Origin of the sequence: Bradyrhizobium sp. AZCC 1678 (assembly GCF_036924765.1) — a bacterium.
Classification (GTDB): Bacteria; Pseudomonadota; Alphaproteobacteria; order Rhizobiales; family Xanthobacteraceae; genus Bradyrhizobium; species Bradyrhizobium algeriense.
Window position 1 is genome coordinate 1079096 of the sequence record NZ_JAZHSE010000001.1, and the last position, 57671, is coordinate 1136766.

Consider the following 57671-nt stretch of genomic DNA (forward strand, 5'->3'; position numbering starts at 1 on the left):
TCGCGGCCGCATGGATGTGTGGACCGGCTTCTATGAGACGCTGTTCAACTTCCGCCAGATCCGGTTCTTCGACATCGAGGGCCGTGCGTCGGGCCTATTCTCGCGTGCCCTGACCAGCCCGGACGGCAAGATCCGAATCCCGATCAACGAGGACGCAGGTGACTCTGGCCAGATAGAGGAATATCTCAACATCTATCGCGGCGAGGGCATTCAGCACATCGCCTGCGGCGCGCGGGATATCTACGCTACCGTCGAGACGCTGCGCGAGGCAGGATTGCCATTCATGCCATCGCCGCCCGATACCTACTTTGAGAAGATCGACGCGCGGCTGCCGCGGCATGGCGAGGACGTCGCCCGTCTGCAGCGCGACGGCATTCTCATTGACGGCGAGGGCGTCGTCGATGGCGGCCAGACAAAAGTGCTGCTGCAGATCTTTTCGGCGAACGCGATCGGGCCGATCTTCTTCGAGTTCATCCAGCGCAAGGGCGATGACGGGTTCGGCGAGGGTAATTTCAAGGCGCTGTTCGAATCGATCGAGGAAGATCAGATTCGAAGAGGGGTGTTGAAGGTGGGGAACGCGGCGTAGCTCTCAAACGTCGTCGTCATTCCGGGGCGATGCGAAGCATCGAACCCGGAATCTCGAGATTCCGGGACTGGTCCTTCGGACCATCCCGGAATGACGGTGAGTATTACCTTCCCGCCTTCCACGCGCTCGTCAGTTCGCCGATATCCGCCGTCACCGGCTCGCGGATCGCCGACGGCGTCCGTGAGAAACGCGGCGCGGGCGCGGGTTGGGTCACGCCATGGCGCTCGACGAACACCTTGCGCGCCGCCATGTGCGGGTGCTTCGGCGCTTCCGCCATGGTCAGGATCGGTGCGAAGCAGATGTCGGTGCCTTCCATGATCTTGCACCAGTCCTCGCGGGTCTTGCTCTTGAACACCTTTGTCAGCTTGTCCTTCAGCGCCGGCCAGGCCTTGCGGTCCATCTGCGCGTCGAAATCGGCGTCGGTCAGGCCGGCATGTTTGCGCAGCAGCGCGTAGAATTGTGGTTCGATCGAGCCGATCGAGATGAAGTTGCCGCAGGAGCATTCATAGACGCCATAGAAATGCGCACCGCCATCGAGAAAGTTCTGGTCGCGGCCCTCGGTCCAGCGCCCCATCGCGCTCATGTCGAAGAACATCGACATCAGCGATGCCGCGCCGTCGCACATCGCGGTGTCCACTACCTGGCCCTTGCCCGACTTCGAGGCTTCAAGCATGGCGGCAAGCACGCCGACCACGAGGTAGAGCGCTCCACCGCCGAAATCGCCGACGAGGTTGAGCGGCGGCACCGGCTTTTCCTTCGTCCCGATCGCCGCAAGCGCGCCGGTGATCGAGATGTAGTTGATGTCGTGACCGGCGGCGTTAGCAAGCGGGCCTTCCTGGCCCCAACCGGTCATGCGGCCATAGACCAGCTTTGGATTGCGCGCGAGCACGACGTCCGGGCCGAGGCCGAGACGTTCCATCACGCCGGGGCGGAAACCTTCGATCAGTGCGTCCGCACCGGCAAGCAGGTCGAGGACCTGCGCGATGGCAGCTTTATCCTTCAGATCAAGCTCGATGACCTTGCGGCCGCGTACCGCGACGGCCTTCAGGTTCTTGCCGGCGCCGACGCGGTCAAGCGTAACGACCTCTGCGCCCATATCCGCCAGGAGCATGCAGGCGAACGGGCCCGGGCCGATGCCGGCGAATTCGACGATGCGGAAACCGGCGAGCGGGCCGGAGGTGCGGGTAGCGGATTGGGCGGCTGGTTTGTCGAGCACTTGTTTTCTCTCCCAACAGAAGCGTCTTAATTAGTTGATTAGCTAAATTGTCCTGCCGAAGCGAGAGCGTGGCAAGCATCTTTTGCCGAGAATCGTATCAAAATGCGAAAGCGGCGCGCATTGCTGCGCGCCGCTCGCATGAAAGTTGTGTTCAGGCGCTGCTAGCCCGCGGCGGTCACCGCGCGCTGCGCCATGACCTTGATCAGGTTGGCGCGATAGTCCGATGTTCCGTGAATATCGCTCATCAAGCCATCGGCGGAAATCTTGACGCCGTCGATCGCGCCTGCCGACCAGTTCGCCTTCAGCGCCGCCTCGATCGCGGACACCCGCATTACGCCGTTTTGCGATGCGCCCGTGGCTGCGACGCGGACGTCACCTCCCGGGGTTTTGGCGACGAACACGCCGGTCAGGGCGAAGCGCGACGCCGGGTGGTTGAACTTGGCGTAGCCCGCTTTGGCCTGAACCGGGAACGACACGGCGGTGATGATTTCGCCGTCGTCGAGCGCCGTGGTGAACAGGCCCTTGAAGAAATCATCCGCCGATATCGAACGCTTGTTGGTCTTCACGGTGGCGCCGAGCGCCAGCACCGCCGCCGGATAGTCGGCCGCGGGATCGTTGTTGGCGAGCGAGCCGCCGATGGTGCCGCGATGCCGCACGGCCGGATCGCCGATCAGCGTGGCAAGGTAGGCCAGCGCCGGGATCGCCTTTTGCACCGTCTCGCTCGAGGCCACGTCGTGATGGGTCGTCGCCGCCTTGATCATGATTCCGTCACCGGTTGGCTCGATGCCAACCAGTTCCTTGATCTTGCAGAGATCGATGACATCGGATGGCGAGGCCAGCCGCTGTTTCATGACCGGGATCAGCGTATGGCCGCCGGCCAGGTACTTCGAGTCCGAACCCTTGGCGAACAGGCTTGCCGCTTCGTCGACGGAGGAGGGGCGGTGATAGGTTGTCTGGTACATGACTTTGCTCCCTCTTATGCGTTGCCGTGAATGGCGTGCCACACCCGATCAGGCGTCGCCGGCATTTCCAGTTCGTTGTTGCCGATCGCATCCGTGATGGCGTTGATCACGGCAGCCGAAGCGCCGATCGCGCCGGCTTCGCCGCAGCCCTTGACGCCGAGCGGATTGCCCGGACACAGCGTGGTCGTGTGCGACAGCTTGAACGACGGCAGATCGTCCGCGCGCGGCATGGTGTAATCCATGAACGACGCGGTCACGAGCTGGCCGGAAGCGTCATACACCACGCCCTCCAGCAACGCCTGGCCGATGCCCTGGGCAAGGCCGCCATGGACCTGGCCTTCGACGATCATCGGGTTGATCAGGCGACCGAAATCGTCCGCCGCCACGAAGTTGACGAAGGAAGTCTTGCCGGTGGCGGCATCGACTTCCATTTCGCAGATATAGGCGCCGGCCGGGAAGGTGAAGTTGGTCGGGTCGTAGAACGCGCCTTCCTTCAGGCCCGGCTCCATGCCGTCAGGCAAATTGTGCGCGGTGTAGGCGGCGAGCGCGACCATCGGCAGCGCGATCGACTTGTCGGTGCCGGTGACCTTGAACTCGCCGTTCTCGATGACGATGTCGTTTTCGGATGCCTCGAGCTGATGGGCTGCGATCTTCTTGGCCTTGGCTTCGACCTTTTCCATCGCCTTCAGGATCGCGGTGAGACCGACAGCCGCCGAGCGCGAACCGTAGGTGCCCATGCCGAACTGCACTTTATCAGTGTCGCCATGGACGATCTGCACTTGGCTGATCGGAATGCCGAGGCGCTCTGCCACCAGCTGGCAGAAGCTCGTCTCATGACCCTGGCCGTGGCTGTGCGATCCCGTCAGGACTTCGATGGTGCCGACCGGATTGACGCGCACTTCCGCCGATTCCCACAGGCCCACGCCGGCGCCGAGACTACCGACGGCTTTGGACGGCGCGATGCCGCAGGCCTCGATGTAGCAGGAAACGCCGATGCCGCGGAGTTTGCCCTCGGACTTGGCTTTCGCCTTGCGCGCCGGGAAGCCCGCGTAATCGATCGCCTTCATCGCCGCATCGAGCGAGGCATTAAAGTCGCCGATGTCGTAGGCCATGATAACAGGCGTCTGGTGCGGGAATTGCGTGATGAAGTTCTTGCGGCGCAACTCGGCCGGATCGACTTTCAACTGTCGCGCCGCCGTCTCCATCAGCCGTTCCACCACAAAACTTGCTTCGGGACGGCCTGCGCCGCGATAGGCGTCGACCGGCACCGTGTTGGTATAGACGCTGATCACTTCGGCGAAGATGTTGGGGATGTTGTACTGGCCCGACAGCAGCGTCGCATAGAGATAGGTCGGCACCGAGGAGGAGAACAGCGACATGTAGCCGCCGAGATTGGCGTAGGTTTTTACGCGCAGGCCGGTGACCTTGTTGTCCTTGTCTAACGCCATCTCCGCCTTGGTGAGGTGGTCGCGGCCATGGGCGTCGGTCAAAAAGGCTTCGGTGCGGTCGCCGGTCCACTTCACGGGACGGCCGACCTTCTTGGAGGCCCACAGTGCCACCATTTCCTCAGGGTAAATGAAGATTTTCGAGCCGAAGCCGCCGCCGACGTCGGGCGCCACCACCCGCAGCTTGTGCTCCTGCGCGATGTTGTAGAACGCCGACAGCACGAGGCGGGCGACATGCGGATTCTGCGAGGTCGTGTAGAGCGTGAAATGCTCTTCCGGCTCGTTATATTCGGCGATCGCCGCGCGCGGCTCCATGGCGTTCGGCACCAGCCGGTTGTTGGTGATGTCGAGTGACACGACATTGGCCGCCGACTTGAACGCGGCATCGGTCGCGCCTTCATCGCCGATGACCCAGTCATAGATCACGTTGCCCGGCGCTTCCGGGTGCAACTGCGGTGCGCCCGGCGCGATCGCGGCGCGAATGTCCGGAACGGCGGGCAGCTCTTCGTAATTGACGACCACGGCCTCGGCCGCGTCCTTGGCCTGGTTCTTGGTCTCGGCGACCACGACCGCGACCGCCTGGCCGACAAAGCGCACAGTCTCCGGCGCCATCGCCGGCCATGCGCCCATCTTCATGCCGGTGCCGTCCTTGGAGGTAATGGCCCAGCCGCAGATCAGATTGCCGATCTTGTCGTCCACGAGTTGCTGGCCGGTCAGGACACCGACCACACCCGGCATATTCATCGCCGCCGACGTGTCGATGCTCTTGATCCTGGCATGCGCATGTGGGCTGCGGACGAAGTGTGCGTGGGTCATCCCCACCAGCTTGATATCGTCGACGTAGCGGCCCTTGCCGGTAATGAAACGGCGGTCTTCCTTGCGCACCACGCTTGCGCCAATGCCTTCAACGCCCATGTCCTGTCCTCCCAACCGGAGTTATTGTTCCCGCCATTTCCTTCGAAACGCGGTGTTGAATTCGAAAAATTGCTGGCCGGCGGCTTCTATTCCGCCGCCTGCGCGACCTTCATGCGCCCGGCCGCATCGAGCACCGCCTTGACGATGTTGTGGTAGCCGGTGCAGCGGCAGATGTTGCCTTCCAGCTCGTGCCGGACGGTCGCCTCGTCGAGCTTGCCGCTGTGGCGGTGCACAATATCGATCGCCGACATGATCATGCCCGGGGTGCAGTAACCACACTGCAGGCCGTGATTGTCGCGGAACGCCGCCTGCATCGGGTGCAGTTCGTCGCCTTTGGCGATGCCCTCGATGGTGGTGACGTTCGAACCCGCCGCCTGGCCGGCCAGCACGGTGCAGGATTTTACCGCCCGGCCGTCGATGTGGACGACGCAGGCGCCGCACTGGCTGGTGTCGCAGCCGACATGGGTGCCGGTCAGGTTCAAATTGTCGCGCAGGAGATGGACGAGAAGGGTCCGGTCCTCGACCTCGGCCGAGACGGCTTTGCCGTTTACCGTCAGTTTGACTGTCGACACGCGTGGTACCTCCCGATGTTTTATAATTATTCCAATTAGAAACACGGGAGAGGGAACTTGCAACTAGGATTTTGATGGGGCCCGTCATTGTGATGACATTCGCGTAGCGTGCGCGGAGGACTCTCAAGCAGAGTCTTTTTTACCGTCCCCTGGAGGGGTCCGAGACGAGCAAAGCTCGCTCGTGGGTCGGCACGCATCGTCAGATGCGTGACGGGGTGGGGTGATCTCTCAACTCGGGCACTGTTCGCAAGGAGAGACCGTCACCCCAGCCCGCCGCTCATTTCATGAGCGTCGACCCAAGAGCGAGCTTCGCTCGTCTCGACCCCTCCAGGGGAGGGTAAGAGACGGTCACCACCCTTGCCAACTTGCCCGGATTTACGCAGCCTTATCCATTCTGCCTTATCTTTGCGCACTGGATTGGGGGGCGGGAGCCTCCCGATGCCTGTTTTTCAGAACGAAAACGGGGTGTGACGTGCGATTTTTGAAACGTGGCGGCTCGTCCTTCAAGCTCCGAACCCTGCGGTTCCGCGCCAAGATCATGCTCGGCTTTGCCGTCGTGCTGGTAATTTCGGCCGCCAGCATGGGTTTTGCCTATCTCGGATTCGAACATGTTTCGGCCGGCGTGGATTCCTACCGGCGCAGCGTGCAGGAGGCGGATCTGTCGCGCGACATCGATCGCGAACTGATCTCCTATCGCTCGCTCGCCCGCTATTTCGTGGTCACCGGAAAGGAAGAGGACGGCAAGGCGGCGCTAGCGGCCGAAGCCAACCTGAAGGAAGCGATCATCGCCTCGATGAAGGGCACCATCAGCCCGGGCCGGCTCGAACAGGTCGCAAAACTGGAGCGCGAATTCCGCGCCTTCACCAAGATTTTCGCCGATATCCTCAAGGTCAAGGACGAGAGCGCCCGGATCGCGCAAAACCAGCTGACGCGCAGCGGCCAGTCGCTTTATTACAAGCTCGACGATCTCCCCAGCAATGCCGATGAATCCGAGCTTCAGGCGGTCACCTTCAGCGCGAAAAAAGTGGCCGATGAATTTCAGGCCGTGGTCGGATTAGCCAACACGTTCGTCATCAACTCGGACAAAACGGTCGCATCCAGCGCGCTCGCGCGCCTGAAATTTCTCGGCAACTCGCTAAAGGCGATCCCGGCGAACAATGACAAGATTCGCGAGGGGGTTCAGGAGATCTCGGTTCTCCTGGAGGAATACCAGAAGTCGCTCGCCAAGCTGGTCGATAATGCCAAGGAGATCGACGAACTGACCCTGGAAATGACGGAGTCGGCCGCAGCCATCAACAAGGGCTCGGCGGCGATGAAGTCCGATCTGCTGGCCGACCAGAAGCGGCTCGAAGCCGAGTCGGACGCGACCATCGGCGAGACCGAGCGGCTGATCCTGATGCTGGCCGCCGGCGGTTTCGTGCTCGGCGGTTTGCTGGCGCTGCTGCTCGGCAAGGGCATATCCCGGCCGATGACGGCGATGTGCAGTGCGATGCGCGAACTCGCTGCCGGCAATTTCGAAGTTGTTCTGCCCGGCCTCGGCCGCAAGGACGAGCTCGGCGAGATGGCGAGTGCGGTCGAGGAGTTCAAGGTGCAGGCCATCGCCCGCGCCGAGCGCGACGCCGCCACCCAGGAAGCCCAGAACAAGGCGGCGAGCGAGGCGCGCCGCGCCGAACTGATTCGCTTCGCCGACGAATTTGAGAGGGCGGTCGGCGCCATCGTCGCCAACGTATCGTCGTCGGCCGTGCAGCTTGAAGCCGCCGCAGGCACGTTGACGCGGACGGCTGAAACCACCCAGAGCCTGTCGAGCCAGGTTGCCGGCGCCTCGGAAGAAGCCTCCAGCAACATGCAGTCGGTGGCATCAGCAACCGAGGAATTGTCGGCGTCCGTCGACGAGATCGGGCGCCGCGTCAAGGAAAGCAGCCAGATCGCGGAAGCAGCCGTCCGTCAGGCCGAACAGACCGACGGCCGGATCGGCAAGCTGTCGCGCGCCGCGCAGGAGATCGGCGACGTCGTCAAGCTGATCACGGCGATCGCCGAGCAGACCAACCTGCTGGCGCTGAACGCCACCATCGAGGCCGCCCGCGCGGGCGATGCCGGCCGCGGCTTTGCCGTGGTGGCGTCCGAAGTCAAATCGCTCGCCAGCCAGACCGCGAAAGCGACCGACGAGATTTCCAATCACATCTCGGGTATGCAGGGCGCGACGCAGGAATCGGTCGCCGCCATCAAGGAGATCGGCGGCACCATCGGAAAAATCTCGGACATCGCCGCGACGATCGCGAGCGCCGTCGAGCAGCAAAGCTCGGCAACGCAGGAGATCGCGCGCAGCGTCCAGAACGTCGCGCAAGGCACGACGGAGGCCGCCGCCAACGTCATGCACGTCAATCGCGGCGCGACCGAAACCGGCTCGGCTTCCGAGGAAGTGCTCAATTCGGCGCGCACGCTGTCGAGCGAAAGCACGCGTTTGCGCGAAGAGCTCGACCGCTTCATGGCGAATATCAGGGCGGCGTGAGGGTATCCATCGCTGTCGCCCCCTGCCTTCGCAGGGGCGACAGCGAGTAAGGGCGAGAACCTATCAACCCGTCCCCCTGCTTTCGCAGGGACGACATCGCGACTAGTCTCTCCCGAACTGATGCTTCAGCTCGACCTTCGCGCGTTCCAGTCGCGCGCGCTGCGTTTTGGGCAAGGTCTTGCCGGCGCGGTTGATATAGAAGGTCAGCATCGACAGCGCTGAGCGATAGGCGCCAGCCTTGCGGCGCGAACTGTGCTCTGCGGATCGCTTGAGCGACGCCGCGATCTTCTTCGCACTGGTCAGCTTGAAGACACCGCGTTTCAGATCGAGCGCGTCGCTTTCCCTTGTCACGCGTTGCGACCAGCGCTTCGGTGATGATTTCTTCGCAGGTGTCCTGCGGCTGCTTTCTCGGACTGCGGTCTTCCGTGGGTGTGTGGTCTTCCGTCGTTCGGCCATGGTCAACTCCATTTCCGGTTTTTGCCGAAAACGGTCGCCCGATCGTTCGGTTCCCTTGTCGTTTTCGCAATGCGAGGATAGGCCATAGCGCACGGAATACCGCGCGTGCGCGCGTCATCGCGATAGCTATGCAATTTCGCCACCCCAATGCCCGCGGAACCCCCATCCTCCGAGGGCGTTATCTTCGTGTCGGGCATCATGTTTGCCGCAATTTGACGTGAAAACCCTGGGGCTGGGGCGTTCCGGGGTGTTTTTCATTGGTCCAATCGGATGGTTGCGAAAGCGATACGGGACGGTGCGGCAGTGGGTGAGAGTGCTTCCATTTCCGCAACGGCCAAGCAGGATAACGACGGCATTGTCGAGACCAGTATCCCTGCACGGCTCGATTGCCTGCGCTGGGGCGGCTTTCATACCCGCGTGGTGGCCGCGCTCGGCATCACCTGGATCCTCGACGGACTGGAAGTCACGCTTGCGGGCGCATTGTCGGGCGCGCTGAAGGAGAGCCCGACGCTGCAGTTTTCGAATTTCGATGTCGGCCTCGCCAACAGCGCCTATCTCGCGGGTGCGGTGCTGGGCGCGCTCGGCTTCGGTTGGCTGACCGACCGGATCGGGCGCAAGAAACTGTTCTTCATCACGCTCGCGCTCTATCTCGCCGCGACCGCAGCCACCGCGCTGTCGTGGAACGTGGCGAGTTATGCGCTGTTTCGCTTCCTGACCGGGGCGGGTATCGGCGGCGAATATACCGCGATCAATTCGACGATCCAGGAGCTGGTGCCGGCGCGCTATCGCGGCTGGACTGATCTCGTGATCAACGGCAGCTTCTGGATCGGGGCAGCAATCGGCGCGGTCGCCGCCATCGTGCTGCTCGATCCCAACGTGCTGGCGCCGGATCTCGGCTGGCGGATGGCCTATTTCATCGGCGCCGCGCTGGGCCTGATCGTCTTCGTGATGCGGATGTGGATTCCGGAAAGCCCGCGCTGGCTGATGATCCATGGCCGCCCCGAGGAGGCGCACGCGATCGTCGACGGTATCGAGAGGGCATCTACGAGACATTCGGATCATCCGGCCGATGAGGTCTTCCCGAAGATCAGGCTGAGGATGCGCAGCCACACGCCGCTGGGAGAAGTGGCGCATACATTGTTCACGAGGTACCGGCAGCGTTCGCTGGTGGGCTTGGTGCTGATGGCGTCGCAGGCGTTCTTCTACAACGCCATCTTCTTTACCTTCGCGCTGGTGCTGACCGATTTCTTCGGCATTCCGGCCAACCATGTCGGGTGGTACATCCTGCCCTTCGCGGCAGGTAATTTCCTGGGACCGCTGCTGCTCGGCCGGCTGTTCGACACGCTGGGCCGTCGCATGATGATCACGGTAACCTATGGCGTCTCGGGCGTTTTGCTCGCGCTGTCGGGCTATCTGTTCTCGATCGGCGTTCTGACCGCGCAAACCCAGACCATCGCCTGGATGGTGATCTTCTTCTTTGCCTCGCCGGCGGCGAGTGCGGCCTATCTCACCGTCAGCGAGACGTTTCCGCTGGAGGTGCGCGCGCTGGCAATTGCGCTGTTCTACGCGATCGGAACGGGCATTGGCGGCGTGGCAGGACCGGCGCTGTTCGGCGCCCTGATCGATACCGGATCGCGCAACAGTGTCTTCGCCGGCTACCTGTTCGGGTCGGCATTGATGATCGTGGCCGCCATCGTGGCCTGGAAATACGCCATCGCGGCCGAGCGCAAGTCGCTCGAATCTGTCGCACGCGCCGCTCGCATTTGTGGAGTAGGATGAGATGAATGAGGATCTGTTGGAAATGCCATTGGAAGAAGATATCGTTCGCGAAGACGACGCCGCGCCGGAAACCGTTCCGGTCCCGCGCTCGCTGGTGCCGCACTTAAGCGAAACCGCGATCCTGCTCGACATCGACGGCACGCTGCTTGATCTGATGCCGACGCCGCGCGAAGTCTGGGTGCCGCCGGGCCTGGTGAAAACCTTGAATCGTCTGCTGGTGAGAACCAACGGCGCGCTGGCGCTGGTCAGCGGACGCTCGCTCAACGATATCGATTTGATTTTCGCACCCGATCTGTTCCCGGCTGTCGGCGGCCATGGCGCCGAGATGCGGATCGAGCCGGATAGCGAGGCGGTGGCCGCCCACGCGCCGCCGATGGACAAGGAATTGAAGCGCCGGCTGGCCGCGATCGCAAAGCTCAGCCCGGGAATATTGCTGGAAGACAAGGGCTATTCGCTGGCGCTGCATTATCGCCTCGCGCCGCACGCCGAGAAGGCGATCTATGCGGCGGTGTCACTGATCAGGGCCGATCTTCCCAACGCGCCGATCGAGGTGCTACCCGGCAAATGCGTCTGCGAGATCAAGCATTCCGGATTCACCAAGGCGAGCGGCGTGCACGAGTTGATGAAACGCGAACCTTTCAAGGGCCGCCGTCCGTTCTTCATCGGCGACGATGTCACCGACGAGACCGTGTTTGCGATCATGCCTGATCTCGATGGCCTTGCTTTTTCCGTCGGCCGGCGCGCCAAAGGCGTGGCCGGACACTTCGATGCACCAAGCGACGTGAGAGAATTTCTTGCGCACCTGCTTGATGACGAAAGGGACGCACCGCTGCCATAATGTTTTTCGTCTCGACGGCTTTCCACCACAGATTCTCGCGCTTGATGCCGAGGTTCACGGCAAAATTTATTTTTCGAGAGTTCCGGTGAGTTCCTCCGCGCCGCAGCCCGAATTTGGTTTCAATTCGTTGAAAGGGTGATCCGGAACCATATTGATGAACGGTTGTTAACCGCGGGCGTACCAACGGGAGGGGACCATTGAACCTCGTCGTCGTTTCTAACCGCGTTTCGCGCGGAAAACCCAACGAACCCATGACGGGGGGACTCGCCGCGGCGTTGTTGCCGATCGTCGAGAAGTCGGGCGCTATCTGGGTCGGTTCCTCGGGGCGCGTCCGCGACGGGAACTTGAAGGAACCTTTTGCCGAAATCGAAGCACTGGGTACCGGTGCGCTGGCGATGCTGGATCTGCCGGCCGCGCATTACGGCGGCTATTACGAAGGCTTTGCGAATTCCGCATTGTGGCCGGCGCTGCATTCGCGCGCCGATCTGATTCGCGCCACGCAGGAGGACTACCTCAGCTATCGCGAAGTGAACGCCTTCATGGCGCGCGCGCTGCTGCGATTCCGAAAAACGGATTCGGCGTTCTGGATTCAGGACTACCATTTCCTCGCGCTCGGCGCCGAGTTGCGCGATCTCGGCGTCACACAGCCGATCGGCTTCTTCCTGCACACGCCGTGGCCGGCGCGTTCGGTGATCGGTGGCGTGCCGCATCATCGCGAACTGATCGAGGCGATGCTGGCCTATGATCTGATCGGTTTCCAGACCGAGGAAGATTGCGAGAACTTCCTGGCTTACGCGCAGTCCGATCTCGGGCTCGTCGTGCATGACGGCGTCGTCATTTCACGCTACGGCCGAACGCGCGCCGCGGTATTTCCGATCGGCATCGATCCGCAGCAATTCGCCCAGTTGGCGGCGAAGGCGTCCACCCATCCTGACGTTTCGCGGCTGCGGCGCAGCCTGAACGGCGAGAAGCTCGCGATCGGCGTCGATCGGCTGGATTATTCAAAGGGCCTGATCAACCGCATCAAGGCTTTCGACCGGATGTGGACGCTGCATCCGCAGCTTTCGCGCACGGCGTCGCTGCTGCAGATCGCGACGCCCTCGCGCGGCGCGATTGAGGCCTATGGCAACCTGCAGAGCGAGGTCGCAAAGCTCGTCAGCGACGTCAACGGTGTACATGGCGAAGTCGACTGGACGCCGATCCGCTATCTCAACAAGGGCTACGGCCAGGCCGTGCTTGCGGGCCTCTATCGCGCCGCGCAGGTCGGCGTGGTGACGCCGCTGCAGGACGGGATGAATCTCGTCGCCAAGGAATATGTCGCCGCGCAAAACCCGGTCGACCCCGGCGTGCTCGTGCTGTCGAAATTCGCCGGTGCCGCCAACGAACTCGATACCGCGTTGCTGGTCAATCCGCACGATATTGACGGCATGGCGCGCACCATCGCGGTTGCGCTGTCGATGCCGCTGACCGAACGTCGGATGCGCTGGGAAGCGATGATGGCGAAGCTGCGCGGCCATACGATCCAGCAATGGTTCGCCGACTTCACCGACGCGCTGCACGAATGCCAGCTCGACAGGGAAGCATTGGCGCCTGTGGTGAGCGAGCCCGCGCTATGGCCGCTTCGCTCCGCCACCAATGGCGGCGCGCGGTATCACTAGAGTCTGCAAGCTATTTCCCCTCATACTGAGGAGTTCGCAGCCCGGATCGAGCCACCGGGTCGCGCGAATGCGCGCCCGATGACAGGCTCCGCGTAATCCGGGATTCTTGCGACATTCGGCGGCGGTCCCGGGTTTCGCTTCGCTTCACCCGGGCTACGGGCTTTCGCGCCTTCTCACCATGAGGGTTTGGCGGTGCCGCCTGGCTTAAGCGATCGCGCTCAATAGCAATACGACACGCCATCCAGCACCGGGCAGCGCGCCTTGTTCGGCGCGCTCGGATTTTCCATCGGCACCATGCCGCCCTTGCCGTTGCCGGCGAATACGCCGGGGCCGATCACGACCGACGACTTGTTGCCGATAATGACGCTCGGATGCGGAGAGACCAGGTTCGATCGCGTGCCGTCCGCCCAGATGAGCGATTCTCCCGCGAAAATCCCGCGCCTGCCGTCGTCGCAGGTCACGTCCACCCCCTGGCGGGTGCAGGACTGCGCCATCGCCGGGCCGGCGGCGGCTAACGCAAGCGCCGATACCAGGATGGAGAATTGAAGCGCCCGCGTGATCATCATGCCGTCCTCTACCGATAGGGTTGCCACTTATCGTCGTCGATCGTGGCCGGATTCCGGTTCAAGGCCCGGCAAGGTGCCAATTATCGGACATCAGATGACAAAAATTACCGAATAAATTCAATGAATTGGGGAAATTTTAGCAGGCGCCGCCGGCGTCCCTTGCAAAATCAGTCCTGCCCCTTCAAGAGAGGGCCTCCGGAGAGATGGCCGAGTGGCTTAAGGCGCACGCTTGGAAAGCGTGTGTGCGGGAAACCGTACCGTGGGTTCGAATCCCACTCTCTCCGCCAGTTGAAAATATCAACTAAATCAATAACTTGTAAAGCCTAGCGAAACTCAACAGTGGCGCTACCAAGGGGCGAGCGATGGGGTGAAAAGCGAGGATGCGTTTGCCGCTGAACTGGCCACGGCCTTTCGAAAAATAGTCGCTCTAATCGTCGCCGTCTCGCAGCTCGACGTTCCCATCAGTATTCGTCAATGACAACGCTCGTCCTGAATGACGCTAAGAGATACGCGCTAGCAGAGTGGGCTGAAGCCCGGCCGGAGATCATCCGCCTGTGGGTGATTGGCAGTCGTGCGACAGGCCGCGCTCGGGAGGACTCAGACCTCGATTTGACTGTTGAACTTCAGCTCGGCCCCGGCGACAGCAATGAACTGGTCGCGCTGATTGCCAGCCGCAACGAGTGGGCGGCACAGCTAACGAGCCTGATGGGGCTAATCGTCAAAGATATTCAGCTTGAGAATGATCCCGATGACCCATGCTTCGGTCTTGGTCGCAAGAGTGGTGTGCTTGTTTTTGATCGCGGATAGCGGCGCCGAATTAAAGGTTTGACCTAAAAGCGTTGCGATGATGATTCATCCCACGGCGTTTCTGTTTTTGAAGAAATGCCCTTACAGCGCTAGAATCGATTAGATCGAACGCTTCGATCTTGGCTTCTAGTACCGAGTCAAATCTAAGTTTGCCCTTAATACTGTTCATCTGCAGCCGGTACTTTGCACCGTCTCGTACGACGCAAAGCGCCACTTGGTTTTGGATAATGCGAGGTGATCCGGATTTGTCTGTATGCCACCGTGACGAACAAACGAAGCGCTTAAGCTTTTCAAAATGCTTGCGCTCTACGGACATGCGTTCGGTAGCGAATGTTGTTGATGTTAGATGGTCGCAACAGATTTCGCCGACCTCTAGCGTGCCCCACTTTGCATGATGGATCGGGAAGACGTAGCGAATTGCCGTGCCGCAAAGCTCGCAATTCCCGTCGAGTCCGCCAAGATCATCAAAATCTCCGAAGTGTTCCCACCCTGATTTCGGCATGATCTTGCCGTGCTCTTCAGCGTGACATCCTCTACACAAGACCTCGCATTCATCGGGCCGGTATTGCCAAGGGAGGCGGCCAGCAATGTAGACTTTATGGTGGACTTGCAGAACCACTCCGTGGCGTTCGCCGCGCTCGCAACGGTGGCAGGTGTCCCCCTGGAGTCTAAGCATATCTTTGCGAAAGGTACGCCATTCACGTCGACTGTATTGATTCTTCATGGTGTCCCACCGAATCGAGAATCCCACGTTGATTGCAGTCAAGAGCTTGCTTTTTTGGATGTCCGCCAGAAATAGCATATTGCGCTAGTTCGTAGCGTTTCACGAATCGGCTATATTCACCGCTTCTCTACAGCTCTATCCACAGTCTGTTGCGTCGCGTCCCCCATGAAAATGAGGCGGCGATGGCACGTGTTTCAAAGGAACTGCGCGAAGCTCAACTATTTCGCCAGCGCATCGATTCGTTGGTGGCTGAGTCGCATGGGTGGCGGGATTACGAGCATATCCGTTACTGGCTGCAAAAGCTTTTGCGCCGCGATCAAGACTACATTTACACGGAAGCCGAGCGGGCGGCCGTGGACCGGATTATATCGGCCCGCCGTCCTTACGAGGGATGGGCGGGCTATAGCGTCCCAGAACTTCGAAGGGTGGCGCGCACGTACGTGGCTGACTTCGACTACGACGATGAATTGTTCTTAGACGATATCGACGCGGAGGGAGCCACCCAGCTAGTGGAGGGCGACATGCGGCATCTGGTTAATTTGTGCGTCATGTCTGGGATGGACATTCCGAGATTTCCCCGACGGAAGACATTCGGAGACGATTAGCTCATCAGCCCAATCAGGCCCGTGCTCATTTATTCATATCGCGCTCCACTTTGCGCTTACTACTGGGGCCAACTGAATCCGTCTTCCTCAAGGCTCGCATGAAATTCAGCAAGCAGCGCAGACGCAGAGCTATGAATTTCCCGAGAATCTTGGTGCTGAGGGAAGACTTGCGAGAAAATCAATACGCACGCTAGCCCCGTCTCGAGACATGCTATGAGAGCTCGCTCAACCGAGAAAGAGTCTACAGCGTGGAGAGATGTGAGCGACACGCTGTACGCTTGTCCAACGTCGTTGATTTCAAGATTTTTTATGACGGCAATTGGCTTCGGGTGCGCTCCAAAATCTATGCTCGCGTCGTACACCAGCTGTGCTAGGTCACGCAGGTTTGGATCCCGCTTCAGAAGTCTGATTCCGTTGGCGGCGGTAAAGGTTTTTCGACATGCCTCCCGATCGATGTTTCGGTTCAGCCAAACGGCATCGGCGCCCTCTTCTTCTTGCATTATCAGACCATACAAGGCGCATTCCATAGTTGCGCGAAGGTTTGTGAATGCGGCGGCTGATTGACCACTCAGAACTATGCGGATGGCCGATAGGTAGTAGGCGTGCGCCGCCAGCACCATGATACGGGCCACGACATTATCGTCTGTTCCGGCGACCATCAATTTTCGAAACTCTTGGTCGACCCGCTCCAAGAATTTAAGGTAGTTGCTATGTTGAGTTAGCGCCTCGACTTCGTTTTCCCGCGCCGTCTGAAGAAAACCTGCGACAGTGGAATCAGCTACCATTACTTTGTCTCCTTAATTTCCTGCTATTGCTTGCAAGGTGCGAGCCGCTCTAAGAATACGGTGAGCGGATGGTGGCCGGTGCGACGGGCTTCGCGGTAGCCTTTACCCTACCAGCATGGCTTTATGGCTGAATTCGCAGGTTTCATATTGACCGGCTTGAGAGCGACAATCTAAGCCGGGATAGGCCCTTACGATGTCAGATTTCGATCGTCACTTCCAGGCGGTCTGGCACCGCGCATGCAACGCGCCGTCGCTCGGCACGCTGACGCCCGAGCTCATTCAGCTATGGGCCACAGAACGTGGCCTCGGCGTTACAAGCGCGGAGGAGCGCGACGTCGGGATTTTCGCAAGGACTCCCGCCGTCGTGATTGCCGTCGGCGACGTCAAAGCGTGTTTCCCGAAGATCCAGCCAACGGGAGATCCGAACTGGGAGGCCCGGCGGCAAGCAGCCGACGTGAAGGCCACGCTGTGGGAGAAAGTGGAGTGGTTCTCTCCCTTCTGGATTCCAAGAGACAAAACGGAGAAGATTCTCGGCGACGCAAGACTTCGCGCGAGAGAGCAGGCTATCCAATACTTCAATTATCATACGTCGACTTTGTACACCTTGTCCTTTCAAGCCGTCTGCATTGCGCAGATATTACCTCGTGCACGGGCTTTGCGAGAAGTGTGTGCCTTGGCACGCGAGGCGTACCTCGCGTTCTACAGCGGCTATCGCGCCGCAAGCATTTCCGCGCTCATTCCAGCCATCGAAGGATGTTTGACGCGGATCGTTTCCGGCTCGGAAAGTGAGCTGCCCATAGGTGTCAAGATTGATCGCGTCATTGATCGTTGCATAGAAAACGCAGCACGACTTCACTATGAAGGAATGTGGTTACCTCAGAACTATTTGACAAAAGATTACCTGCTTGGTCAGGACGAACGTATCTTCGCGTTTGAGACGTTCCGACGCTGGCTGCAAAAATCATTCTTTCAAAAGACGGGCGAATATGACGGCCTGACGTGGCTCAATCGGCACATGTTCGCGCACGGAACTCATTCAGACTGGCAGGAATCGGGAAACTTCAGCCGTTTGCTCGTCGCGTTGGCAACGTTGGCTTTGATTGAATCGTGGTACGATGAGACCCACGTCGTGTCATTGTTCTTCCCCGAGATGGATGAGGACAGCAAGCTGCTCTGGCAGCAAGCGTTGCTCCGAGCCAATGCGCAAATGAGTCTTAAGACGATTGAGGAGCGGCGCTACCAAAAACATGGACGTCTCGTGCCGGAAATGCCAACGGATAACGGCGTCCTCTTGCGAAAGGCTCTCCTGTCAGAGGATTGCATCAAGGACTTGGTTCGGCCGTTGCGTGAAGCTGGCTGGAGCGTCGAGGTCGGTGAACCGGATGAATGTGCCCTGTTCGTAACGGTGGTGGCAAAGGCTGATGACCAGCAGTTCGGCGTGGCTCTGTTGTACAGCTGCGCGACAGACAATGGCATCTATCGCAGGCTTGCGGATAACTCCGTCGCAATCCTGTATCGTGGACCACCATATAACCAGCAGCAATACGCCTACGGAATTGATGTGCATGTCGGGCCCGTCACCGGTTGGCTGCCCCCGATGGCCCCCAATATGAAATCTACTTGGCGGTCGCAACCAATCTGGAGGCGCGTCCGACGGCGAGTCACACGGGGCATGAGTTTCATGAAATCCATCTGTGGAGTCTGGCGGAATCGACGTCAATGGTTACGGTGACAGTGCGCCAAAACTGTCGTGAATGACGCCCCCGACGACGAGCTACCGTCTAGGTGGAACATCATTGCGTCACTGCATCGAAGCTGTCACGATACAGCTCCGGACTTAGATAAGAAGTCCAGCCGAGCGCGATGCTTTTGATGATGACATCATAGTCGGCTATTCCCGCGTGCTCGCGCACCACGGGTGATTGCACGATGCTCTGGGGTGTTGATCACGGCTCCGGGCCGCGAGGCGTCGCACAAGTGTTCAGCACCGGCCCGTCGGGAAGCTGGCACGAGCCGCATCACACACAACCGGTCCGGAGAACGAGGTACCAAACCATTTGCTCGTCAACGAGCCGTCGTTGTCGATCCAGGGGATCGGTGGCAGTTGCGGCAGGTAGGATGCATACGGCATCACTTTCGCAAGCGTCACCCGGCCCGGAAATTTTGCGAGGAAAGCCTTGTTCATTCCGCCGTCAAGCCCGCTGTAGATCGGGGCAGCCGGCACATTGTCTTCAAGCAATTGCGCGTACACGCGCTCGTCGGCGCGCTGTTTTTCCTGCGCCCGCCGCGTGATTTCCGGATTGACGACGAAGGGGGGACATTTTTCGTTCGGGTTGAACACGAGAGGGGACGGCGAATTCGCAGGCGGTTGCGCATCGAATACATAGCGGCGGTTACACACATCCACCTTGGGTTCGCGTCCCGTCGTCTCGAAATGATCGTTGCCGACCTTGAGCATTTTCCAGAAGGCCAGGTTGGGATTATTTCGATGCCGCGCCAGATTCGCCGGCGTCAGGCGGAACGGATAGGCCTGGACCTGGAACGACGGTCGGCCGCTGAGCGAGTCGCGCGCCAGCGAATAGATTTCGCTGATCTGTTCGTCGGTCATGGCATAGCAACCGCTCGACCAGCAGTCGCCGTGGATCATGAGGAAGCTGCCGTTGCGCTTGTTTGCCTTATCGAAGCTGTTGGGGTAGCCGAGGTTGATCGAAAGATAGAAGTTGGAGTTGGGATTCATCAACTCAGGTGTAATCGTATAAAACCCTTCCGGAGCCTGTCGGTCGCCCTCGTACAACTTCGGCCCGAGATCGCCCGACCACCGGCAGATCGGATAGGTCTTGAGGAATTGGAAACGGCCGGCCGTGTCCTGCTTCCAGACTTCGAGCTCCGCCTCTTCCTTGAAGAGACGCACAACGATAGGTGAATATTTTGGCATCTTCTTCTGTTCGAGCAGCGCTAGCAGCTCGGCCGGTAATTCCTGTGTCGCCTTGGCCGGCAACGGCTTGCTGCTTTCGCCAAGGCACGGGACCGGCGTCAAGGCAGCGGCAAAAGCCGCCGCCAGCACGAGAGCCTTAGCCGCTCCGACTAAATCGGAACGGGGCTCTCGCTTCTTGTTTTGACGCGTTTTATTGACGCGAACCGGTACCCACTTCGCTGGAAAACGCTCTAGTGCACGTCGCACCATGGCGCGGATCACTGCTGTACCCCCAGCCCTTCCGCCCGCGCGCCGCTACTTCTCGAACCCGACGAACACCGTAGCCTCCTCAACAGACTTCCGCTCCGACACGACCGCATTCGCCGGAAAAGTTTCATCCGGCCAGCCCAGCGCGATGCTTTTCATGATGACCTGATCATCGGCTATTCCCGCGTGCTCGCGCACCACGGGTGATTGCATGATGCCCTGGCTGTTGATCACGGCGCCCAGCCCGCGAGACCAGGCGGCATTGACCAGGGCGGTCGCCACGGCGCCGCAATCGAAGGGCGTATCGTCGCTGCCATCAAGCGCGCGGTCATAGGTAATGATCACGCAGACGGGCGCGTCGAATTGGCGGAAGCCGCGCAGCACCCAGTCCTGGCGCTTGTCCTTGTTGTCGCGCTCGATCCCCATCGCGGAGAACAATTGCTTGGCGACACCGACCTGCCGGTCGCGGTGCTTGCCTGCAAAGGCTTGGCCCGTTCGGAACTCGCGCGACTGCGGGATGCCTGCCACCATCCGCTCGGTGTTGCCGGCGCGGATTCGATCCAGCGGTTCGCCTGATATGACGTAGAAATTCCAGGGCTGGGTGTTCATCGACGACGGCGCGCGCATCGCCAGACCAATGATTTCCGCAATCAGCGCCTTGGGTACCGGATCGGGTTTGTAACCGCGGATACTCCGGCGACCGAGAATAACGTCATCAAACTGCATCTGTGTGGGAGTCCCCTGATAAGTTCTGAAACAGCCGGGATTTTCGCGGTTTCTGCACTCTCGCGCAAGCGACGGCGGCGTGTCCTCAACGGTCCAGCCACGCGAAACATGATCGCATCGATATTGCGCGCACGCAGTCGTTTGGCGAATTCTGGGAGGATGAAATTGTGCCGCTGATTTGCCCGACGTGTCAAGTTTTGGTCCAAACTGTCGGTTGCGGCGGCCGCCGGCTACTTTGCATGGGGTTGTTTTCGATATTTTTGGTGGGAGCCGACTCGGCGCGACGGCACCGTCCGGAAGGCGCGTAGGCTTTTCAGGCTGTTTGCTTAAATCGTAGGTTTTGGTTTGAAAAGGTCGAAAATACCTGATCTTTCAATCTGGATTGACTGACACTCTCTCCGCCATCGATTTCGGACAGCGCAGAAGTCCTTCAGAATGAAGCGTTTGTTGAGCCACCGGTTTTCATGGTGGAGCACTCCAGGCCCGTCTCATGGCTTCGCTGCGCGCTCTGCTCGGACACTGGCGCACGCAGCAGACGGTGGCGGCGGAGTAGAGTTCTGTCTCCACGCGCGAGCGCAAGGCGATCAATAGTCCGTCGATACGCTGAGCGCGCGCCACCTCTCGAGTTCTTCGAGGCGCTGACGATCGGCTGCCGCGATCGCGTCGACCGCATCGCTGCCGAGCGCAACCCGCAGAGGTGGACGATCCAGCTCCGCGAGCTTGAGGATGAGGGCAGCCGCCTTGGCGGGATCGCCGGGCTGGCGGCCATCGTAAGCGCGCTGCATCCTCACGGCAGCGCCGACGACGGGGGCGTACTCGCTACGCCCTTCATCGGCCGCATGCGCGGCCTGGGCAAAGCCGGTGCGGAGGCCGCCGGGCTCCACGATCGTCACGTGCACGCCGACCAAGGCCATCTCGCGGGCGAGCGACTCCGAGAAACCTTCGATCCCCCATTTCGCGGCGGAGTAGGCCGCACGCGCTGGTGCGCCGATCCTGCCGCCGACGGACGAGAGCTGCACGATGTGCCCACGGCGCTGCCGGCGCAGAACGGGGATCGCAGCCTTGGTGACGATGATGGTCCCGAGCAGGTTGACTTCGATCTGTTGGCGGAATGAGTCGAGGCTGGTGTCCTCGACCGATCCGAGATCGCCGTAGCCGGCATTGTTCACGAGCACATCGAGGCCGCCGAACGCCTGCTCGGCAAGGCGGACGGCCGCTTGCGCAGCGGTGTCATCCGTCACGTCGAGCCTTGCGATCCGCAGTCTTTCGCCAAAGCGTTCGAGCAGCGGCTGCAGCGGTTCCGGATCCCGCGCCGATGCGACCACTCGATCACCCACAGCGAGCACGGCTTCCAGTATGGCACGCCCCAGACCTCTGGAGCTGCCACTGATGAACCAGGTCTTCATGAGATATCTCCGGATAAGTTGCTGCGGATGGGTTTTCGCAACTGTTCTCGCAGCTCATGGGGCGAGGCGCGTAAAGACGTAGTCGTGGTCCTTCGCACCAGCTTCATGGCAGGCAAAACAGGTGCGGTGCTGCCCCTCGTCGACCGGCCTGCCGTTTACGAACCGGCCGAAGCCCCAACCGCCCGTCGCTCCGTATTTGCGCGAGTCCTTGACCATCACCTGGACTGTGGTCGCGGCGCCGGGAATCGTGGCGGATGCGAACTCGGGAGACTTCGTCCGCTTCCAGGCGCGCTTGACGAGAATGGTGCCATCGGGGAACGGTAGCTTTCCGTCGTTGTAGGCGTCGATCGCGGTCTGGTTGCCGACGACGGCGCGCAGCTCATTCAGGGGAGCGGCCTCCTCGGCGGGCGCGATCAGTTCCCACTGCTTGTAGCCATCCGGGATGGTGACGCCGAAGATTGGCGATGCCTCGGCGCGTGCCGCGGGCGCCTGCGCAAGGGTCATCGAGAGCAGGTATGGCATGCAAGTGAGGAGAACGACGAGGAGGATCACGGCCACCACGATGACCGTGGCGTAGGGCGATCTCTTCTTTTCAGGTTCCGTCGAGGTCATGACTCTGTACCAAGCTGAGTTCGAGAATTGATCCTCGATCCAGCCGGACTGGACCGAGGTGCTGACATATCCTCAGGCGCGGTCGGCATCGACGACAGCCTTCGCAAAGGCCTTCGGCGCTTCCTGGGGTAGGTTATGGCCGATGCCGCCCGTGATTAGGCGATGCTCGTAGTGGCCCGAAAACTTCTTGGCATAGGCACTGACGTCCGGATGCGGCGCGCCGTTGGCGTCCCCCTCGAGCGTGATCGTTGGCACGTCGATGACCGGAGCGGCCGCGAGCCGCTTCTCGACGTGCTCGTATTTCGGCTCGCCCTGGGCGAGTCCGAGCCGCCAGCGGTAGTTGTGGATCACGATCGCGACATGATCCTTGTTGTCGAACGCCGCCGCGCTACGGTCGAATGTGGCGTCGTCGAACTTCCACTGTGGCGAAGCGAGCTTCCAGATCAGCTTGGCGAAATCGTGCGTGTACTTCTCGTATCCGATACGGCCGCGCTCGGTCGCGAAATAGAACTGGTACCACCATTGCAGCTCGGCCTGCGGCGGCAACGGTGCGCTTCCCGCGGCCTGACTCGAGATCAGATATCCGCTGACCGACACCAGGGCCCGGCAGCGCTCGGGCCACAACGCGGCGATGATGTCGGCCGTCCGCGCGCCCCAGTCGAACCCGGCTACGACGGCCTTCCTGATATTCAGCGCGTCCATCAATGCGATGATGTCGACGGCCATCGCGGCAGGCTCGCCATTGCGCGGCGTCTCGCCGGAGAGGAAGCGCGTCGTTCCGTAACCGCGCAGATACGGGACGATGACGCGATAGCCGGCCTGCGCCAGGATCGGCGCGACATCGACGAAGGCGTAGATGTCGTAGGGCCAGCCGTGGAGCAGGATGGCGACGGGGCCACCAGCCGGTCCCATCTCCGCATAGCCGACGTTCAGAACGCCGGCATCGATCTGATTGAGGGCGCCGAAGGATGCGTTCGTGACGGACGGTTGCGGCGATTCCGATTCGGCGCGTGCGAGCTCGATCACACCGAGACCGACAGCGACGGTCCCTGCCGCCACACCGAAAAACCGGCGCCGATGCTGGTCAAAAATCTGCTTCATCTTGCTTCTGCCTTGTTGAGGGTTGGATGATGTACCGGCCGGTACGTCCGGCCGAACCGGTGATGAGGCCTGTCAGATCAGGTTGACGGAGACGTCGAGATTGTTGCGGACGGCCTTGGAGTAGGGACAGATCCGGTGCGCCTCATCGACCAGATCGCGCGCGATGTCGCGGTCGAGATCGGGCAGGCTGACGTTGAGGCGCGCCCTGAGGGAGTAAGCGTCCTCCTCCAGGACGAGGTCGATCTCGGTATCGATCGCGCATTTCCGCGGCAGGACAATCTTCCGCCTGCGCGCCGCGATCTCCAGGGCGCCCTCGAAGCAGGCGGACCAGCCGGCCGCGAACAGTTGCTCCGGATTGGTGCCGATCCCCGCAGCACCGGGCGGCGAGAGCCTTACATCCAGGCGGCCGTCGGAACTGCGCGACATGCCATCAAGGCGTCCCCCAGTGGTGTGGGTCCGGGCCGTGTAAAGCAGCTTTGCGGTTTTCGTCATGAAGGTGTCCTTGTTGTCACGCAAAACGACTACCAGCCGCGCCCGAAGGACACCCGTTTGGATTTGTGAGAAATTGTAAGGCCGCGGCTAACGAGGACTGCATGCGCGGCATGATATCGATGCAACGTCCCAGCTTGCCGGATCGCGGCGCACTGGTTATGCGGTTCCGGCGAAAGGACACGTTTTCGTTATGACCGAGCCGGCGAATCGTGCGGCGGAGACACTATCATTCGGGCCGTTCACGGTGACGCCGCATGAAAGGCTGGTGATGCGGGACGGCGTCGCGCTGCCCCTGGGCGGCAGGACGTTTGACACTCTGATCGCGCTGATGTCGCGCCCGAACGAGGTCGTCAGCAAATGGGAGCTGATAGCCTCGGTGTGGCCCGGCATGACCGTCGAGGAAGCAAATCTGCGTTTCCATGTCGCGGCGCTCCGCAAGGCGCTCGGCGACGGCAAGGGCGAGGCCCGCTACATCACCACGCTGTCGGGACGAGGCTATTGCTTCGTGGCGCCGATCACGCGCGCGAGTCTTGCGGCGAAGCGGCGCCCGGAGCCGCAGATGGAGCTGCCACCCGTCAAACTGCCGAACCGGCTGCAGCGGATGGTCGGTCGGGCTGATACAATCAGTGCGGTGGCGGAGAAGCTGATGGCTTCACGCTTCGTCACGATCGTCGGCCCCGGCGGCGTCGGCAAGACCGCCGTTGCGGTGACGATTGCTCACGATTTGCTCGAGACGTTCGCCGACGCCGCGCACTTCGTGGATCTGGCCGCGCTCAGCGATCCCGATCTCGTCATCACCTCGATCATGCTGATGCTCGGTCTGCCAGCCCAGGCCGACGATCCAATGCCCGCACTCCTCGCGCATCTGCGGGACGAGCGGATGCTGTTGATCCTGGACAATTGCGAGCACGTCATCTCGGCAGCCGCTCCGTTGGCTGCCGAGATTTTCCAGGCCGCGCCGCATGTGCACATCCTGGCCACGAGTCGGGAGGCGCTGCGAGTCGAAGGCGAGCAGGTGCATCGTTTGGCGCCCTTGGCCGTTCCGCCCGACGGCCCCGGACTGACAGCCGCCGTCGCCTGGACCTATCCTGCGCTTCAGCTCTTTCTCGAACGAGCGACGGCCGGCGGCGCGCAGCTCGCGCTCGACGATTCCAATGCGGCAATCGTTGCTGGCATCTGCCGCAAGCTCGACGGCATGGCGCTGGCGATTGAACTCGCTGCAGGCCGGGTCGAGGCCTATGGCCTCGTGCAAACCGCGGCGCTGCTCGACGAGCGGCTCAGCCTACTGTGGCAGGGCCAGCGCACCGCGCCGCCGCGGCAGCAGACATTGCAGGCGACGCTTGACTGGAGCTACGGGCTGTTGTCCGATCTCGAACGCCTGGTGCTGCGCAGGTTGGCTGTTTTCGCCGGACATTTCACCATCGACGCCGCCCTCGAGGTCGTGCCGGATGACCGCGTCGACCGCTCCGTTCTGTTCGACGCCATAGACAGCCTCGTCGCCAAGTCGATGGTCGCGCCGCGCCCGATCGGCGCCATGATGCGCTACCGTCTTCTCGATACGACGCGAGCCTATCTTCTCAAGATCGAGGCCGACGGGGCAGCGCTCGCCGCCCGCCACGCCTCGTATTATCGACGCTGGCTGGATCAGGCCGGCACGACCTGGGCTGCGGTGCCGAGCGCCGACGAACGGGCGGTCCATTTCTCCGCCCTCCACAATGTGCGCGCCGCGCTGGACTGGTGCTTCAACGGCGGCGACGTCGGCATCGGGATCGCGCTCGCCGCCGCGGCGGCTCCGATTTTCCTGGCCATGTCGCTGCTCGTCGAATGCCGCCGCTGGTCGGAACGAGCGCTGCGCGCGATCGAGCCTCAGGCGCGTGGCAGCGCCGAGGAAATGCACCTCCAGGCCGCCCTCGGATTGACGCTGATGTTCACGCGCGGCGGCAGTGACGCAGCCCGCGGCGCTTTGAGCAGAAGCCTCGAGATCGCAACGGCGCGCGGCGATACGATGAACCAGCTTCAGCTGCTCGGCCGGATGCACATCTTCCACGAGCGGATGGGACAGTTCGAGGCCGCGCTCGGCTATGCGCAGCAGAGCCTTGCAGTTTCTGGTGCGCTCGGTGACGCGGCGTCCATCGCGCTCGCTCATTCTCTGGCGGGGGTGTCGCTGCACCTTGCCGGCAAGCACCGCGACGCACTGAAGATGTTGGAAATCGCCTGGCAGGGACCGGGCACGGATCGGATCAGTACGGTCTACGGCTTCGATCATCGCAACCGGGCGGGCATCACTCTGGCACGAGAGCTGTGGCTGCAGGGTCGGCCGGCGGATGCGCTGCAGCTGGCGCAGCAAACTGTCTCCGAGGCGGCCCAGATGGATCATCCGATCACGCTGTGCATTGCGTTGATCTGGGCCGTCTCCATCGCGCTTTGGAGCGGTGATCTCGACGGCGCCGAAGCCGACATCGATCGATTCATCGCCCATGCCGAGTCGCGCTCGATGGGCCCCTATCTTGCGGTGGGGCGAGGCGTCAAAGGCGAACTCGCGATCTTGCGGGGGGACGCGCGCAGCGGCGTAGAAACAATCAAGGGCTGCCTCGAGGAGCTGCACGATGCCGGCTACGAGTTGCTCACAACCACGTTCAATCTCGCGCTGGTTCAAGGCCTGCTCGCACTCGGACGGTTCGAGCAGGCAATGCGCCTGATCGACGAGGCGATCGCGCTGGTCGAGCGATGTGGAGACCACCTTTACATGCCGGAACTATTGCGCGTGAAGGGCAAGGTTCTCCTGTCCCAGCCGCAGCCAAATCGCGACCAAGCACAGGTCGAGTTCATGCAATCGCTCGAGCTGAGCCGTCGCGAGAGCGCAAGGGCATGGGAGTTGCGAACCGCGATCGATCTCGCAGAACTCTTGGCCGGGCAGCAACGGCGCAACGACGCAAAGCAGTTGCTGCAATCGGCCGTTGAAGGCTTTGCCGAAGGTTCCGATACCGCGGATATCCGGACGGCCAGCAGACTCCTTGGCACGCTGTAGGGAGAACGCTTACGTCGAGGAACTGGATCATCGATACTGCAAGGGCGGCAAGGAGCGCTGGTGGCGGCGATGCCCAAGGAGGTCGCCGGTGCGGTATTGCTCGGCTTCGCGTCGCCCGTCATCGGCATACACCATCAAGGTTACTCCATTGGTGAAAGGAGCCAAGACACTCGTGCCGATCGTGAGCAGAGCGGGAATTAGCTCTTTTGACGCTCCAATCGAGGCGCCATGGGGCCCCAACCGAGCGGGGCTACATTCGAATAAAAGATCGAGCCTTCAGGTGATCGATGAGAGCGAGACGCAGGTGCTTAGCTATTGCTTACCCGGCGCGACGCTCAAAACGTGCGTATTGCAAGACATGCCTTAAACACTGGCGCGCCCGACACGATCCGGAACATGTGAGTCGCTTGGTGGCATTTTCGTGGATGACGGGCCATCGGCGGAACAGGTTGTGGTCAGGGGCGAAGTCCCATTTTACGGCCGTTGCTCAAACGGTGGGTTTCGGTCTACGAAGGCCGGAAATTCCCGATCATTCAATGGGGATTGACTGACACTCTCTCCGCCACCCGCCTTCGCTTCGGCGCGGCATGCCCGTCTACCTCGCCTGTTGAATCGCTCTGTCGTACGCGTCGATCGTCGCCTTGGCGCGAACAGCGACTTCCGCGGCCGTCATGCCGGGTTTGTAGAGGCTGCTGCCGAGGCCGAACGCTGTAATGCCGGCTTTCGTATACTCCGCAAAATTCGTGTCCGAGACGCCACCCACAGCGGCGATCATCAGGTCTGCGGGAAGAACGGCGCGAATGGCGGTGATGCCCGCAGCGCCAAGCACGCTCGCCGGAAAGAACTTGAGGCTGGAGGCTCCCGCCTTGGCGGCAAGCAGCGCCTCCGTCGGCGTAAAGACGCCGGGCATCGTGACCATGCCGTGCGCCCGGGCGCGGGCAATGATTTCGGGATCGATGTTGGGGGTTACCAGGAGCCGGCCGCCAACGTCATGGAGCCGCTCGACGGCTTCCAGCGTCAGGACGGTGCCGGCACCCACCAGGATTCCGGCAGGGGCCTTCTTGACCGCGATCTCGATGGAGCGGAATGGATCCGGCGAGTTGAGCGGGATCTCTATCGCGGTCATGCCGTTGTCGACCAGCACGCCGACAATATCCTGCGTTTCCTCGGGCCTCACGCCGCGCAGGATCGCGACCAGCGGCCGCTTCATCGGGGGGAATGGGACAACGCTCATCGTCTGATCCTTTATACGTTCCAAATCGATTCCGCGGCCATCGAAAGGCCGCGACGGACCGCGTCCTCGGCTCCGATTGATCTGACAGGAACGGAAACCGTGTCAAATGCCAACTGATAAAGCATCTGGAGCCTCCCTGACGCCACCAACGTGATGCCGGTGCTGGGTACGTCTCCGGCGAGTCCTGCCGCCAATTCGAGACCAATCAACGTTCCCGATATTTTCTCGCGTGCCGAGGATGGCGTGCCGCCATAAAGGAGCTGACCCGATCGCACCTGGAACAGCAGATTGGCGGCGAAGGCAGGCGTCTCAAAGGCGGCAATAGCCGCCGACTTGAAGGCGTCGATATCTTCCGCTTGATCGGCGCCGGTCACCGCGTGGGACAGGATCGTCTCTCGCGAGATGACGTCGAACAGCTCTCCCGTCATGAACGTAGCGAAGCGTTCGACGATACCGCCATTCGCCCTGACCCACTTCGAATGAGTGCCCGGCATGCAGACGACCGCATCGTCAGCCGCGTCCGTGCCCAAGGCGCCGAGCAACTGCGTCTCCTCGCCCCGCATGACATCCGGCGCCTTGGGGTCTCGCTGCGCGATGCCCGGGAGGATGCGGATGTCACGGTTCTGTCCCGGCACCGGGACGGCATGCTTGAGGATCGATGCGAGCCGCGCCGGCGTGTCGACATAGCCGGCTTCAACCCATCCCTGTCGGGCGCCGGCCATGCCGCAGACGACCACGGGCAGCCCAGGCGCGGCGCCGACGGCTTCCAGATGCGATTGCAGCACGGTCGCGAAGCCGAGCTTGCCCGCCGCCATCATGCCCTCGTGGCTGCGGCGTTCCCCCAATACGTTGCCGGTACGGCCGACGAGCCAAAGCCGAAAACTGCTCGTGCCCCAATCGACCGCGACATATGCAGCCTGTCCCATTCAATCCGTTCCCAGTGCTATCAGCCCCAGTTCTATCCGTCCCTTGTGGAGATCGTATCACGGCGGTCTGCCGGCGAGCTACGCTCGCTTTGTAATTGATTTGCAGAGCCGCAATCAGCATGATCCGCAGTCATGCGGTGCCCCGCTGTTTTCCGCGGCGTGGCATCGCCAACGCGCACGTCCGCAACAAATGCGGCACAACAACAAAAAACAAAGACTTTGGAGGACGCCATCGTGATCAATCTCCCTTTTAGAAGCGCCGTCATGGGCGTTGGTCTGCTGATTGCGGCGCTTTCGCCGCAGGCCCATGCGCAATCGACCCCGAAGACCGTGACGCTGGTGGTCCCGTTCGCGGCCGGCGGCGGCACGGACACCGTCGCACGTCTGATTGGCGAGCGGATGTCGCGCACGCTCGGCCAGACCGTCATTATTGAGAACGTGGTCGGCGGCGGCAGCACGCTGGCCAATGATCGCGTCGCCCGATCGGCGCCTGACGGTTCAACAGTGCTGATCAATCACGTCGCGCTGCTCGCGGCGCCCAGCCTGTTCATCAACCTGCGGTACGATACCAAAACGGCGTTCGAGGCGGTTGGCCTCGTCAACAACGCGCCGATGGTTTTGATCGGCCGCAAGTCGATCCCAGGCTCAGGGCCAAAGGACTATGTGGACTGGATCAAGGCGCAGGGCGACAAGGCGAACTTCGCGCACGGTGGTCTCGGGACCAACAGTCATTTGTGCGCCGTGATGATGGGCAATGTGCTCGGCTTCAAGCCGACGGTCGCGGCTTATCGCGGGTCGGCTCCGGCCATCTCCGATCTGCTGGCGGGGCAGATCGATCTGCTGTGGGATCAGGTAACCAACGCGCTGCCGCAAATTCAGGCCGGAACACTTCACGGCATCGCCATTACGTCGCCGCAACGTCTTGAGCAGTTGAAGGACGTGCCGACCACCGCCGAGCTCGGCATGCCCGAGGTCAGCTATTCGATGTGGCATGGGCTCTACGTGGCGAAGGGCACGCCCAAGGAGACCATAGCTGCGCTGAACTCGGCGCTCCGCGCGGCTCTGTCCGATCCCGTCCTGCTGGAGAAACTGAAGCAGCTCGGAACGTTGCCGTTTCCCGACAACGAGTTGTCGCCCGAGGCGCATGCGCGCCTGTTCGCCGCCGACCTGCCACGGGTGGCCAAGCTCGTTGAAAGCTCAGGGATCAAGGCGAGCGAAGCGAAGTAGGGCGGCACGCGTCGCGGGAATGGCGGGGCTGAAATCGGCGCGGCTCCGTCACACGATCAGATCTTGCGGCGCGAGGGCAGTGACAACGTTAACCGGCTGGTTCCAAACGGAGGTGCCGGACCATTGTGCAGACAGCTCGATCGGTTGGTCTGCCTCTGAAATCGCCGGCGGCGCACTGGTTGCTGCAGCGTTTTCGGCGGAGCTACTCGACGCCGGGATGTCCTCTGCAAGGTCGATGACGTCAGGAGTTCTGACGTCGGACATCTTGTCCTTGAAGTGGAACGCGTCGTCGGCGCCGTTGATGGTGATTGTCACCACCTGTGCGGTGCCGTCGATGGTGGTCACTGTGAAGCAGTCGGTCAGCGTGTCGCAGTCGTCGAGCGCCTGCACTTCGCAGTTGGCGTTGTCGAGCTTATAGGTCCAGACGCCATCTGCCGTCATCGTGAAGGTGCCATAGCCGGCATCGCTCGCCGTCGGCGAGCACACTGCCTTGAAGGTATCGGGTGTGTTGTCGACGTCGGTATCGGTAAGCGCGCCGGTCGCGATCGGCGTGCCGTATGTGCAAGCGCCAGCTTCGGTTACTGAGCCGGTCGTGGCGCCACAAATGACGGCAGCGTCGTTGGCGCCGTTGATGCTGATCGTCACCACCTGCGGGGTGCCGTCGATGGTTGTCACCGTGAAGCAGTCGGTCAGCTTGTCGCAGACATTGAGTGCCTGCACTGCGCAGTTGGTATTATCGAGCGTGTAGGTCCAGACGCCATCCGTCGTCATGGTGAAGGTGCCATAGCCGCCCGTGCTCGCCTTTGGCGAATCGACCGCGGTAAATGTGTCGGGAGTGTTGTCGACGTCAGTGTCGGTGAGCGTGCCGGTCGCGGTTGGTTTACAAGATACGGAATTGGCCGCGCCGCCAGCCTCGATGACCGAGCCTTGCTTGGTTCCGCAAATAATGGCGGCGTCGTTGGTGCCATTGATGGTAACAGTTACCAGCTGCGCGGTGCCGTCCAGGGAGGTCACCTTGAAAGTGTCGGTCAGCTTGTCTCCGACATTAAGTGCCTGCACCGCGCAATTGGCGTCGTCGAGCGTGTAGGTCCACACGCCGTCCGCCGTCATCGTGAAGGTGCCATAGCCGCCATCGCTGACCGTCGGACAATCTACCGCCGTAAAACCCGGTGCGTTGTCCACGTCGGCGGCGGTGAGCGTGCCGGTCGCGGTAGGCAGGTCGCACTTGGTGCCACCGTCCTCGGTCACGGAACCGGCTGTGGTGCCGGAAATGACCGCTGCGTCGTTGGTGCCGTTGATGGTGACTGTCACCACCTGGGGGGTGCCGTCGATCGTGGTCACCGTGAAGGAGTCGGTCTGCTTGTCGCCGACGTTGAGTGCCTGCACCGCGCTGTTGGAGTCGTTGACCGTGTAGGTCCATACGCCGGCCGCCGTCATCGTGAAGGTGCCAAAGCCGCTCGCGCTCGCGGTCGGAGTGCCAACCGCCGTAAAAGTATTGGGCGCATCATCGACGTCGGTGCTGGTGAGCGTCCCGGTGGCACTCAGCGTACCGAGCGCGGCGTTGGCGACGGCGCTGGCCTCGATCGCCGTGCCGTTGGTGGCGCCGGAGATGATGGCCGCGTCGTTGGTGCCGTTGATGGCAATCGTAAAGGGTTGAGCGGCCGAGAGCGTGCCGTCGGATACGGTGATCGTGAAGTCCGTGGTCGTGGGCTCGGTCAGCGCGTTGATCGCGTCACTATCCGGAACGTAGGTATAGGCGCCGGTCGTGCTATCGACATAAAGCGTGCCGTAAGGACCAACCTTCGATACATCGTAGGTTACCCCGTCGATCACGGTGCTGCCGCCGGTTCCCCCGCTGATGCTGAAGGTCAGCGTGGCGCCACTGTTGGGGCTGCTGGCAAGGAAAGTGCCGCTTGTCGCGGTGAAGAGGTCAAAGACCGTCGTGTCGATCTCGGTCGGCCCAATCGCCGCATTCAGCGTCGGCGGCGTTGGCGGTGGGGCCGGGGTTTGCCCGATAATCATCTCCGGGACTGATGCGAGGATCACAGCAGGCAAAGCAGGCAAATCCTGCACCGGGGTCGAATCATCGATCGGGATGAAATTGATCGGTTGCACGGGCAGCTGCTCGAGGGGAGGAGGCGTGCTCGATCCCGTCGACCCCAGTCCTTTTTCGAAGGTGGCGAGCGCTTCCTGCTGGGCCGCCTGCAATTCGGCCATTCGCGCCGCGGAGTTTGTGCTCTGACTGACGCTGATCGAGGACCCCTGCGAACGCAGGATGATAGTCTGTCCAGGATCCTCAACGAGGAAATGTCGAGGGATCACTTCCTTGGTGGTCAACTCGAATGCGCCGTGCTCGAGATCCTTGTATGTGATGTTGCCGTCGTCCAGGAGTGTGACGTTCGGCTCGGCGGCCTGGGCCTGCTTCCCAAGCGCGAAGGCGAGTGCCGTGAGCCACAGCATGCCGAACCTGCCGGCATGAGCGGGGCTTCGCGGTTCACCGTCCGCGACTTGCGCGGCGGTGCCGGGCCCGCGCCCAACTTGGCCGGAGCCGGCCGCACTCTGGACGTTGCCGATGCGGGGAAGCGGGGCCACAGCGGCCCTACGTTCGTCCCCTGTCTCGGCGTGGGACCCGACGAGCATGGCTAAACCCCATCTGCCACTTACCTCGTGCGATTTTTCATGGACCGGCCTGCCCCGCCCATGAGGTCAAAGAATCGCGATGCTGCCAGCCCAGACGGCCAGCCGCCGAGAGTTCCTGGTTCAAGTTAACCAATCCACGGGCGTTAGGCTTTAGGCTCAAAAGGAGTAATCCTTTCGAGCGAACGCTAGATGATGCCTTCCCCAGACATCGGGTCTAAGGTCGCCGTGACCGACGATTCAAAGAGGCCGTGAACGCTCTCGGACCAGATCTTCTCAGGAAGGGGGGATCATGCGCACGCATGCCATTGCCGCATTGGTGACAGGCTTCGTTCTGACGACAGCCGGATTTTTCGTCGCGCCGGCCCACGCGCAAGTCAGGTCCGCCGTTCAGGATGTCGTGTCAAAACCAATTGGAAAAGTTGTTGTCGCTACAGGTTCGGTCACGATTGAGCGTGCGAATGCGGTGGTCGTTCAGGCGAGCACCGCAGGTCAAGCTGGTCAGGCGAAGGTAGGCGATCTCGTCTATCAGGGCGATATCGTTGCAACCGGCGCCGACGGCCGGGTCGGCATCAACTTCACCGATGGCAGCTCCTTCAATCTGTCGAACAACGCGCGCATGGCTTTGGACGAGTTCGTGTACGACCCGAAGAGTGCGTCCAACTCGACCTTGTTCAGTCTGAGCAAGGGCACTTTCACTTTTGTCGCGGGCCAGGTCGCGAAGACCGGGGATATGAAGGTCGACACCCCGGTTGCGACCATGGGCATTCGAGGCACGACACCACGCGTCGAAATTTCGGATGACGGGACAGTCAGATTTTCGACGCTCATTGAAGAAGGTAAGAATAGGGGCCCGCGAAAGCCCGGAGCACCAGCGATACAGCAACCCGAGCAAAAGCCCTATCCAAAATCAAATCTGAACATCTGTCGCGGGTGCTAGGCCCGTTTCGCGGTGCGGGAGATTCGTCAGCCAACCATGTCCGGGACTTCAAATCGACGGTCGCCCCTTCGCCAGCGTCAGGAACGGAGAGCCTGATATGAAATGCAGTGCGAGCCGGCGCGTCATTCAGCGGCTCGCGCCTGCTTTTGCCTTGGCGCTGTTCGGGTCGCTGGCTGCCGCGCAGAGTCCCAAGAAGAGCGACTATCTCGAGAACATTACGTTGTGCAACGGTTCGGATCGCACGTCGTTTGCAGTCCGAATCAATGGTTGCACAGCGTTTATCGATTCCGGTCAGGGTACGGCGAGGGCGCGCGCGATTGCCTACAACAATCGTGGCAATGCCCATACGGCAAACGGAGACATTGATCGCGCTCTCCTGGATTTCGATCAATCGATCAAGCTCGATCCGACTTTCGCAAAGGCCTTCAACAACCGCGGCGCGGCCTATTTGAGGAAAGGCGAATACGACCTCGCCCTCAAAGCCCTGGACGAAGCGATCAAGCTCAATCCGAACTACGGCAGAGCTTTCATCAACCGTGCCGGAGTCTACCTGAAAAAGAACGAGTACGATCGCGCGGCGCGGGACTATGACGAGGCAATTCGCCTCGATCCCAATCTGGAAGCCGCGTGGAGCGGGCGCTGCTGGATCCGGGCCATCCTCGGCTCGTTGCAGGCGGCGCTCGAGGACTGCAACAAGGTGCTTCAGTCGTGGCCGAACGACGCCGTCACCTATGACTCGCGTGGACTGATCCACCTGAAGATGGGAAAAGCCGACGCGGCGATCGACGATTTCAGTTCCGCGCTGCGCTTCGACCCGAAGCTGGCGAGTGCGCTCTATGGGCGCGGGCTTGCCAGGCTCAAGAACGGCGACAAGGCTGGCGGCGATGCCGATATTTCCGCGGCAAAGGCCATCCGGGTCGGGATCGATGATGACTTTACGCGCTATGGCGTGCGCGTGAGTAACTGATCAGCCAGGTTTGGCGCGAAGAAGATCCGTTCCAATAAGCCCGCAAGCAATGCGGCATTCGGCTGGCGGGCCGAGATGTTTTACCGCTCAGCCTTGGTTCGGATCGGAACGTCTTCTTCCTGCAGAATTCGCATAGCGACGGCGGAGGCTCTTTCAAGCTCTCCGCCGTGCCGGCTTCTCGTCTTATATAATTGCGAGCCTGTTTTGCCGAAGGCTAGTCCAGCTTCACGTTCGCTTCCGTCACGACCTTGCGCCAGCGCTCGATTTCCGCGGACACCATTTTCGCGAATTCAGGACCCGTGACATCGGGGACATCGGAGCCGTTGCGCTCCCAGGCTTCCTTGATGGCGGCTGTCTGCATCGCCTTCTGCAATTCCTTGACCATCTGATTGACGATCGCCGGCGGCGTGTTCTTCGGTGCGAACAGGCCGTACCAGGTCGACACTTCATATCCAGCCAGGCCTGCTTCCGCGGCGGTCGGAAGATCGGGGAATGCAGGCACGCGTTTCGGTGCGGCGACGGCGAGCGCGCGCAACTGTCCGGCCCTGACGGGCGCTGCCGACGAGCCGAGCCCGTCGAACACCACCGGGACGTGGCCGGCGATGAGATCCTGCATCGCGGGGCCGGCCCCGCGATAGGGGACGTGCTGGATACTGGTCTTGGTCAGGATCTTGAACAGCTCGCCCGCGAGATGGTGCGTGGTGCCGGCGCCGGCGGAGCCGTAGTTCAATTTGCCCGGATTGGCTTTGGCGTAGGCGATGAACTCGGCGAGCGTCTTGGCGGCGACCTTGTCCGGATTGACGACCACCACCTGCGGCGGCCGCGCGATCAGCGCCACCGCGATAAAGTCCTTCTCGAAATTGTAGTCGAGGTTGGGATAGAGCGAGGGTGCAATGGCGTGATGGGCCGCGCCCATGAAGAAGGTGTAGCCATCCGGCGCGGCCTTTGATGCGAGCGATGCGCCAACGGTGCCGCCGGCGCCGGCGCGGTTTTCGATCAGCACGCGCTTGCCCAGTTGCGTGTCGAGCTGGGCCGCCAGCGGACGGGCAAAGGCATCGGTGCCGCCGCCGGCCGCGAACGGCACGATGAAGGTGATCGGCTTGTCCGGCCATGTTTGGGCCTGGGCCTGGCCGGCCATGGCGGAAACGACCGCCAGGAGTGTAAACAGCGCGGCAACTCTTGGTTTCACAGCATTTTCCTCGGCTATTGCAGATTGGCGTCCGCTGTCAGCGGCGCGGTTGTTTTTGCCTCGCTGGTTCCGGCGTCTAGCCGGAATGGACAGGGGGCAGCGGGACCCTACCGTATGCAAGATGCCACGCGTGATCCATTAAAATGATGGGTCGGAAACAAGGCGGCACCGGGGCGTTTGGTCGCTGCCAATGAGCCTCGGGGCCAGTTGTTCTGGTGTGGCACGCGCCAGCTATCCGACAGGAGGTTGGCGCACGCGCTTATCGCGCTGGTGGCGGGGGCCGAAACTCCGGGATCAGCAGCACGGGAAACAGCAAGGGCGGGCAAATATCGGCCTCCTGCGTCGGCCCAAATGGACTTCGGTTGCAAAGATAAATATGCTCACCCTGGGTCTGTGGGGAATACACGTATGAAATGCCGTGCTGCTGCAATCGCAGCTTTGTTGTGTACGATTTTTGCCAGTTCGAATGCGGATGCGCGCGGGCCTTACGGTTCGATCAGCATCGGCAACTGGCAGGGCGGGGCCTACACCAACGACCAGACCGGATCTTTTTCGCATTGTGCCGCAGGCGCCCGATACGCCAGCGGCGTCTACTTCATGGTGACGATCGACGGCAATGGCGGGTGGGGTCTGGGGTTCATGCATGAGCAATGGACGCTCACGCCAGGACAGGCCTTTCCGCTGACCCTGACATTCGATGGACAGCAACCCTTCAATGTCCATGGTATCCCGATCGGCGACAAGGTGGTTCGCGTGCCGATGCCGAGCAATTCCGCGCTCATCGCCCAATTCCGAAAGGCGAAGGGGATGACGGCCTATACGCAAGGGCAGCTCTTCCAGTTCAGCCTGGATCAGACCGGACAGCTACTGCCCATTTTGGCGAACTGCGTTGCCAAGGTCAGGCAATCGGGCGTGGCCAGTGCCGGCGATTTCTCGGTCCTTCCCGCAGCTAAGGCGGTCGCTGTGGCGGCACCGGACTCTGCGCCGGCGAAGCCCGACAGACTGTTTGACCAGAAGGGCACCGGCTTCCTTGTGAGCACGAACGGACACCTCGTGACCAATGCGCACGTGGTGCAGGGCTGCGTCGGCGACATCCAGGGCAATCCGTCCGGTGAGGCGCCCGCCAAACTGCGCCTGGTGTCGAGCGACGAGACCAACGATCTTGCGCTGCTGCAGGTGACGGGCTCGTTCAAGGACATCGCCAAAATCAGGGACAAGGCGATCCAGTCCGGCGACACCGTGGTAGCGATCGGCTATCCCTTTCATGGGCTGCTGACATCCGATTTCACGGTGACGACCGGGATCGTGAGCTCGCTCAGCGGCATCCTGAACGACACGCGCTTTCTGCAGATCAGCGCGGCGGTTCAACCCGGCAACAGCGGCGGGCCGCTATTGGCCTCCAGCGGCGACGTGGTCGGCGTGGTCGCGGCGAAACTGAACGCCATCAAGTTCGTGAGGGCCACGGGCAACATTCCCGAGAACATCAATTTCGCCATCAAGACCGGGGCGCTGCGGGACTTTCTCGATAACAGCGTGGTGCCCTATCAGATCTCCGACGCCAAGGACGAGTTGAAGACGGCCGACATCGCGCGCAATGCGCGGGCGTTTACGTTCCTGATCTCCTGCAAGGCCAAGGCGAGGGAAAAAGAGACAGCGAAGAACTCGGGATGAACCACGTTAACGCCGTTTCGCTTTTGGGAGCCGTTGGCTGGTCTTAGGCTCGGGTGCCAAGGGAAATCCTTAAACGCAAGCGAGGCCGTGCAGATGGCTGATACCCTAGTCGTGGGGCTCCATTCATGGATTATCCAGGACGGCAACTACGGCGATTTTGCACGGGATACGAACGCAGCTTTCGCTCTAGGGTTTTACGCCTTGTCGCCGCTGGCAGCAGTCGAATCGAACCCAAAGCTCGCCCCTGCTCTGACTCGTAGAATGAAGATTGAAGTTCGTAGACACGTTTCTGCGTAACGTAGACACGTTTTCTGCGTAACTAGGGGCGGCAAATTATTCCACGCGCGGCAGCATTTTCCGGGAAACGAGATCATACGCTATTGGTGGGAAAGTAGAATTTCGCGGCATGAGAATTGCTAAGTGACTGATGGCTTCTGTAATCAAGGGGGATCCATCATGATAACCGGCTTCAGCACGTCACCGAGCTATTTGAACTACGCCAGCACTCCGAAGGCGACGACAGCACAGCTAATTACGACCGCCGATGCGAAATCGGTCGATGCCGCGAAATTGCCCGGCACGAGTGCTCGCGCGCAGAGCTTGATCGACAGCCTCATCAAGACCAATTCTGGGCGCCGGGAAAGCGTCCAAGGCTTTACGTCCAAGCTCCAGTACGACCAGAGTGCCGTGCAGAGACTAAGTTCCGTCATTGAAAACCTGCCCCCGCAGACGTCACAGAAGGAACGCGACTCCTGGAACGCGCAGTTAGCCAGCGCCAAGAATGAAGTTGCCTCTTCGCAGTCGGAGATCGGGCGTTTTCAATCCGCACTCAACAATGATCCCTCGACCGAGATGGCGTTAAAGTTTGCAGGCAATCTTCTCGGCATGTCGAGTGATGAAGTTCACAAGCTCTATAATGATCGCGTCGATGCGCTTGCCGCGTCGAAGGCGTCCTCTGCGGCAAGCGGACCTGCATCCGTTGGACCTGCCGGCGCTGCGTCCAACCCGTCGGGTTCGAGCGAAGAGTGGGGCAATGACCCCAGCGGAGTTCGATCTGAAATCAAGATCAACGGCGTCGTTGTCGGCCGCGTCTACAACAGCGGAGTCACCGAACTGCATGACGAGTATGGCTCGCTTGGCCAACAGCTCGGCTTTGGCGGACCCGGCGAAGCAGGTCTTGAGGGGCCACAGCTCGCAGACTACCGAATTGCGCAGCTCAAGGACGCGTTGAAAGGCTCAAATGTGGAGATTACCACGATGTCCACCGCAATGACCCAAGCGGAATGGCTGGCAAGCCAGATATCTGGCAGCGGGCGTGTTGATCGCTCAGCTTAACCCATCTAGGTGTGAACCCATATCCGGCTGTCGCTTTGCGTTGGTCGGAGGCATGGACTTTCCTCACCACCGGGTGACGCCGGATTGGGAGCGGGGCTTGGGTTTGTGTGCCGAATCAGGCTCGAAAAGATATCCTCAAGACCAATGCATGGAAGGATGAGGGTGAGTATCTCCTCCATTGCAATCGCATTGGCGGCCCGCGCCTCCCGAGGGGAAGGCGCCGTCCTTAGGCCATCGCTGCACTGCCGGGCTTCAGGCCGCTCGACGCTTACCGCGAATTGCCGCGGCCATGCGCGGTCTGGGCAGTCCAGATGCTCCAGCTAACGCTGGCGAGGCTTCGCTGGTCCGTCGCAAGCGGCCGCCGGGTCTGCCGTTCATAGGCGGCGATGATGTGCTGCGACTGCCGGATTTTCTGCTCGAGTTCGGCAATCGTCTTCTGCGTCTTGCCGGTCCTGTTCGCTTGGGCGGCCTCGCCCACCATGAACCTCGCGGTTTCGATGTTCTTCAAGGTCTCGCGAAGCTTCTTGAGCTGGGCGCGGTGCCACGCAATGGCGCTGTCACTGTCTACCGGCATGCAAACCCTCCTGATTCGTGGCCGAATCTAGCACGCATGAGGCAAGTTGGGCCAAGGGGGAACCCAGCGGGTCATCAGGGCCCACTGGTTTCGCGAGGCATGGTCCGGCCGTTCCCGATTTCGACCCCATTTTGCCATCGAAGCGACCGCGGGCGAGCCTTCAAACAACAAACTTGCATGGCGATCTGTGACCAGCGCGGTCTCTCTTATCCTCCTGACGGCAGAATGCCGGACTGGCGCAATGGAGCGTGCGATGGGCGAAGTTGAATTCGATCGAATTGTCGATGCCGTGCGGAAGGAAATCGCGCCTGCACCGGCGTTGTATTCGTTGACGGGGTTGCGGGCTTCCGCCTGGCGGGCGAAGGCCGCCGGCGACAAGCCCACGTCCCGACGCCACGCTCCCATGGTCAGGATTCGTCACGTGGGCGAGGGGCGGAAGCGATACAGGTGAAACGATACGGGGTGAGCTAATGGAACGATCAGTGTTCGAAATCGTGAAGGCGCCGCTGGGCTGGTCGGTATTTGCTGACAACGTCAAGATCGGCGGCGTCTACGATTCGCGGGGCGCCGCCCTCGAAGCCGCCGCACTGGCCGCGTCCTATACGATCAGCGACGGCGTCGGCGTTCAGATCAACGTGCCCGGCGCGGAGGAAGAAAAGCCGCGATGGGCCGTCGCGTTTGATATCGCGAGCTCCATCCTGCCAACGAGGAGCGGACGCGAGCGAAGCGGCTCACGGTAAAGCCCGCGTGAAGGCAATCGCTCGACTTTGACGGATAGCCTCCACTCCGTGGGAGGACTTTCAAACTACATGAGCTTGTCCGCGCAGTCGCGAGCCATGCGCGGATCGACACTGGCCGCCGTCGGTTTTCCGCCGGCGGCCTTCATTTCGCGCCCCGCGCTTTATTTCACATCGTCGAACGGCGACACCGCGGGGCTGCCGACGCGCATCCGCTTGATGCGGCGCACCGCCATCGGCGCGCCGTCGGACTGGTACTGCAGTTCGTATTTCTTGCCGTTCTTGTCGACAGCGCTGCAGGTGATGCTGGAAAGTTCGAGCGTCACGAAGTTGCCGACCTGTTTGCAGAGGCCGGCGGTCGATTCGACTGACGGCACCGGCAGGCCGTCGGCCTTCGGCCTGTCCTTGGATTTCAGCAGCATCCGGTCGATCGGCAATTCGTACAGATTGGCCTCCGGCCTTCGCCCGTTGTCGCCGGAGAACGTGATGATGTGGCTGTCGTCACTGGGATCGTCGATCGCCACGGTAAAATTCGCCCGGCCTTCCTCAGTCTGGAAGAAGGCAACGGCCCGGCAGGCCAAATCCCGTCCCGCGACCTTGAGCGTGCTGCACTTGCCGGACATCATCGCAAAGATGACGGTATCGGGCTCTTGCCGCTGAAGTTCGTCCGAGGCGCGGGCCGGCATTGCAATGAAAATGATGGCAAGGGCGAAAGCCTGCCGGCAAAGCTTCATGGTCATGCCCGGTTGATAGGACATGGCACGCGGTGTGACCAGAGTCTCGCAAGGTTCCGGCAGTGTACCAAGGCAGGATAGCCCCATTTTGCAGCGCCGAACCGCAATCAGAAATCGAGCGGCGCGTTGTCGACCACTTCCTTCATGACGAAGAAAGTCCGAGTCTGGCGGACGCCCGGCAGCGCGATCAATTGTTCGCCGTGGATGCGGTTGAAATCCTCCATGTCGCCGACGCGGATCTTGAGGAAATAGTCGAAATCGCCGGCCACCAGATGGCAATCCAGCACGAATTTCAGTTGGGCGATTGCCCGCTCGAAGGCGGCAAAGCTCTCCGGCGTCGACCGGTCGAGCACGACGCCCACCATGACCAGCGCCCCCTTGCCGACCTTGCGCGGCGCCACCATCGCCCTGACCCCTGCTATGAACCCCTCGTCGAACAGGCGCTGGGTGCGCCGGTGACAGGTTGCGGCGCTGACGCCGGCCGTTTCGGCCAGCTCGGCATTGGTCAGCCGACCGCTATTTTGCAGCAAGCGCAATATCTTAAGGTCGATGCGGTCGATCCTGCCGGCCATGAAAGAATCTCTCGGATAAGTGCTCAATATTGGATGAAAAGCTAACATTATCCAAGAAAGGCGCAAGTTACGCATATATCAGCGGCCAACTTTGAGAGCACTTTTCCTGCGTCCGGTGATAGGGCGTTCTCCGGACATCAGGCCATCAACGGGGACGTCAATGCTGGAAAAATTCGAACGCTATCCGCTTACCTTCGGACCCACCCATATCGAGAAGCTGGAGCGGCTCTCACAGCATCTCGGCGGCAAGGTCGAGCTCTATGCCAAGCGCGAGGACTGCAATTCGGGTCTGGCCTTCGGCGGCAACAAGCTGCGCAAGCTCGAATACATCATCCCCGACGCGATCGCTTCCAATGCCGACACGCTGGTCTCGATCGGCGGCGTGCAGTCCAACCACACCCGCATGGTCGCAGCCGTTGCGGCCAAGATCGGCATGAAGTGCCGCCTGGTGCAGGAAAGCTGGGTGCCGCACGAGGACGCCGTCTACGACCGCGTCGGCAACATCCTGCTCAGCCGCGTCATGGGCGCGGATGTGCAGCTGGTGGACGAAGGTTTCGACATCGGCATTCGCCAAAGCTGGGAAGAGGCGATCGCAGACGTGAAGGCGAAGGGCGGCAAGCCCTATGCGATCCCGGCCGGCGCCTCCGTGCACAAATATGGCGGGCTCGGCTATGTCGGTTTCGCCGAAGAGGTCAGGGCGCAGGAGAAGGAACTCGGCTTCGCTTTCGACTACATCGTGGTCTGCACGGTCACCGGTTCGACCCACGCCGGCATGTTGGTGGGATTTGCCAAAGATGGCCGCGCGCGCAAGGTGATCGGCATCGACGCTTCCTTCACCCCGGCCCAGACCAAGGCCCAGGTGCTCGACATCGCCCGCAACACCGCCGGTCTTGTGGACCTCGGCCGCGAGATCGTCGAGGACGATTGTGTGCTGATCGAGGACTATGCCTATCCGGCCTACGGCGTTCCCTCAGAGGAGACCAAGGAGGCAATCCGGCTCTGCGCGCGCCTCGAAGGCATGATCACCGACCCCGTCTACGAGGGAAAATCCATGCAGGGCATGATCGATCTCGTGAACAAGGGCTACTTCCCGAAGGGATCAAAGGTGCTCTACGCCCATCTCGGCGGCGCGCCCGCCATCAACGGATACGCCTATACCTTCCGTAACGGCTGAGGCTTACGCTTCGGCCGCCCGCACCAGCGCGAGCAGCTCGTCGCCGTAGTGTTCGAGCTTCTTGTCGCCGATGCCGGCGATGTTGCGGAGCTCGTTGAGCGTTGCCGGCCGTGCGGCGGCAATGCCGTCGATGGTGGAATCATGCAGCACGACATAGGCCGGCACGCTTCGTTGGCGCGCGATATCGGCCCGCCATGCCCGCAGCGCCGCCTGCAGGCCGGCGTCCGCAGGCTTAGTCTCGGCGCGCGGCGCCAGATCGCCGCGCCTTGATTTGGCGCGGCTGGCGCGGATGCTCGTGCCGGGTGCCGCCTCGCGCAGCATGACTTCCGTCTCGCCTTTCAGTACGCCGCGTGCGCTCTCCGTTAGTTTCAGCGCGCCAAAGGCTTCGCTGTCGGCCCGCAGATGGCCCATGGCGACTAATTGGCGGACCACGGCGCGCCATTGCTTCTCGTTGAGATCGTTGCCGATGCCGAACACGGATAGCTTGTCGTGGCCGAATTGGGTGACGCGCTCGGTCAGGCGGCCGACCAGCACATCGATCAGGTGCATGGCGCCAAAACGCTGCCCGGTGCGATAGGCGCAGGACAGCAGCTTTTGCGCGGCGACCTTGCCGTCGCGAAGCTGCGGCGGCGACAGGCAGTTGTCGCAATTGCCGCAACTGGTGGAGGTCGCTTTCTCGCCGAAATAACCGAGCAGGCGGCCGCGCCGGCAGCCCGCGGTTTCCGCCAGCGCCACCAGCGCATCGAGCTTGCCGATCGAGACGCGCTTGAACGCATCGGAGCCGGTGGACTCGTCGATCATGCGGCGCTGCTGCACGATGTCGGACAGGCCATAGGCCATCCAGGCGCTGGAGGGCTTGCCGTCGCGCCCGGCGCGTCCGGTCTCCTGATAATAGGCCTCGATGCTTTTCGGCAGATCGAGATGCGCCACGAAGCGCACGTCGGGCTTGTCGATGCCCATGCCGAACGCGATGGTGGCAACGATGACGACGCCGTCCTCGTTGATGAAGCGATCCTGGTTGCGGGCGCGCAGGCCTGCATCGAGGCCCGCGTGATAAGGCAGCGCAGCTATACCGGCCTTGGTCAGGGCATCAGCGGTGTCCTCGACCTTGGCGCGCGACAGGCAATAGACGATGCCGGCGTCTCCGGCGTGGCGTTCGCTGATGAAGGCCTTGAGCTGGGCCGGCGCATTCTGTTTTTCGACGATCTCATAACGAATATTCGGGCGGTCGAAACTCGCGACGAAGCTTGGCGCGCCGGCAAGCCCGAGGCGGGCCACGATCTCCTTGCGCGTCATTTCGTCGGCGGTCGCGGTCAGTGCAATGCGCGGCACGTTGGGAAAGCGTTCGGCGATCGCGGACAGGCCGATATATTCAGGGCGGAAATCATGCCCCCATTGCGACACGCAATGCGCCTCGTCGATCGCAAACAGCGCGATGTTGGCTTGTCCGAGCAAGGACAGGCAACGCGGCGTCAGCAGCCGCTCGGGCGCGACGTAGAGCAGATCAAGGTCGCCGGCGAGCAGCCGCCGCTCGACTTCCGAGGCTTCGTCAAACGATAGCGTCGAGTTCAACACCGCCGCGTTGACGCCGGCCTCCAGCAGTCCCGCGACCTGGTCGCGCATCAGCGCGATCAGCGGTGACACCACGATGCCGCAGCCTTCACGCAGCAGTGAAGGCAGTTGATAGCACAGCGACTTGCCGCCGCCGGTCGGCATCAGCACCAGGCAGTTGCCGCCGTCCGTCACGTGGCGAACGATTTCCTCCTGCGCGCCGCGGAAGGCGGGCAGGCCGAATACCGAGTTCAGCACCGACAGCGCATCAGGAACACTGTCGCGGTGAAGGGCGGCGGGAGCAGGCATGGGGATTATGTCGTCCGATCGGGGTTCGCGCGCAGGCGCTCTTGAGGCAGGAAGTCGAGATTACCATCGATCATGGCACGTCCAATCCAGATTCGACACTCCCACCGGGTGCGCGGCCGTGCGGGCTCCCTGCAGGGCAGACTTGCGGTAATTGATGCTCCCACGGGTGAACGGCGGCGGGCGAACTGTGTTAAAATACAACCCAACCGCTATAAACGCAAAGGGAGCGCAAGGGACCGCATGACGGGACCGTCCCGAATTGTCGTCAGCATCGTTGCCGTCGTGCTGCTTGGCGGCGCGGCGGCTGCCTTTGCAATCGTGTGGCGCCCGGCGATTGCGGCGGTCGAGCCGCCCGGGCCGCAGGCCTTCGATGCCGCTCTCGTCAAGCGAGGTCGCGACCTGGCGGCGATCGGCAATTGCAGCAATTGCCATACCGTGCGCGGGGCTAAGAACTTTGCCGGCGGTCTGCCGGTGCCGACCCCGTTCGGCACGATCTTCTCCTCGAACATCACGCCGGATGCGGAGACCGGAATCGGGCGATGGTCGGAAGCCGCGTTTCAGCGCGCGATGCGCTCTGGCGTCAATCGTGAAGGGCAGCACCTTTATCCGACATTCCCATACGACCACTTCACCAATGTCAGCGACGAGGATGACCGGGCACTCTATGCGTTCCTGATGACGCGGCAGCCCGTCCGCGCGCCGGCGCGCGAAAACCAGCTTTCCTTCCCGTTCAACCAGCGGTTCGCCATTGCCGGATGGAAATTGCTTTTCCTTCGTCACGGCACCTATCAGCCCGATCCCAGGCAAAGCGCCGAATGGAACCGCGGCGCCTATCTGGTCGAGGGGTTGGCGCATTGCGGCGCCTGCCACACGCCACGCAATGCGCTGGGTGCTGAACGCAGCAGCGCGCAATTTGCCGGCGGCGATGTCGACAACTGGCACGCCTATGCGCTCAACGATCGGTCCCACGCGCCGGTGCCCTGGGATGCTGATGCCCTGTTCGCTTATTTGCGCGACGGCTGGCACCCCGACCACGGCACGGCGCGCGGGCCGATGGCGGAGGTGGTCAGTAATCTGTCCTCGGTTCCGTCAAGCGACGTCCGCGCGATCGCGGTCTACATGGCCGGCGTATCGGGAACGCCGACGCCGGATCGCAAACGTCAGGGCGAGGCCGCGCTGGAACAAGCCAAAGCATCGTCGGTCCCCGCTTCCCAAACCAACACGGCCGGTGCGTCGATCTATGCCGCTGCCTGCGCCTCATGCCATGCGAGCGGACGGCCGCTGCCTTATGGCGGGGTCAATCTGGCTCTCAGTACCGCGATCGCCAGCCCCGATCCGCGCAATCTCGCCAATATCGTGCTGTCCGGCGTCCAGGCCATCGAAGGCGAACGCAGCCCGATCATGCCCGGATTTGCCGCCAGCATGACCGATGCGCAGGTTTCGGCCTTGTTGAATTATCTGCGCGCGCGGTTCAGCAACCAACCGCCATGGTCTGGCGTTGAAAAGACGGTTCAAGATGCACGCCGCGCGCAGACTGCATTTCTCCAGACATCGCCCGCGCCGCGCAGCCCGCCCGCCGATTCTCAGCAGCGAGAAAAGCCATGATGACATTGAAGGTCAACGGTCGGGAGCACCAGGTGGATGCCGATCCGGATACGCCGCTACTCTATGTGTTGCGCGAAGACATCAAGCTCAACGCCGCCAAATTCGGCTGCGGACTGGGCCAATGCGGCGCATGCACGGTGATCGTCGACGGCAAGGCCGTGCTCTCCTGCGTAACGCCGATGATTTTACTGGAAGGCAAGCAGGTAACGACGCTCGAGGGCCTCGGCACGACGTCGGAGCCCGCGCCGATCCAGCGCGCCTTTATGGAAGAGCAGGCAGCGCAATGCGGGTACTGCATCGCCGGAATCATGATGCGGGCGCAGGCCTTGCTGCAGAGAAATTCCAGGCCGACCAATGAGCAGATCAGCTCCGAGCTTGAGCCTCATCTATGTCGTTGCGGCACCCACATGCGCATCCTGCGCGCGGTGCGTCGCGCGGCGAGGCTGATGGACAGCGCGGATGCGTCGTCGACGGCCGACAGGAGGGCCCGATGAACGCCCCCGCGATGATCGATCGCCGTCGCGTGCTGGCAGGCGGCGGCGCGCTGATTGTCAGCTTCTCGTTGTCAGGCGCTTTGGCGCAGCAGCAAGGCGCGTCCACAGCATCTCCCGCACCGAGCCTGCCCGGCAGCTTGAAAAATTCGCCCTATCTCGACGCATGGATCCGCATCGACGCCAATGGCAGTATTGAGGTGTTCACGGGCAAGGCCGAACTCGGTCAGGGTTTCAAGACGGCGTTTCAGCAGATCGCGGCTGAGGAACTCGACGTGGCCTTTGAATCTCTCAAGGTGACGACGGCGGACACGCGCCTGACTGCGAACGAGGGCTATACGGCGGGCAGTAACTCCATGAAGGACAGCGGCACCGCGATCCAGAACGCGGCGGCGCAGGCGCGCGAACTGCTGCTTGCAGAAGCAGCAGGGCGGCTTGGACTGCCGCTCGAAAATCTGCGGACGGCAGACGGTGCGGTGATCGCACCTGACGGTAAACGTCTGTCGTATGGTGAACTCGTCCGGGACGATATGCTGCATGTCCAGGCGCAGCCGAAGTCGAAACTGAAGGACCCGGCGACATTCAAGGTCATTGGCCGGCCTGTGCCGCGCGTCGATATCCCCGCCAAGGTCACCGGCGGTGCCGCCTATGTTCAGGACATGCGACTGCCCGGGATGGTGCACGCCCGCATCGTGCGCCCGCCGAGCTATGGCGCGCAACTGACGGAATGCGATACCGTCGCTGTGGAGAAGCTGCCCGGCGTCGTCAAGGTGGTGCGTGACGGCAATTTCCTTGCGGTGGTTGCGGAAAAGGAATTCCAGTCGATCAAGGCGATGAATGCGCTTGCCACTGCCGCGAAGTGGCAGGAGACCGCAAGCTTGCCGAAGCAGGATGATCTACCGCGCGTCTTGACTGGCTTGCCTTCGCAGAACACGACCATCTTTGAGCGCAGCAATCCCGCAGTCACTGGCCAGAAGACCATCGAGGCGACCTATACGCGGCCCTATCAGGCGCACGGATCGATCGGTCCGTCTTGTGCCGTGGCGCAATTGATCGATGGCGCGATGACGGTATGGACGCATACGCAAGGCGTCTATCCCGATCGTCAGGGCATCGCGGAAATGTTGCGCATGCCTCCGGCCAGCGTTCGCCTGATCCATGTCGAAGGCTCCGGCTGCTATGGCCATAATGGCGCCGACGATGCCGCGGCCGACGCCGCGCTGATCGCCCGCGCATTGCCCGGCCGCCCCGTTCGCGTGCAATGGATGCGCGAACAGGAACATGCCTGGGAGCCGTTCGGCCCGGCGATGGTGACGAAACTCAAGGCCTCGCTCGACGGCAATGGCAGGATCGCCGACTGGCATTTCGATGTCTGGAGCAATACGCACTCGATGCGGCCGGGCGGCGCCGGATCGATGCTGGCAGCGCAGCACATGGCGCAACCCTTTGCCGTGCCTGCTCCCAGGCCGTTGCCGCTGCCGGAAGGCGGCGGTGACCGCAACGCAATCCCGATTTACACGTTTCCCAATGCGCAGGTGGTGCACCACTTCATCCCGGCGATGCCGCTGCGGATTTCGGCGATGCGCGCGCTCGGCGCCTATCACAACGTGTTTTCGATCGAGAGCTTTATGGACGAGCTCGCCGGCCTCGCCGACGCCGACCCGGTCGAATTCCGTTTGAAGCATCTTGAGGATCCGCGCGGCCGTGCCGTGATCGAAAGGGCGGCGCTTAATTTCGGATGGAAGCGCGGCCAGAAAGCGCCACGGGATCGCGGCTTTGGCTTTGCCTTTGCGCGTTACAAGAATCTGGCGGCCTATTGCGCCATTGCTTCCGAGGTTGAGGTTAATCGGGAGACCGGCCGTCCACGTCTGGTCCGCGCGGTGGCGGCGGTCGACAGCGGGCAGGTGGTCAATCCGGACGGGTTGATCAACCAGATCGAAGGCGCAATCGTGCAGTCGATGAGCTGGACACTGTACGAAAGCGTTGCCTTCGACGACACCAGGATAACCAGCATCGACTGGCAGACCTACCCGATCCTGCGTTTCGACGCCGTGCCTGACAGCATCGAGGTTCACATCATCGACCGGCCAGGGCAGCCGTTCCTCGGCAGTGGCGAAACCGGGCAGGGGCCGGCGGCGGCATCGATTGCGAACGCCATTGCCAATGCCACGGGAAAACGGCTGCGGAATTTGCCGCTGACGCGCAAGCGCATCAAGCAGGCGATCGATGCGTGAAGGCGCTTACTGATAGCTCGCCACGATATCCGACACCGCACGTTCGAGCTGCTTTGCGGTGGCGCATTGGCGAACAACAGTGCAGAAGGTCGAATAGCGCGGCATTTCGGAATCGCCCCAGCCCCAAGCCATGCGGCCCTCGGGATTGAGCCAGACTACCCGCTTCGACCGCTCGGCGATGCGGCGAAGGATGTCGGCACGGGGATCGAGGTTGTTGCTGCGGGCGTCGCCGAGCACGATCACGGTAGTCTGCGGCGTGATCGCGCTCATCCAGCCGTGTTCGAAATCGTCGAAGGAATTGCCGTAATCGGACGAGCCGAAGCCGACCTTGGACATGATCTCGGCCATCGCCTCTTCCGGCGATTTGGATTCCAGGATGTCGCTGACCTCGATCAGATGCCCGGAGAACGCAAACGAGCGGACATCGTCCACGACCTCGTGCAGGCTGTGGATCAACAGCAGGAAGAAATCGGACACTCGCGCCACCGAGCCCGAGACGTCGCAGAGTGCCACGATCTTCGGTCTGTCGCGGTGCCGGCGCTTCCACGCGGTGAGGAACGGCACGCCGCCCCAGGCGGCGTTGCGGCGGATGGTGCGGCGCACGTCGAGATGGCCGCGACGCTGGCGCTTGCGCGGCTTGGAGTAGCGCTCGCGCAGGCGCCGGGCGATCTGGCGGATCAGGTGCCGCATCTGCTCGACCTGCCGCGGCTCGATCCGCGACAGCGGCGCGTTACGCAAAATCTCATTGCGGAGGTTTTCCGCTTCCTCGCGCCCGTACAGCATCAGCGCCTGCGAGACGGTGTCGCGGACCGTTCCGCGCAGCCCGTCCAGCGCATTGGTCAGCCGCTCGGCCAGGGCAGGGTTGGTTTCGGCGAGATTATCGAGATCGTCGCGCAGGCGCTCGATGCCCATCCGGTCGAGGATGCGGCCTGAGAAGATACCGCGTTGCGTGAAATAGCGGATGTCGGACAGCGACGCCGCGCTCGCGGCGTTGGCGATGGCCGCCGAAATCTGGTTGCGGTCCTGCGCCAGCAGCATCTGGGCGAGCTGGCCAAGCCCCTCGGCCTGCTCGCCGCCGCCGCTGGCGTCATCAGACGAATCGGATGAGGGACTGGATCCCGATTGGTCTTCTTCGTTGGCCTTGCTGTCTTCAGGTGGAGATTGCGGCTCCGGCTGATCGAAGAACAGATCAAAACAGTCGCCAAGCGCCTTCTTCTCATCCTGCGTCTTGGCCAGCGTCAAGAGGAAGGTATCGCGCAGCACCGTCCGGTCGGCAAAGCCGACTTTGGAGACGGCGCGCATCGCGTCAATACTCTCGGCCGGCGAGAGTCTCACCCCCGCGCCCCGCGCCGCACGAAAGAAGCGATGCAGGTTCTCTCTCATCCCCTGTCTATCCGAAGACGTTCTGACGCGAGGCCTTGGCGATGAAGGTGGAGACCTGAGGCATGGTGGCCTCGATATCCGCCTCGTATTTCAGGAGGACGTTCAGCGTATCCTTGACCATCTCGTGGCCGAGTTCGGGCGCCTGCAACAGCACCAGCACACGCGCCCAGTCGATGGTTTCGCTGACCGACGGTAATTTCTTGAGATCGAGCGTGCGGACCTCGTGAATGAAGCCCACCATCTGCTTGCGCAGCGTCTGCGAGATGCCGGGCACCCGGCTTTCGACGATCCGCTCTTCCAGTCTCTGCTCGGGGAAGCCGATATGCAAATGCAGGCAGCGCCGCTTCAGTGCGTCGCCGAGATCACGCTCGCTGTTCGAGGTCAGGATCACGGTCGGCGGCGCGACGGCGACGACTGTTCCGAGTTCCGGAATCGTCACCTGGAAGTCGCTGAGGATTTCCAGCAGCAGCGATTCGAATTCGGCGTCCGACTTGTCGATTTCGTCGATCAGCAATACGCAGCCGGCCGGCTGTTCCAGCGCCTGCAGCAACGGCCGCGGCTCGACGAACTCCTTGGAGAAGAAAACATCGCCGAAATCGTGAAGCTGATTGAGCGCCGCTTCCAGCGTCGGAGCGCCGCCGAGGACTTCGCCGAGCTTGTCCTTCAGGATCTGCGTGTACAGAAGCTGTTTGGCGTATTTCCACTCGTAGAGCGCCTTGGCTTCGTCGAGTCCCTCATAGCATTGCAGGCGGATCATCTTCATGCCGCGCCAGGCGGCGATCGCTTTTGCAAGTTCCGTCTTGCCGACGCCGGCGGGGCCTTCGACCAAAATGGGTTTTTCGATCTGCTGCGCCAGATAGACCGCGGTCGCGATCTGGCGGCTCGCAATATAGCCTTGCGCGGCAAGACCGCTTTCCACTGCCTCGATCGAGGCCGACGGCCTGATATCAGCCACGGGTTTCAACTCCGAATTCGATGGATTTCAGAGTGTTCTGCCTGCGTTCCCGGCAAAGAACAAGCGTCGTTTGGACATGGGCGGCGGCAAATTCCGCCATTTTCCGCCTAGCGCAATGCCAGCCCGGTAGCAGCTTCCAGCTCGTTAATCGCCTGCGCCGCATTGACCACCTTGATCGTGGTCATCCCCATCTCGCGCGCCGGCTTCAGGTTGACGCCGAGGTCGTCGAGATAGACGCAGTTCTTGGGATCGACCTTCAGCGTCTCGACCATCATGCGGTAGATGCGCGGGTCGGGTTTTCGCAGGCCGATTTTTGCCGACTCGATGACATGGTCGAACAGCGCCATCACTTCGGCGACATAGAGCGTGCGGCCGCTGTGGCTGCCGATGGCGTTGGCGGGAAGGTTGTTGGTGATGCAGCCGGTCTTGAACTGCGCCTTCACGCGCTTGAGCGCCTCGACCATCTCGGGCCGCAGATCGCCCGACAGCAGCGGCAGCACGTCCTTGCCGCGAACCGCCGCGCCCAAGGCCAGCGATTCGGCCGCGAACAATTCGTCGAACGCTTCGATATCGACCTCGGCGCGCTCGAACTTGGCCCAGGCGTTTTCCAGATGGTTGGCGGCGTTGGTGCGCCGGATGATGTCGGCGGGCAGCCCGCGCTCGGTCTCATACCGCGCAAATGCCTCGAACGGCGAGGTGGTCAGCACGCCGCCGAAATCCCAGATCACTGCCTCGATCATCATGCCCTGCCTGAAACAAATGCGTTGGCGAGCGGCTAACACGAATTGCCCGCTGGAACCAGTGCGATCGGGCGCTTGGCGACATGCGCTGCGCGGGTTATTGCTGCGCCGATGAAAATCCTGTCTCGCTTGACTGCCGGCCTTATTGCCAGCTTTACCCCGCTGCTCTCCGTTCCCGCGCACGCCATCGTCGGCGGCGGTTCGCCGTCAACGGAAGGTGTGGCCCACTCGGTCGTCACCATCGTCGGCTCGCGCGGTAATTTTTGCACCGGCGCGTTAATCGCGCCGAAGCTGGTGCTGAGCGCGGCGCACTGCGTGCAGCCCGGCGCGGATTACAAGATCGTCGAATATGGTGCGGACCGGCAGCCGTCGCTCCAGGACGTCAAAACCGTCGCGATTCACCCCGGCTTCAATATGCAGGCCATGCAGGCGCATCGCGCGACGGCGGATGTCGCCTTGCTGCATCTGGCGGCAGCGCCCAAGGGCAAGACGCCGGCCGCGCTCGGATTGCCCGATATCCCGATCAACGTCGGCAGCCGTTTTACCATTGCCGGCATCGGCGTGACCGTGCGCGGCGACGGCAAGAGCGGCGGCACCATCCGCCTCGCCGGCCTGGTCGCAACCGGCAAGCCGGGCACGCTGCAGATCAGGCTTGTCGATCCTGTCAGCCAAGGCACGCGTGAGGGGCTCGGCGCCTGCACAGGAGATTCCGGCGCGCCTGTTTTCGAGGACAAGCAAGGCGGCCCGTTGATCGTCGGCGTGGTGAGCTGGTCGACCGGACCGAACGGAAGTGCTGGCTGCGGCGGCATGACCGGTGTTACGCCGCTTACGCTTTATCGGGACTGGATTGTGCAGACCGCGCAGAAATGGGGCGCGGGATTGTAGCTTGCTCGGTGCCGTAGGGTGGGCAAAGGCGCGCTTGCGCCGTGCCCACCATCAAGCACTCTGCCCGTGATGGTGGGCACGCTACGCTTTGCCCACCCTACGGCTTCCGTGGCTAATGCCCCGCCGCCTTGTTCGCGGCATCGTTGTTGAGCACGATCAGGCCGTCAACGGCGACGCCGACCTTGCTGTTGATCAGGAACGGATTGACATCGATCGAGGCGATGCGGTTGCCGGCGTCGGCCATCAAATTGGAGAGCCCGACCAGCGCCTTTACGGCGGAAGGCTCGTGCAGCGCCGGTTTGCCGCGATAGCCCTTCATCTTCACGCCGGCCTTCGTTCTGGCGATCAGCTGCTTCGCCTCGGCCTCATCCAGCGGGGCGCCGGCGAGGGCGACATCCTTCATCAGTTCGATATCGACGCCGCCAGTGCCGAACAGCACCACCGGTCCCATCTCGGCGTCGAGCGAGGCGCCGACCACGAGTTCGAGGTCGGCCTTGACCTGCTGCGCGACCAGAATGCCTTCGAGCTTCGGCTTGCCCTTCAGCTTCTTCACCCGCCCGGTGATATCGTTGAACGCTTTTTTCACCTCGGCCGCGCTGTTGAGGTTCAGCACCACGCCGCCGATGTCGGATTTGTGCAGGATGTCGGCGCTGACGACTTTTGCGACGACGGGAAAGCCGATCTTCTTGGCGATCTTCACCGCTTCTGCCGCGGTCTGCGCGATTTCTTCTTTTGAAACCGGGATACCGTAGGCCTTGAGCAGCTTCTTCGAGGCGACCTCGTCCAGTGCGGCGGCACCGTTGGCGCTCTTCAGCGCCCTCTCCAGCACCGCGCGCGCGGACGCCTTCGAGCTCGACACGATGTCCGGCACTTCCTTGCGCAGGGAAGAATATTCAATCAGCGACTTGATCGCGCCGACCGCGCGATCGAGGCCCTGCATGACCGCAATGTTCGGCAGTGATTTGCGCAAAGCCTTGGTGAACTCAGTGAATCCAATGGACATCGCGCTGATATAGACCACGGGCTTACTGGCGGCGCCTGCCATCTCGTTGACGAGCCGCAGATTGCGCTCGCGCAATTCGTGCGGCGCCTTCGGCAGTTCGGCGTCGATGATGACGATATCGGTGTCGGGGTCGTCGATCATGATCTTGATCGACTTGATGTAGACCGAGGGATCGACCACAGCGGCAAAGCCCGCGTCGAGCGGATTGCCGACAATGCTGCCGGGCCCGAGCATTTGCGCCAGTTGCTCGGTTGCATTCGCGCTGAGCGGCGCGAAGTTCATGCCGGCCGAATAGAACGCATCGATCAGGAGGCCGCGCTTGCCGCCTGACAGGGAAACCGCGGCGATACGGTTGCCTTTCGGCGGATCGGCATGGACGAAACATTCGGTGGTCTCGATCAGCTCGTCCAGCCCGCGCACGCGGATCACGCCTTCGCGCGTCGAGATCGCGTCGAACGTTTCGATCGAGCCGGCGAGCGCCCCGGTGTGCGCCATCGCGGCGGCGCGGCCGCCCTCGGAGGCGCCAAGCTTGAGCGCGATCACCGGCTTGCCGGCAGCGCGCGCGGCCTTGCAGGCTTCGCGAAACACCTTCGTATTCCTGACGCCTTCGAGATAGACCACGATGACGCGGATCGAGGGATCGGCGGCGAAATAGGCCATCAGGTCCGGCGTCTCGAGGCCGGTCTCGTTGCCGGTCGTGACCATGTAGCCGACACCGACGCCGCGATCCTCGAGCGTCTGGCGGATCGCCATCACGATCGCGCCGGATTGTCCGGCAATCGCCACCGGACCTGCTTCCATGGTGACGATGCGGTCGTCGATATTGGTGAACAGCTTTTCGCCTGCGCTCAAGTTGCCAAGGCAGTTCGGACCGGTGACGGCGAGGCCGGTCTCGCGCACCGCCTCCTTCAATTCGAGTGCCAGCCGCTGGCTATCCTCGTCCTGCAACTCGCTGAAGCCCGAGGTAACGATGGTGGCGGAGCGCGCGCCGGCCGCTGCGGCATCGCGGATCACCTGCACCGCGAAACGCGCCGGCACCAGCACCAGCACATGATCGGGCTTTTCCGGCAGGCTGGCGAAATCCTTGTAGCAGGGCACGCCCCAGATCATTTCGCGCTTGGCGTTGATCGGGAACAGCCCACCTTCGTACTTGTACTTGATCAGATTGTTCCAGATGCGCTCGGCATAGTTGCCGGGCTTGTCGGTGGCGCCGACCAGAACGATATTGCGCGGGTGCAGCATCGCATGGATGCTTTTGACGATGTCGCTGGCATCAGGCGAAGGCGACCATTTTTCGGCTTGATGCGATGCGGTGCTTGCCTGAGCGTCCATGGATATCCCTTAACTCTGTTGTTTTCTTTGGCCATGGCGATCGAGCATGAACGCCGCGCCATGGTTTTCTTATGATTGAGGCCTTTCTATTGGGACTTGGCGGGAGTGGCAACACGCGTTGCGCGCGCAGCGCCATTCGCGCCGCGCACGATATCCCGGCTCGCGGAGAATTCCGCGTGAAGGCGGCGCGTCTCCGAGCATCGTGGCGTGCACAAGATAGCGTTCGGGCCCCTGCGTCAGCGCATCGAACGGCCAGCAGGTCGACAGCACCAGTTCATGCCCGTCTGCGAGCGGATCGATGCCGGAGGCATCGAAGCGCACGACCGAGGTCGTATCGACCCTGTAGCTAAACGTCCGGCCGTCGTGTCTTGTGACGTCGATCTCGTCGCCGACGACGACGTTCTTCAGGAAGGCGAAATGCGTATCGCGATGCGCCGAATAGACAGCCACGCCGCGTTCGCCGGCGTCGGGCGTCCGCTCGACATGACCCGGGCCGAAGGCGAGCGCCTGGCCGCTGCTGCCTGCGAGCACGATGGCGCGGGCATGGAGCCGCTTCACTTCGATGCGGGCGACCGGCCATGTGTCGGCCCATGACCAGGGTTTTGTCTCGCGCCCTGTGGCGATGGTTTTTTCAAAGGCCCGTTCCAGCAGCACCTGCGCGAGCCGCGCCTTGGCGTGGATGTAAGCCCCCTGGCCGAACAGGATCAGGCCGGCGGAAGCGAGAAGGAGAGGGAGAACGAAGCGGGGCATTATGTTGGCTTTCCCGTCATTGCGAGCCAACGGGTCGCGCGAATGCGCGCCCGATGACAGGCTCCGCGAAGCAATCCATTCTTTCTTTTCGCGGAGGGATGGATTGCTTCGCTTCGCTCGCAATGACGATCATCGAGAAAGCGGCGCGCGCGGCCTTGGGGGACGGGTGGAGCCGCGCGCGCTCTGGAAGGGGAGGTTGGGGAGACCTCCTCCTTTCAGCCGACGTCAACGCAGTGACATCTGACGTCGATTGAACTGACGTCGAGTGAACACCAACAGGATCAGGCTGACCGTGAGCAGGATCACACCCGCGATCATCCTCAGTTCAGCGTCAGTCGCCGTCCTCGGCAGCGTGACCGTGCTGGGCGCCTGGGTGACGACGGCCTGTGCCCGCTTCAGCGCCGCGATCTGAACCCGCGCTTCCTCCGTATCAGCGCGCCGTTCCGTCGGCGTTGCCGGAAGGCGTAGGCGTTCGCCGAAGACCTTTTCAAAGTTCCAGCCCGCCGGCAGGTTGATCGGCAGTTCCGAGACCTTGAGCGGCGTGCCTTCCGGACGGCTCGGAGTCTTGTCGACCGCGACCAGGCTGGTCAGCCGCGTGACGAGCTGATGCTCGAGCGCCAGCGCCAGAATGGTCTTGTCGGCATCTTCCGGGTTCGCCTGCCGCGTGGTGCGCGCGACCTCGGCATCCGCGATCTTGCGCCGCGCCCAGAGTTTGGACAGGCCTTTGCCTTCGGCTGCATTCGCCAGCGGCAGAGTGACGACCCAGGGACGGTCGCCGATGCGGCCCTTGATCTCGATCGAGCCCGTGAGCTTGTCGAGCTTTGCCGCGAGAACCAGCGGCTCGTCGCGATAGACGTCGGGGATCGCGACCGGCGTGATATCGGCCGTGGCGTCGGAGAATTTTGCAGTGAGATTGGTCACCGCTGGATTTTCCAGCTTGGCGAACAGGCCCCGCATGCGCTCCTCGACCTGTTCGACCGAACCGATATGGGTGAAGGTGCCGCGGCCGAGTTCGGCAGCGCGCGTCATCAGGTAGGTGTTCGGGGCAGAGCCGATGCCGACCATGAAGATCCGCGAGCGGCCGCGCAGCGCATTGATGGTTTCGAACAATTGCTGCTCGTTGCCGATCGCGCCATCGGTCAGGAACACGACCTGCCGGACGTAGCTGGCATCGCCGACCTTGTCGGACAACGCCGCGCGCATCGCCGGCACCATTTCGGTGCCGCCACTGGCCTGTAGCGCGTCGACAAAGGAGGTGGCCTGGCCGATATGCTCCCTGTCAGCCGGCACGGCCGCGGGGAACAGGACATCCATGGTGTGATCGAAGCGGATTACGTTGAAACGGTCGTTCGGCTGCAGACGGCCGAGCGCGTAGATGAGGCTTGCCTTGGCCTGAATGATCGAAACGCCACCCATGGAGCCGGAATTGTCGATCACGAAGATCACCTCGCGCGGCAATGGCTTTTGCTGGGCCTGTTCGACCGAAGGCGGCGTGACGAAGGCGAGCAGGTAATCGCTGTCGCCGACGTGCTCGCGGAACAACCCTA

At 62.0% G+C, this 57671-nt stretch carries 46 protein-coding genes, 1 tRNA gene and 3 pseudogenes (2 of these 50 running past the window's edge); 21 read left to right on the forward strand and 29 right to left on the reverse strand.

Annotation, left to right across the window (positions count from 1 at the left end):
* Positions 1-586 carry the 3' portion of a 4-hydroxyphenylpyruvate dioxygenase gene (gene hppD, locus V1294_RS05130; RefSeq protein ID WP_334495555.1) on the forward strand. It extends 533 nt beyond the left edge of the window, so only the last 586 of its 1119 coding nucleotides appear in the window; the start codon falls outside the window, past its left edge; its stop codon occupies positions 584-586.
* Between the two features lie 103 nt (positions 587-689).
* On the opposite strand, the gene V1294_RS05135 is transcribed toward hppD, so the two are convergent.
* The 4 genes from V1294_RS05135 to V1294_RS05150 form a co-directional block, all read right to left on the reverse strand.
* Positions 690-1802 carry a CaiB/BaiF CoA transferase family protein gene (locus V1294_RS05135; RefSeq protein ID WP_334495557.1) on the reverse strand — a complete coding sequence of 371 codons (1113 nt, stop codon included), beginning with the start codon at positions 1800-1802 and terminating at the stop codon, positions 690-692.
* A gap of 161 nt (positions 1803-1963) precedes the next feature.
* Complete coding sequence (locus tag V1294_RS05140; protein ID WP_334495559.1) at positions 1964-2764, reverse strand: FAD binding domain-containing protein; 801 nt, start codon at positions 2762-2764, stop codon at positions 1964-1966.
* A gap of 14 nt (positions 2765-2778) precedes the next feature.
* On the reverse strand, positions 2779-5124 hold the full coding sequence (locus V1294_RS05145) for a xanthine dehydrogenase family protein molybdopterin-binding subunit (protein WP_334495561.1): 2346 nt from the start codon (positions 5122-5124) through the stop codon (positions 2779-2781).
* An 86-nt stretch (positions 5125-5210) separates the two neighbouring features.
* Positions 5211-5696, reverse strand: coding sequence for a (2Fe-2S)-binding protein (locus V1294_RS05150; RefSeq protein WP_334488368.1), 486 nt, complete (start codon positions 5694-5696; stop codon positions 5211-5213).
* 538 nt (positions 5697-6234) lie between these two features.
* Between V1294_RS05150 and V1294_RS05155 the strand changes: the two genes are divergently transcribed.
* A complete protein-coding gene (locus tag V1294_RS05155; protein WP_334504496.1) occupies positions 6235-8205 on the forward strand; it encodes a methyl-accepting chemotaxis protein in 1971 nt (656 codons plus the stop codon).
* Positions 8206-8307: 102 nt separating this feature from the next.
* Here V1294_RS05155 and V1294_RS05160 read toward each other — a convergent pair whose 3' ends face one another.
* Entirely contained in the window at positions 8308-8661 is a 354-nt protein-coding gene (locus tag V1294_RS05160; RefSeq protein WP_334488370.1) for a DUF3175 domain-containing protein, read from the reverse strand.
* Positions 8662-8931: 270 nt separating this feature from the next.
* Between V1294_RS05160 and V1294_RS05165 the strand changes: the two are divergent.
* The 3 genes and pseudogenes from V1294_RS05165 to V1294_RS05175 all read left to right on the forward strand — a co-directional run bounded on the left by V1294_RS05165 (position 8932) and on the right by V1294_RS05175 (position 12936).
* Positions 8932-10435: pseudogene (locus tag V1294_RS05165) on the forward strand (MFS transporter).
* A gap of 6 nt (positions 10436-10441) precedes the next feature.
* Positions 10442-11278 carry a trehalose-phosphatase gene (otsB, locus tag V1294_RS05170; RefSeq protein ID WP_334488374.1) on the forward strand — a complete coding sequence of 279 codons (837 nt, stop codon included), beginning with the start codon at positions 10442-10444 and terminating at the stop codon, positions 11276-11278.
* Positions 11279-11475: 197 nt separating this feature from the next.
* Positions 11476-12936, forward strand: coding sequence for a trehalose-6-phosphate synthase (locus V1294_RS05175; protein ID WP_334495565.1), 1461 nt, complete (start codon positions 11476-11478; stop codon positions 12934-12936).
* 218 nt (positions 12937-13154) lie between these two features.
* Here V1294_RS05175 and V1294_RS05180 read toward each other — a convergent pair whose 3' ends face one another.
* Positions 13155-13499 carry a hypothetical protein gene (locus V1294_RS05180; protein WP_442895424.1) on the reverse strand — a complete coding sequence of 115 codons (345 nt, stop codon included), beginning with the start codon at positions 13497-13499 and terminating at the stop codon, positions 13155-13157.
* Positions 13500-13699: 200 nt separating this feature from the next.
* Here V1294_RS05180 and V1294_RS05185 point away from each other — a divergent pair.
* Together V1294_RS05185 and V1294_RS05190 are read left to right on the forward strand one after the other, a co-directional pair.
* Positions 13700-13789: transfer RNA gene (locus tag V1294_RS05185), tRNA-Ser, on the forward strand.
* Positions 13790-13976: 187 nt separating this feature from the next.
* Complete coding sequence (locus V1294_RS05190) at positions 13977-14309, forward strand: nucleotidyltransferase family protein (RefSeq protein WP_334495569.1); 333 nt, start codon at positions 13977-13979, stop codon at positions 14307-14309.
* 10 nt (positions 14310-14319) lie between these two features.
* Here V1294_RS05190 and V1294_RS05195 read toward each other — a convergent pair whose 3' ends face one another.
* Positions 14320-15033, reverse strand: coding sequence for a hypothetical protein (locus V1294_RS05195; RefSeq protein WP_334495571.1), 714 nt, complete (start codon positions 15031-15033; stop codon positions 14320-14322).
* A gap of 182 nt (positions 15034-15215) precedes the next feature.
* On the opposite strand from V1294_RS05195, the gene V1294_RS05200 reads away from it, so the two are divergent.
* A complete protein-coding gene (locus tag V1294_RS05200) occupies positions 15216-15638 on the forward strand; it encodes a hypothetical protein (protein WP_334495572.1) in 423 nt (140 codons plus the stop codon).
* Between the two features lie 59 nt (positions 15639-15697).
* On the opposite strand, the gene V1294_RS05205 is transcribed toward V1294_RS05200, so the two are convergent.
* On the reverse strand, positions 15698-16423 hold the full coding sequence (locus V1294_RS05205; RefSeq protein ID WP_334495574.1) for a hypothetical protein: 726 nt from the start codon (positions 16421-16423) through the stop codon (positions 15698-15700).
* Positions 16424-16616: 193 nt separating this feature from the next.
* On the opposite strand from V1294_RS05205, the gene V1294_RS05210 reads away from it, so the two are divergent.
* Positions 16617-18155, forward strand: coding sequence for a hypothetical protein (locus V1294_RS05210; protein WP_334495576.1), 1539 nt, complete (start codon positions 16617-16619; stop codon positions 18153-18155).
* 118 nt (positions 18156-18273) lie between these two features.
* Here the strand turns inward: V1294_RS05210 and V1294_RS05215 are convergent.
* From V1294_RS05215 to V1294_RS05245, 7 genes and pseudogenes are all read right to left on the reverse strand, one after another.
* A pseudogene (locus V1294_RS05215) lies at positions 18274-18379 on the reverse strand (nitroreductase); the annotation flags it as partial.
* A 25-nt stretch (positions 18380-18404) separates the two neighbouring features.
* Positions 18405-19619 carry a murein L,D-transpeptidase family protein gene (locus V1294_RS05220; protein ID WP_334495579.1) on the reverse strand — a complete coding sequence of 405 codons (1215 nt, stop codon included), beginning with the start codon at positions 19617-19619 and terminating at the stop codon, positions 18405-18407.
* A gap of 33 nt (positions 19620-19652) precedes the next feature.
* The gene (locus V1294_RS05225) at positions 19653-20330 is read right to left on the reverse strand and encodes a nitroreductase (RefSeq protein WP_334495581.1); all 678 of its coding nucleotides are present in this window, start codon (positions 20328-20330) and stop codon (positions 19653-19655) included.
* A gap of 584 nt (positions 20331-20914) precedes the next feature.
* Positions 20915-21736: an SDR family NAD(P)-dependent oxidoreductase gene (locus V1294_RS05230; protein WP_334495583.1), complete on the reverse strand. Its 822-nt coding sequence runs from the start codon at positions 21734-21736 to the stop codon at positions 20915-20917.
* 54 nt (positions 21737-21790) lie between these two features.
* Positions 21791-22348, reverse strand: a complete 558-nt coding sequence (locus tag V1294_RS05235; protein WP_334495585.1) for a cytochrome P460 family protein — start codon at positions 22346-22348, stop codon at positions 21791-21793.
* Between the two features lie 72 nt (positions 22349-22420).
* Positions 22421-23449: an alpha/beta fold hydrolase gene (locus V1294_RS05240; protein WP_334495586.1), complete on the reverse strand. Its 1029-nt coding sequence runs from the start codon at positions 23447-23449 to the stop codon at positions 22421-22423.
* Between the two features lie 72 nt (positions 23450-23521).
* Positions 23522-23941, reverse strand: coding sequence for an organic hydroperoxide resistance protein (locus V1294_RS05245; RefSeq protein ID WP_334495587.1), 420 nt, complete (start codon positions 23939-23941; stop codon positions 23522-23524).
* A gap of 190 nt (positions 23942-24131) precedes the next feature.
* On the opposite strand from V1294_RS05245, the gene V1294_RS05250 reads away from it, so the two are divergent.
* Positions 24132-26969 carry an ATP-binding protein gene (locus V1294_RS05250; protein ID WP_334495588.1) on the forward strand — a complete coding sequence of 946 codons (2838 nt, stop codon included), beginning with the start codon at positions 24132-24134 and terminating at the stop codon, positions 26967-26969.
* A 595-nt stretch (positions 26970-27564) separates the two neighbouring features.
* Here V1294_RS05250 and V1294_RS05255 read toward each other — a convergent pair.
* A complete protein-coding gene (locus V1294_RS05255; RefSeq protein ID WP_334488406.1) occupies positions 27565-28203 on the reverse strand; it encodes a 2-dehydro-3-deoxy-6-phosphogalactonate aldolase in 639 nt (212 codons plus the stop codon).
* An 11-nt stretch (positions 28204-28214) separates the two neighbouring features.
* Positions 28215-29129 carry a 2-dehydro-3-deoxygalactonokinase gene (locus V1294_RS05260; protein ID WP_334495589.1) on the reverse strand — a complete coding sequence of 305 codons (915 nt, stop codon included), beginning with the start codon at positions 29127-29129 and terminating at the stop codon, positions 28215-28217.
* A gap of 264 nt (positions 29130-29393) precedes the next feature.
* Here V1294_RS05260 and V1294_RS05265 point away from each other — a divergent pair, with 264 nt between their 5' ends.
* The gene (locus V1294_RS05265; protein WP_334488412.1) at positions 29394-30356 is read left to right on the forward strand and encodes a tripartite tricarboxylate transporter substrate-binding protein; all 963 of its coding nucleotides are present in this window, start codon (positions 29394-29396) and stop codon (positions 30354-30356) included.
* Between the two features lie 48 nt (positions 30357-30404).
* Here V1294_RS05265 and V1294_RS05270 read toward each other — a convergent pair whose 3' ends face one another.
* Positions 30405-32816: a VCBS domain-containing protein gene (locus V1294_RS05270; RefSeq protein ID WP_334495590.1), complete on the reverse strand. Its 2412-nt coding sequence runs from the start codon at positions 32814-32816 to the stop codon at positions 30405-30407.
* A gap of 469 nt (positions 32817-33285) precedes the next feature.
* Here V1294_RS05270 and V1294_RS05275 point away from each other — a divergent pair, with 469 nt between their 5' ends.
* Both V1294_RS05275 and V1294_RS05280 read left to right on the forward strand, forming a co-directional pair.
* Positions 33286-33933, forward strand: a complete 648-nt coding sequence (locus V1294_RS05275) for a FecR family protein (RefSeq protein ID WP_334495592.1) — start codon at positions 33286-33288, stop codon at positions 33931-33933.
* 97 nt (positions 33934-34030) lie between these two features.
* Positions 34031-34900, forward strand: a complete 870-nt coding sequence (locus V1294_RS05280) for a tetratricopeptide repeat protein (RefSeq protein WP_334495594.1) — start codon at positions 34031-34033, stop codon at positions 34898-34900.
* A 214-nt stretch (positions 34901-35114) separates the two neighbouring features.
* Here V1294_RS05280 and V1294_RS05285 read toward each other — a convergent pair whose 3' ends face one another.
* Positions 35115-36089, reverse strand: a complete 975-nt coding sequence (locus V1294_RS05285) for a Bug family tripartite tricarboxylate transporter substrate binding protein (RefSeq protein WP_334495596.1) — start codon at positions 36087-36089, stop codon at positions 35115-35117.
* A 408-nt stretch (positions 36090-36497) separates the two neighbouring features.
* On the opposite strand from V1294_RS05285, the gene V1294_RS05290 reads away from it, so the two are divergent.
* Together V1294_RS05290 and V1294_RS05295 are read left to right on the forward strand one after the other, a co-directional pair.
* Entirely contained in the window at positions 36498-37760 is a 1263-nt protein-coding gene (locus V1294_RS05290) for a S1C family serine protease (RefSeq protein ID WP_334495598.1), read from the forward strand.
* Positions 37761-38180: 420 nt separating this feature from the next.
* Positions 38181-39095 (forward strand): hypothetical protein, encoded by a 915-nt coding sequence (locus V1294_RS05295; protein ID WP_334488427.1) that lies wholly within the window; start codon positions 38181-38183, stop codon positions 39093-39095.
* A 268-nt stretch (positions 39096-39363) separates the two neighbouring features.
* Here the strand turns inward: V1294_RS05295 and V1294_RS05300 are convergent, their stop codons facing one another.
* A complete protein-coding gene (locus V1294_RS05300; RefSeq protein ID WP_334488430.1) occupies positions 39364-39669 on the reverse strand; it encodes a hypothetical protein in 306 nt (101 codons plus the stop codon).
* A 470-nt stretch (positions 39670-40139) separates the two neighbouring features.
* Between V1294_RS05300 and V1294_RS05305 the strand changes: the two genes are divergently transcribed.
* Positions 40140-40409 carry a hypothetical protein gene (locus tag V1294_RS05305; RefSeq protein ID WP_108522754.1) on the forward strand — a complete coding sequence of 90 codons (270 nt, stop codon included), beginning with the start codon at positions 40140-40142 and terminating at the stop codon, positions 40407-40409.
* A gap of 161 nt (positions 40410-40570) precedes the next feature.
* Here V1294_RS05305 and V1294_RS05310 read toward each other — a convergent pair whose 3' ends face one another.
* Together V1294_RS05310 and V1294_RS05315 are read right to left on the reverse strand one after the other, a co-directional pair.
* Positions 40571-41164 (reverse strand): hypothetical protein, encoded by a 594-nt coding sequence (locus tag V1294_RS05310; RefSeq protein ID WP_244608678.1) that lies wholly within the window; start codon positions 41162-41164, stop codon positions 40571-40573.
* A gap of 83 nt (positions 41165-41247) precedes the next feature.
* The gene (locus V1294_RS05315; protein WP_334495600.1) at positions 41248-41712 is read right to left on the reverse strand and encodes an Lrp/AsnC family transcriptional regulator; all 465 of its coding nucleotides are present in this window, start codon (positions 41710-41712) and stop codon (positions 41248-41250) included.
* A 160-nt stretch (positions 41713-41872) separates the two neighbouring features.
* Here V1294_RS05315 and V1294_RS05320 point away from each other — a divergent pair, with 160 nt between their 5' ends.
* On the forward strand, positions 41873-42886 hold the full coding sequence (locus tag V1294_RS05320; protein ID WP_334495601.1) for a 1-aminocyclopropane-1-carboxylate deaminase: 1014 nt from the start codon (positions 41873-41875) through the stop codon (positions 42884-42886).
* 3 nt (positions 42887-42889) lie between these two features.
* Here the strand turns inward: V1294_RS05320 and recQ are convergent, their stop codons facing one another.
* Entirely contained in the window at positions 42890-44746 is a 1857-nt protein-coding gene (gene recQ / locus V1294_RS05325) for a DNA helicase RecQ (protein WP_334495603.1), read from the reverse strand.
* Between the two features lie 240 nt (positions 44747-44986).
* Between recQ and V1294_RS05330 the strand changes: the two genes are divergently transcribed.
* The 3 genes from V1294_RS05330 to V1294_RS05340 are packed head-to-tail and all read left to right on the forward strand — an operon-like array spanning position 44987 to position 49076.
* Entirely contained in the window at positions 44987-46351 is a 1365-nt protein-coding gene (locus tag V1294_RS05330; RefSeq protein WP_334495605.1) for a cytochrome c, read from the forward strand.
* Positions 46348-46845 carry a (2Fe-2S)-binding protein gene (locus V1294_RS05335; protein ID WP_334495607.1) on the forward strand — a complete coding sequence of 166 codons (498 nt, stop codon included), beginning with the start codon at positions 46348-46350 and terminating at the stop codon, positions 46843-46845. Before V1294_RS05330 ends, V1294_RS05335 begins: the two co-directional genes overlap by 4 nt.
* Positions 46842-49076, forward strand: coding sequence for a xanthine dehydrogenase family protein molybdopterin-binding subunit (locus tag V1294_RS05340; RefSeq protein ID WP_334495609.1), 2235 nt, complete (start codon positions 46842-46844; stop codon positions 49074-49076). The genes V1294_RS05335 and V1294_RS05340 overlap by 4 nt, the downstream gene beginning before the upstream one ends.
* 6 nt (positions 49077-49082) lie before the next feature.
* On the opposite strand, the gene V1294_RS05345 is transcribed toward V1294_RS05340, so the two are convergent.
* From V1294_RS05345 to V1294_RS05355, 3 genes are all read right to left on the reverse strand, one after another.
* Positions 49083-50459, reverse strand: a complete 1377-nt coding sequence (locus V1294_RS05345; RefSeq protein ID WP_334495611.1) for a vWA domain-containing protein — start codon at positions 50457-50459, stop codon at positions 49083-49085.
* 7 nt (positions 50460-50466) lie between these two features.
* Complete coding sequence (locus V1294_RS05350) at positions 50467-51414, reverse strand: AAA family ATPase (protein ID WP_334495614.1); 948 nt, start codon at positions 51412-51414, stop codon at positions 50467-50469.
* 107 nt (positions 51415-51521) lie between these two features.
* Positions 51522-52157 (reverse strand): HAD-IA family hydrolase, encoded by a 636-nt coding sequence (locus tag V1294_RS05355; RefSeq protein ID WP_334495615.1) that lies wholly within the window; start codon positions 52155-52157, stop codon positions 51522-51524.
* A gap of 108 nt (positions 52158-52265) precedes the next feature.
* On the opposite strand from V1294_RS05355, the gene V1294_RS05360 reads away from it, so the two are divergent.
* The gene (locus V1294_RS05360) at positions 52266-53039 is read left to right on the forward strand and encodes a S1 family peptidase (RefSeq protein ID WP_334495616.1); all 774 of its coding nucleotides are present in this window, start codon (positions 52266-52268) and stop codon (positions 53037-53039) included.
* Positions 53040-53151: 112 nt separating this feature from the next.
* Here the strand turns inward: V1294_RS05360 and V1294_RS05365 are convergent, their stop codons facing one another.
* From V1294_RS05365 to V1294_RS05375, 3 genes and pseudogenes are all read right to left on the reverse strand, one after another.
* Complete coding sequence (locus V1294_RS05365; RefSeq protein WP_334495617.1) at positions 53152-55374, reverse strand: acetate--CoA ligase family protein; 2223 nt, start codon at positions 55372-55374, stop codon at positions 53152-53154.
* Positions 55375-55566: 192 nt separating this feature from the next.
* Positions 55567-56124 (reverse strand): annotated as a pseudogene (locus tag V1294_RS05370) (class GN sortase); the annotation flags it as partial.
* A gap of 225 nt (positions 56125-56349) precedes the next feature.
* Positions 56350-57671 carry the 3' portion of a marine proteobacterial sortase target protein gene (locus V1294_RS05375; protein WP_334495618.1) on the reverse strand. 967 nt of this gene lie beyond the right edge of the window, so 1322 of the gene's 2289 nt are visible here — the last part of the coding sequence; its start codon lies beyond the right edge, outside the window; it ends in the stop codon at positions 56350-56352.

What these genes read in the sequence shown, in the direction of transcription:
- V1294_RS05140 (WP_334495559.1), bottom strand. Translation starts at nt 2,764, where the DNA reads ATGTACCAGACAACCTATCACCGCCCCTCCTCCGTCGACGAAGCGGCA.
- V1294_RS05145 (WP_334495561.1), bottom strand. Translation starts at nt 5,124, where the DNA reads ATGGGCGTTGAAGGCATTGGCGCAAGCGTGGTGCGCAAGGAAGACCGC.
- V1294_RS05155 (WP_334504496.1), top strand. Translation starts at nt 6,235, where the DNA reads ATGCTCGGCTTTGCCGTCGTGCTGGTAATTTCGGCCGCCAGCATGGGT.
- V1294_RS05160 (WP_334488370.1), bottom strand. Translation starts at nt 8,661, where the DNA reads ATGGCCGAACGACGGAAGACCACACACCCACGGAAGACCGCAGTCCGA.
- otsB (WP_334488374.1), top strand. Translation starts at nt 10,442, where the DNA reads ATGAATGAGGATCTGTTGGAAATGCCATTGGAAGAAGATATCGTTCGC.
- V1294_RS05180 (WP_442895424.1), bottom strand. Translation starts at nt 13,499, where the DNA reads ATGATCACGCGGGCGCTTCAATTCTCCATCCTGGTATCGGCGCTTGCG.
- V1294_RS05190 (WP_334495569.1), top strand. Translation starts at nt 13,977, where the DNA reads ATGACAACGCTCGTCCTGAATGACGCTAAGAGATACGCGCTAGCAGAG.
- V1294_RS05195 (WP_334495571.1), bottom strand. Translation starts at nt 15,033, where the DNA reads ATGAAGAATCAATACAGTCGACGTGAATGGCGTACCTTTCGCAAAGAT.
- V1294_RS05200 (WP_334495572.1), top strand. Translation starts at nt 15,216, where the DNA reads ATGGCACGTGTTTCAAAGGAACTGCGCGAAGCTCAACTATTTCGCCAG.
- V1294_RS05205 (WP_334495574.1), bottom strand. Translation starts at nt 16,423, where the DNA reads ATGGTAGCTGATTCCACTGTCGCAGGTTTTCTTCAGACGGCGCGGGAA.
- V1294_RS05210 (WP_334495576.1), top strand. Translation starts at nt 16,617, where the DNA reads ATGTCAGATTTCGATCGTCACTTCCAGGCGGTCTGGCACCGCGCATGC.
- V1294_RS05225 (WP_334495581.1), bottom strand. Translation starts at nt 20,330, where the DNA reads ATGCAGTTTGATGACGTTATTCTCGGTCGCCGGAGTATCCGCGGTTAC.
- V1294_RS05230 (WP_334495583.1), bottom strand. Translation starts at nt 21,736, where the DNA reads ATGAAGACCTGGTTCATCAGTGGCAGCTCCAGAGGTCTGGGGCGTGCC.
- V1294_RS05235 (WP_334495585.1), bottom strand. Translation starts at nt 22,348, where the DNA reads ATGACCTCGACGGAACCTGAAAAGAAGAGATCGCCCTACGCCACGGTC.
- V1294_RS05240 (WP_334495586.1), bottom strand. Translation starts at nt 23,449, where the DNA reads ATGAAGCAGATTTTTGACCAGCATCGGCGCCGGTTTTTCGGTGTGGCG.
- V1294_RS05245 (WP_334495587.1), bottom strand. Translation starts at nt 23,941, where the DNA reads ATGACGAAAACCGCAAAGCTGCTTTACACGGCCCGGACCCACACCACT.
- V1294_RS05250 (WP_334495588.1), top strand. Translation starts at nt 24,132, where the DNA reads ATGACCGAGCCGGCGAATCGTGCGGCGGAGACACTATCATTCGGGCCG.
- V1294_RS05255 (WP_334488406.1), bottom strand. Translation starts at nt 28,203, where the DNA reads ATGAGCGTTGTCCCATTCCCCCCGATGAAGCGGCCGCTGGTCGCGATC.
- V1294_RS05260 (WP_334495589.1), bottom strand. Translation starts at nt 29,129, where the DNA reads ATGGGACAGGCTGCATATGTCGCGGTCGATTGGGGCACGAGCAGTTTT.
- V1294_RS05265 (WP_334488412.1), top strand. Translation starts at nt 29,394, where the DNA reads ATGGGCGTTGGTCTGCTGATTGCGGCGCTTTCGCCGCAGGCCCATGCG.
- V1294_RS05270 (WP_334495590.1), bottom strand. Translation starts at nt 32,816, where the DNA reads ATGCTGTGGCTCACGGCACTCGCCTTCGCGCTTGGGAAGCAGGCCCAG.
- V1294_RS05275 (WP_334495592.1), top strand. Translation starts at nt 33,286, where the DNA reads ATGCGCACGCATGCCATTGCCGCATTGGTGACAGGCTTCGTTCTGACG.
- V1294_RS05280 (WP_334495594.1), top strand. Translation starts at nt 34,031, where the DNA reads ATGAAATGCAGTGCGAGCCGGCGCGTCATTCAGCGGCTCGCGCCTGCT.
- V1294_RS05290 (WP_334495598.1), top strand. Translation starts at nt 36,498, where the DNA reads ATGAAATGCCGTGCTGCTGCAATCGCAGCTTTGTTGTGTACGATTTTT.
- V1294_RS05300 (WP_334488430.1), bottom strand. Translation starts at nt 39,669, where the DNA reads ATGCCGGTAGACAGTGACAGCGCCATTGCGTGGCACCGCGCCCAGCTC.
- V1294_RS05305 (WP_108522754.1), top strand. Translation starts at nt 40,140, where the DNA reads ATGGAACGATCAGTGTTCGAAATCGTGAAGGCGCCGCTGGGCTGGTCG.
- V1294_RS05310 (WP_244608678.1), bottom strand. Translation starts at nt 41,164, where the DNA reads ATGTCCTATCAACCGGGCATGACCATGAAGCTTTGCCGGCAGGCTTTC.
- V1294_RS05315 (WP_334495600.1), bottom strand. Translation starts at nt 41,712, where the DNA reads ATGGCCGGCAGGATCGACCGCATCGACCTTAAGATATTGCGCTTGCTG.
- V1294_RS05320 (WP_334495601.1), top strand. Translation starts at nt 41,873, where the DNA reads ATGCTGGAAAAATTCGAACGCTATCCGCTTACCTTCGGACCCACCCAT.
- recQ (WP_334495603.1), bottom strand. Translation starts at nt 44,746, where the DNA reads ATGCCTGCTCCCGCCGCCCTTCACCGCGACAGTGTTCCTGATGCGCTG.
- V1294_RS05330 (WP_334495605.1), top strand. Translation starts at nt 44,987, where the DNA reads ATGACGGGACCGTCCCGAATTGTCGTCAGCATCGTTGCCGTCGTGCTG.
- V1294_RS05335 (WP_334495607.1), top strand. Translation starts at nt 46,348, where the DNA reads ATGATGACATTGAAGGTCAACGGTCGGGAGCACCAGGTGGATGCCGAT.
- V1294_RS05340 (WP_334495609.1), top strand. Translation starts at nt 46,842, where the DNA reads ATGAACGCCCCCGCGATGATCGATCGCCGTCGCGTGCTGGCAGGCGGC.
- V1294_RS05345 (WP_334495611.1), bottom strand. Translation starts at nt 50,459, where the DNA reads ATGAGAGAGAACCTGCATCGCTTCTTTCGTGCGGCGCGGGGCGCGGGG.
- V1294_RS05355 (WP_334495615.1), bottom strand. Translation starts at nt 52,157, where the DNA reads ATGATGATCGAGGCAGTGATCTGGGATTTCGGCGGCGTGCTGACCACC.
- V1294_RS05360 (WP_334495616.1), top strand. Translation starts at nt 52,266, where the DNA reads ATGAAAATCCTGTCTCGCTTGACTGCCGGCCTTATTGCCAGCTTTACC.
- V1294_RS05365 (WP_334495617.1), bottom strand. Translation starts at nt 55,374, where the DNA reads ATGGACGCTCAGGCAAGCACCGCATCGCATCAAGCCGAAAAATGGTCG.